48 protein-coding genes and 2 pseudogenes (2 of these 50 only partly in view) are annotated in these 57,071 nt (G+C 62.1%); 22 read left to right on the top strand and 28 right to left on the bottom strand.

Going from position 1 to position 57,071, the window contains the following annotated elements; all coding sequences use genetic code 11:
- From galU to ahpF, 4 genes are all read left to right on the top strand, one after another.
- On the top strand, positions 1-278 hold the final stretch of the coding sequence (galU, locus tag ACODSJ_RS03380; RefSeq protein WP_003182953.1) for a UTP--glucose-1-phosphate uridylyltransferase GalU. It extends 562 nt beyond the left edge of the window; only the last 278 of its 840 coding nucleotides appear in the window; its start codon lies beyond the left edge, outside the window; its stop codon occupies positions 276-278.
- Positions 279-386: 108 nt separating this feature from the next.
- The gene (gene gorA / locus ACODSJ_RS03375) at positions 387-1,742 is read left to right on the top strand and encodes a glutathione-disulfide reductase (RefSeq protein ID WP_489100373.1); all 1,356 of its coding nucleotides are present in this window, start codon (positions 387-389) and stop codon (positions 1,740-1,742) included.
- Positions 1,743-1,908: 166 nt separating this feature from the next.
- Positions 1,909-2,472 carry an alkyl hydroperoxide reductase subunit C gene (ahpC, locus tag ACODSJ_RS03370; protein WP_260954724.1) on the top strand — a complete coding sequence of 188 codons (564 nt, stop codon included), beginning with the start codon at positions 1,909-1,911 and terminating at the stop codon, positions 2,470-2,472.
- Between the two features lie 124 nt (positions 2,473-2,596).
- Entirely contained in the window at positions 2,597-4,159 is a 1,563-nt protein-coding gene (ahpF, locus tag ACODSJ_RS03365; RefSeq protein WP_489100372.1) for an alkyl hydroperoxide reductase subunit F, read from the top strand.
- A gap of 215 nt (positions 4,160-4,374) precedes the next feature.
- On the opposite strand, the gene gloA is transcribed toward ahpF, so the two are convergent.
- On the bottom strand, positions 4,375-4,896 hold the full coding sequence (gene gloA, locus ACODSJ_RS03360) for a lactoylglutathione lyase (RefSeq protein ID WP_489100371.1): 522 nt from the start codon (positions 4,894-4,896) through the stop codon (positions 4,375-4,377).
- A gap of 190 nt (positions 4,897-5,086) precedes the next feature.
- Here gloA and ACODSJ_RS03355 point away from each other — a divergent pair, with 190 nt between their 5' ends.
- Positions 5,087-5,623 carry a DUF4946 domain-containing protein gene (locus ACODSJ_RS03355; RefSeq protein WP_489100370.1) on the top strand — a complete coding sequence of 179 codons (537 nt, stop codon included), beginning with the start codon at positions 5,087-5,089 and terminating at the stop codon, positions 5,621-5,623.
- A gap of 73 nt (positions 5,624-5,696) precedes the next feature.
- Here ACODSJ_RS03355 and ACODSJ_RS03350 read toward each other — a convergent pair whose 3' ends face one another.
- Positions 5,697-6,062 carry a histone-like nucleoid-structuring protein, MvaT/MvaU family gene (locus ACODSJ_RS03350; protein ID WP_489100369.1) on the bottom strand — a complete coding sequence of 122 codons (366 nt, stop codon included), beginning with the start codon at positions 6,060-6,062 and terminating at the stop codon, positions 5,697-5,699.
- Between the two features lie 377 nt (positions 6,063-6,439).
- Positions 6,440-6,715: pseudogene (locus ACODSJ_RS03345) on the bottom strand (LysR family transcriptional regulator); the annotation flags it as partial.
- 237 nt (positions 6,716-6,952) lie between these two features.
- Here ACODSJ_RS03345 and ACODSJ_RS03340 point away from each other — a divergent pair.
- Both ACODSJ_RS03340 and hppD read left to right on the top strand, forming a co-directional pair.
- Positions 6,953-7,897, top strand: coding sequence for a DMT family transporter (locus ACODSJ_RS03340; RefSeq protein WP_489100368.1), 945 nt, complete (start codon positions 6,953-6,955; stop codon positions 7,895-7,897).
- Between the two features lie 248 nt (positions 7,898-8,145).
- A complete protein-coding gene (gene hppD / locus ACODSJ_RS03335; protein WP_489100367.1) occupies positions 8,146-9,222 on the top strand; it encodes a 4-hydroxyphenylpyruvate dioxygenase in 1,077 nt (358 codons plus the stop codon).
- 107 nt (positions 9,223-9,329) lie between these two features.
- Here the strand turns inward: hppD and rarD are convergent, their stop codons facing one another.
- On the bottom strand, positions 9,330-10,214 hold the full coding sequence (rarD, locus tag ACODSJ_RS03330) for an EamA family transporter RarD (RefSeq protein ID WP_489100366.1): 885 nt from the start codon (positions 10,212-10,214) through the stop codon (positions 9,330-9,332).
- Between the two features lie 233 nt (positions 10,215-10,447).
- Positions 10,448-11,461: an aldo/keto reductase gene (locus tag ACODSJ_RS03325; RefSeq protein ID WP_489100365.1), complete on the bottom strand. Its 1,014-nt coding sequence runs from the start codon at positions 11,459-11,461 to the stop codon at positions 10,448-10,450.
- A gap of 226 nt (positions 11,462-11,687) precedes the next feature.
- On the opposite strand from ACODSJ_RS03325, the gene ACODSJ_RS03320 reads away from it, so the two are divergent.
- From ACODSJ_RS03320 to ACODSJ_RS03305, 4 genes and pseudogenes are all read left to right on the top strand, one after another.
- Entirely contained in the window at positions 11,688-12,824 is a 1,137-nt protein-coding gene (locus ACODSJ_RS03320) for a glycerate kinase (RefSeq protein WP_489100364.1), read from the top strand.
- A 498-nt stretch (positions 12,825-13,322) separates the two neighbouring features.
- A pseudogene (locus ACODSJ_RS03315) lies at positions 13,323-14,093 on the top strand (MCP four helix bundle domain-containing protein); the annotation flags it as partial.
- Positions 14,085-14,948, top strand: a complete 864-nt coding sequence (locus tag ACODSJ_RS03310) for a methyl-accepting chemotaxis protein (protein WP_489100404.1) — start codon at positions 14,085-14,087, stop codon at positions 14,946-14,948. The pseudogene ACODSJ_RS03315 and the gene ACODSJ_RS03310, both read left to right, overlap by 9 nt.
- A 41-nt stretch (positions 14,949-14,989) precedes the next feature.
- Entirely contained in the window at positions 14,990-16,177 is a 1,188-nt protein-coding gene (locus tag ACODSJ_RS03305) for a pyridoxal phosphate-dependent aminotransferase (RefSeq protein ID WP_489100363.1), read from the top strand.
- A gap of 26 nt (positions 16,178-16,203) precedes the next feature.
- Here ACODSJ_RS03305 and ACODSJ_RS03300 read toward each other — a convergent pair whose 3' ends face one another.
- Positions 16,204-19,299 carry a multidrug efflux RND transporter permease subunit gene (locus ACODSJ_RS03300; RefSeq protein ID WP_489100362.1) on the bottom strand — a complete coding sequence of 1,032 codons (3,096 nt, stop codon included), beginning with the start codon at positions 19,297-19,299 and terminating at the stop codon, positions 16,204-16,206.
- Positions 19,300-19,313: 14 nt separating this feature from the next.
- Entirely contained in the window at positions 19,314-20,471 is a 1,158-nt protein-coding gene (locus ACODSJ_RS03295; RefSeq protein ID WP_489100361.1) for an efflux RND transporter periplasmic adaptor subunit, read from the bottom strand.
- 261 nt (positions 20,472-20,732) lie between these two features.
- Here ACODSJ_RS03295 and ACODSJ_RS03290 point away from each other — a divergent pair, with 261 nt between their 5' ends.
- Both ACODSJ_RS03290 and ACODSJ_RS03285 read left to right on the top strand, forming a co-directional pair.
- Entirely contained in the window at positions 20,733-21,434 is a 702-nt protein-coding gene (locus ACODSJ_RS03290; protein ID WP_489100360.1) for a response regulator, read from the top strand.
- Between the two features lie 4 nt (positions 21,435-21,438).
- On the top strand, positions 21,439-22,749 hold the full coding sequence (locus tag ACODSJ_RS03285) for an ATP-binding protein (protein WP_489100359.1): 1,311 nt from the start codon (positions 21,439-21,441) through the stop codon (positions 22,747-22,749).
- A 52-nt stretch (positions 22,750-22,801) separates the two neighbouring features.
- Here ACODSJ_RS03285 and ACODSJ_RS03280 read toward each other — a convergent pair whose 3' ends face one another.
- On the bottom strand, positions 22,802-23,443 hold the full coding sequence (locus ACODSJ_RS03280; RefSeq protein WP_489100358.1) for a DUF1345 domain-containing protein: 642 nt from the start codon (positions 23,441-23,443) through the stop codon (positions 22,802-22,804).
- Positions 23,444-24,082: 639 nt separating this feature from the next.
- Between ACODSJ_RS03280 and ACODSJ_RS03275 the strand changes: the two genes are divergently transcribed.
- Positions 24,083-26,161: a putative bifunctional diguanylate cyclase/phosphodiesterase gene (locus tag ACODSJ_RS03275; RefSeq protein WP_489100403.1), complete on the top strand. Its 2,079-nt coding sequence runs from the start codon at positions 24,083-24,085 to the stop codon at positions 26,159-26,161.
- A gap of 342 nt (positions 26,162-26,503) precedes the next feature.
- Here ACODSJ_RS03275 and ACODSJ_RS03270 read toward each other — a convergent pair whose 3' ends face one another.
- Together ACODSJ_RS03270 and ACODSJ_RS03265 are read right to left on the bottom strand one after the other, a co-directional pair.
- Positions 26,504-26,827, bottom strand: a complete 324-nt coding sequence (locus ACODSJ_RS03270; RefSeq protein ID WP_063320640.1) for a protealysin inhibitor emfourin — start codon at positions 26,825-26,827, stop codon at positions 26,504-26,506.
- Positions 26,827-27,888 carry a M4 family metallopeptidase gene (locus tag ACODSJ_RS03265; protein ID WP_489100357.1) on the bottom strand — a complete coding sequence of 354 codons (1,062 nt, stop codon included), beginning with the start codon at positions 27,886-27,888 and terminating at the stop codon, positions 26,827-26,829. Before ACODSJ_RS03265 ends, ACODSJ_RS03270 begins: the two co-directional genes overlap by 1 nt.
- Positions 27,889-28,033: 145 nt before the next feature.
- Here ACODSJ_RS03265 and ACODSJ_RS03260 point away from each other — a divergent pair, with 145 nt between their 5' ends.
- Positions 28,034-28,375, top strand: coding sequence for an FKBP-type peptidyl-prolyl cis-trans isomerase (locus ACODSJ_RS03260; protein WP_489100356.1), 342 nt, complete (start codon positions 28,034-28,036; stop codon positions 28,373-28,375).
- Positions 28,376-28,570: 195 nt separating this feature from the next.
- Here the strand turns inward: ACODSJ_RS03260 and ACODSJ_RS03255 are convergent, their stop codons facing one another.
- The 5 genes from ACODSJ_RS03255 to ACODSJ_RS03235 all read right to left on the bottom strand — a co-directional run bounded on the left by ACODSJ_RS03255 (position 28,571) and on the right by ACODSJ_RS03235 (position 34,805).
- Complete coding sequence (locus tag ACODSJ_RS03255) at positions 28,571-29,590, bottom strand: branched-chain amino acid aminotransferase (RefSeq protein ID WP_489100355.1); 1,020 nt, start codon at positions 29,588-29,590, stop codon at positions 28,571-28,573.
- A gap of 254 nt (positions 29,591-29,844) precedes the next feature.
- Complete coding sequence (gene lpdA / locus ACODSJ_RS03250; RefSeq protein ID WP_489100354.1) at positions 29,845-31,227, bottom strand: dihydrolipoyl dehydrogenase; 1,383 nt, start codon at positions 31,225-31,227, stop codon at positions 29,845-29,847.
- A gap of 19 nt (positions 31,228-31,246) precedes the next feature.
- A complete protein-coding gene (locus ACODSJ_RS03245; RefSeq protein WP_489100353.1) occupies positions 31,247-32,509 on the bottom strand; it encodes a dihydrolipoamide acetyltransferase family protein in 1,263 nt (420 codons plus the stop codon).
- Positions 32,510-33,568, bottom strand: a complete 1,059-nt coding sequence (locus ACODSJ_RS03240; protein ID WP_489100352.1) for an alpha-ketoacid dehydrogenase subunit beta — start codon at positions 33,566-33,568, stop codon at positions 32,510-32,512.
- 1 nt (position 33,569) lies between these two features.
- Entirely contained in the window at positions 33,570-34,805 is a 1,236-nt protein-coding gene (locus ACODSJ_RS03235; RefSeq protein WP_489100351.1) for a 3-methyl-2-oxobutanoate dehydrogenase (2-methylpropanoyl-transferring) subunit alpha, read from the bottom strand.
- Positions 34,806-34,996: 191 nt separating this feature from the next.
- Between ACODSJ_RS03235 and bkdR the strand changes: the two genes are divergently transcribed.
- On the top strand, positions 34,997-35,485 hold the full coding sequence (bkdR, locus tag ACODSJ_RS03230) for a Bkd operon transcriptional regulator BkdR (protein WP_489100350.1): 489 nt from the start codon (positions 34,997-34,999) through the stop codon (positions 35,483-35,485).
- Positions 35,486-35,517: 32 nt separating this feature from the next.
- On the opposite strand, the gene ACODSJ_RS03225 is transcribed toward bkdR, so the two are convergent.
- The 8 genes from ACODSJ_RS03225 to ACODSJ_RS03190 form a co-directional block, all read right to left on the bottom strand.
- Positions 35,518-36,381, bottom strand: a complete 864-nt coding sequence (locus tag ACODSJ_RS03225; protein WP_489100349.1) for an MBL fold metallo-hydrolase — start codon at positions 36,379-36,381, stop codon at positions 35,518-35,520.
- Between the two features lie 84 nt (positions 36,382-36,465).
- Entirely contained in the window at positions 36,466-37,335 is an 870-nt protein-coding gene (locus ACODSJ_RS03220) for an aldose 1-epimerase (protein ID WP_489100348.1), read from the bottom strand.
- A 178-nt stretch (positions 37,336-37,513) separates the two neighbouring features.
- Positions 37,514-38,794 carry a TRAP transporter large permease gene (locus ACODSJ_RS03215; RefSeq protein WP_489100347.1) on the bottom strand — a complete coding sequence of 427 codons (1,281 nt, stop codon included), beginning with the start codon at positions 38,792-38,794 and terminating at the stop codon, positions 37,514-37,516.
- Positions 38,794-39,321, bottom strand: a complete 528-nt coding sequence (locus tag ACODSJ_RS03210; RefSeq protein ID WP_489100346.1) for a TRAP transporter small permease — start codon at positions 39,319-39,321, stop codon at positions 38,794-38,796. Before ACODSJ_RS03210 ends, ACODSJ_RS03215 begins: the two co-directional genes overlap by 1 nt.
- A 77-nt stretch (positions 39,322-39,398) precedes the next feature.
- Positions 39,399-40,367, bottom strand: coding sequence for a TRAP transporter substrate-binding protein (locus ACODSJ_RS03205; protein ID WP_489100345.1), 969 nt, complete (start codon positions 40,365-40,367; stop codon positions 39,399-39,401).
- Between the two features lie 57 nt (positions 40,368-40,424).
- Positions 40,425-41,330 (bottom strand): SMP-30/gluconolactonase/LRE family protein, encoded by a 906-nt coding sequence (locus ACODSJ_RS03200; RefSeq protein ID WP_489100344.1) that lies wholly within the window; start codon positions 41,328-41,330, stop codon positions 40,425-40,427.
- Between the two features lie 44 nt (positions 41,331-41,374).
- Positions 41,375-42,193, bottom strand: a complete 819-nt coding sequence (locus tag ACODSJ_RS03195; protein WP_489100343.1) for an NAD-dependent epimerase/dehydratase family protein — start codon at positions 42,191-42,193, stop codon at positions 41,375-41,377.
- Between the two features lie 21 nt (positions 42,194-42,214).
- Positions 42,215-43,408, bottom strand: a complete 1,194-nt coding sequence (locus ACODSJ_RS03190) for an OprD family porin (RefSeq protein ID WP_489100402.1) — start codon at positions 43,406-43,408, stop codon at positions 42,215-42,217.
- A gap of 1,046 nt (positions 43,409-44,454) precedes the next feature.
- Between ACODSJ_RS03190 and ACODSJ_RS03185 the strand changes: the two genes are divergently transcribed.
- Both ACODSJ_RS03185 and ACODSJ_RS03180 read left to right on the top strand, forming a co-directional pair.
- Complete coding sequence (locus tag ACODSJ_RS03185; RefSeq protein WP_489100342.1) at positions 44,455-44,775, top strand: DUF6124 family protein; 321 nt, start codon at positions 44,455-44,457, stop codon at positions 44,773-44,775.
- 292 nt (positions 44,776-45,067) lie between these two features.
- The gene (locus ACODSJ_RS03180; RefSeq protein WP_489100341.1) at positions 45,068-45,688 is read left to right on the top strand and encodes a TetR/AcrR family transcriptional regulator; all 621 of its coding nucleotides are present in this window, start codon (positions 45,068-45,070) and stop codon (positions 45,686-45,688) included.
- A 52-nt stretch (positions 45,689-45,740) separates the two neighbouring features.
- On the opposite strand, the gene ACODSJ_RS03175 is transcribed toward ACODSJ_RS03180, so the two are convergent.
- The 4 genes from ACODSJ_RS03175 to hydA form a co-directional block, all read right to left on the bottom strand.
- On the bottom strand, positions 45,741-46,784 hold the full coding sequence (locus ACODSJ_RS03175; RefSeq protein ID WP_489100340.1) for an RHS repeat-associated core domain-containing protein: 1,044 nt from the start codon (positions 46,782-46,784) through the stop codon (positions 45,741-45,743).
- A gap of 364 nt (positions 46,785-47,148) precedes the next feature.
- A complete protein-coding gene (gene preA, locus ACODSJ_RS03170) occupies positions 47,149-48,423 on the bottom strand; it encodes an NAD-dependent dihydropyrimidine dehydrogenase subunit PreA (protein WP_489100339.1) in 1,275 nt (424 codons plus the stop codon).
- The gene (locus tag ACODSJ_RS03165) at positions 48,424-49,791 is read right to left on the bottom strand and encodes an NAD(P)-dependent oxidoreductase (RefSeq protein WP_489100338.1); all 1,368 of its coding nucleotides are present in this window, start codon (positions 49,789-49,791) and stop codon (positions 48,424-48,426) included.
- 175 nt (positions 49,792-49,966) lie between these two features.
- Complete coding sequence (gene hydA / locus ACODSJ_RS03160; RefSeq protein WP_489100337.1) at positions 49,967-51,406, bottom strand: dihydropyrimidinase; 1,440 nt, start codon at positions 51,404-51,406, stop codon at positions 49,967-49,969.
- Between the two features lie 394 nt (positions 51,407-51,800).
- Between hydA and ACODSJ_RS03155 the strand changes: the two genes are divergently transcribed.
- From ACODSJ_RS03155 to ACODSJ_RS03140, 4 genes are all read left to right on the top strand, one after another.
- Positions 51,801-53,285, top strand: a complete 1,485-nt coding sequence (locus tag ACODSJ_RS03155) for an NCS1 family nucleobase:cation symporter-1 (RefSeq protein ID WP_489100336.1) — start codon at positions 51,801-51,803, stop codon at positions 53,283-53,285.
- Between the two features lie 82 nt (positions 53,286-53,367).
- Complete coding sequence (locus tag ACODSJ_RS03150; RefSeq protein WP_489100335.1) at positions 53,368-54,651, top strand: Zn-dependent hydrolase; 1,284 nt, start codon at positions 53,368-53,370, stop codon at positions 54,649-54,651.
- An 85-nt stretch (positions 54,652-54,736) separates the two neighbouring features.
- A complete protein-coding gene (locus tag ACODSJ_RS03145; RefSeq protein WP_489100334.1) occupies positions 54,737-56,221 on the top strand; it encodes a helix-turn-helix transcriptional regulator in 1,485 nt (494 codons plus the stop codon).
- A gap of 195 nt (positions 56,222-56,416) precedes the next feature.
- Positions 56,417-56,662 carry a DUF1652 domain-containing protein gene (locus ACODSJ_RS03140; RefSeq protein WP_489100333.1) on the top strand — a complete coding sequence of 82 codons (246 nt, stop codon included), beginning with the start codon at positions 56,417-56,419 and terminating at the stop codon, positions 56,660-56,662.
- A 246-nt stretch (positions 56,663-56,908) separates the two neighbouring features.
- Here ACODSJ_RS03140 and ACODSJ_RS03135 read toward each other — a convergent pair whose 3' ends face one another.
- On the bottom strand, positions 56,909-57,071 hold the end of the coding sequence (locus tag ACODSJ_RS03135) for a sensor histidine kinase (RefSeq protein ID WP_489100332.1). 1,223 nt of this gene lie beyond the right edge of the window; only the last 163 of its 1,386 coding nucleotides appear in the window; the start codon falls outside the window, past its right edge; it ends in the stop codon at positions 56,909-56,911.

The raw sequence follows: 57,071 nt of genomic DNA, 5'->3' as shown, positions 1-57,071 counted from the left end.
TGGTTGAAAAGCCAAAGCCAGAAGATGCACCGTCGAACCTGGCGATCATCGGTCGCTACATCCTGACCCCGGACATTTTCGATCTGATCGAACAGACCGAGCCAGGCAAGGGTGGTGAAATCCAGATCACCGACGCCCTGATGAAACAGGCCCAGAACGGCTGCGTCATGGCCTACAAGTTCAAGGGCAAGCGTTTCGACTGCGGTGGCGCCGAAGGCTACATCGACGCAACCAACTTCTGCTTCGAGAACTTCTACAAGACCGGCAAGGCTTACTAAGCCATAGCCCGCGCCGCACCTTGAAAAACGCCCCGACTGGTTCGGGGCGTTTTTTTTCCTCTCGTGGAAACAGCGGGTATGCTGATGGCCTGCCAAAAGGAGACAGAGATGGCCTACGATTTTGACTTGTATGTGATTGGTGCCGGTTCCGGCGGTGTCCGGGCCGCACGGTTCGCCGCCGGTTTTGGTGCCAAGGTGGCCGTCGCGGAAAGCCGTTACCTGGGTGGGACTTGCGTGAACGTTGGCTGCGTGCCGAAAAAGCTGCTGGTCTATGGCGCGCATTACGCCGAGGATTTCGAGCAGGCCTCGGCCTATGGCTGGACGGCGGGCGAGCCCAGCTTCGACTGGGCGACGTTGATCGACAACAAGAACCGCGAAATCAGTCGCCTGAACGGCATCTACCGCAACCTGCTGGTCAACAGTGGCGTGGTGCTGCACGAAGGCCATGCCCGCCTGACCGGGCCCCATGAAGTCGAGATCAACGGCCAACGTTACACCGCCGAACACATCATGATCGCCACAGGCGGCTGGCCGGTGATCCCGGACATTCCTGGACGCGAGCACGCCATCAGTTCCAACGAGGCGTTCTTTCTCAAGGCACTGCCCAAGCGTGTCCTCGTGGTGGGCGGTGGCTACATCGCGGTGGAGTTCGCCGGGATTTTCCACGGCATGGGCGCGCAGACGTCCTTGTTGTATCGCGGTGAACTGTTCCTGCGCGGCTTCGACGGCGCGGTGCGCAAGCACTTGGCCGAAGAACTGACTCGCCGTGGCCTGGACCTGCAATTCAACGCCGACATTGAACGCATCGACAAACAGGACGATGGCAGCCTGCTGGTGACGCTCAAGGATGGCCGCACGCTGCTCACCGACTGCGTGTTCTACGCCACAGGCCGGCGCCCGATGCTCGACAATCTGGGCTTGGAAACCACCGGTGTCACATTGGATGAAAAGGGTTTTGTCCAAGTCAACGAACAGTACGAGACCGCCGAGCCGTCGATCCTGGCCATCGGCGATGTGATCGGTCGTGTGCAGCTCACCCCCGTTGCCCTGGCCGAAGGCATGGCGGTGGCGCGGCGGCTGTTCAAGCCCGAGCAGTATCGCCTGGTGGATTACCGCATGATTCCAACCGCGGTGTTCAGCCTGCCGAACATCGGCACGGTGGGCCTGACCGAAGAGCAGGCCAGGGAAGAAGGGCATGAGGTGCAGGTGTTCGAAAGCCGTTTCCGGCCGATGAAGCTGAGCTTGACCGATTGCCAGGAGCGCACCCTGATGAAACTGGTGGTGGATGCGCGGACTGACAAGGTGCTGGGTTGCCACATGGTCGGTCCGGATGCCGGTGAGATCGTCCAGGGGTTGGCCATCGCGCTCAAGGCCGGTGCCACCAAGCGTGATTTCGACGAAACCATCGGCGTGCACCCGACCGCCGCCGAAGAGTTCGTCACCCTGCGCACGCCAGTCGCCTGATGCGACTGTAGGGGCTCCGATGGGAGCCCCTACAGATTTCTTCTATCTATACGGTTTGCTGATAGCCAAAACCAATCATTCGCATGAGGTTTGCCAATGAGCCAGCCTCGGGGTGTGTGGGTAAGATCCTCTCCATCAACTTTTCAACCCTGACGGAGAAACATCGATGCCTATCATCAACAGCCAAGTCAAACCGTTCAACGCTACCGCTTTCAAAAACGGCGCATTCGTCGAAGTGTCGGACGCCGACCTGAAAGGCAAATGGTCTGTCGTATTCTTCTACCCGGCTGACTTCACCTTCGTTTGCCCAACCGAGCTGGAAGACCTGGCCGACAACTACGCCGAATTCCAGAAACTGGGCGTCGAGATCTACAGCGTCTCCACCGACACCCACTTTGCCCACGCGGCCTGGCACAACACTTCGCCAGCCATCGGCAAGATCCAGTACACCATGATCGGCGACCCGACCCACGTCATCTCCCGCAACTTCGACGTGCTGATCGAAGAAGTCGGCCTGGCTGACCGCGGTACTTTCGTGATCAACCCACAAGGCCAGATCAAGATCGTTGAAATCAACGATGGCGGCGTAGGCCGTGACGCTTCCGAGCTGCTGCGCAAGATCAAGGCTGCCCAGTACGTTGCCGCACACCCGGGCGAAGTCTGCCCAGCCAAGTGGAAAGAAGGCGAGGCCACCCTGGCTCCGTCCCTGGACCTGGTCGGCAAGATCTAAGTCCATGCAGTACTCGAGGGCGGTCATCCGCACCTAAGCAAGCCGCACCGCCCACAAAAAACGCCCGGGCGAGATTCGCTCGGGCGTTGTTTTTTCTGAAATTCAAAAAATGGAAATCGCCCGTATGTTGGACGCCAATCTTAAAGCTCAGTTGAAGTCATACCTGGAACGGGTCACCCAGCCGATCGAGATCGTTGCATCCCTCGACGACGGTGCGAAATCCCAGGAAATGCTCGCGCTACTCAAAGACGTTGCCAGTCTTTCCAACCTGATTACCTTGCTCGACAACGGCACCGATGCGCGCAAGCCTTCGTTTTCGTTGAACCGCCCGGGAGCCGATATCAGCCTGCGTTTTGCCGGCATTCCCATGGGCCACGAATTCACTTCGCTGGTGTTGGCTTTGCTGCAAGTCGGCGGCCACCCTTCGAAGGCCAGTGTCGAAGTGATCGAACAGATCCGCTCCCTTAAAGGTGAGTTCAACTTCGAAACTTATTTCTCGCTGTCGTGCCAGAACTGCCCGGACGTGGTCCAGGCGCTGAACCTGATGGCGGTGCTGAACCCGAACATTCACCACGTGGCCATCGACGGCGCGGTGTTCCAGGCTGAAGTCGATGAACGCCAGATCATGGCCGTGCCAAGCGTCTACCTCAACGGCGTGAACTTCGGCCAGGGCCGAATGGGCCTGGAAGAGATTCTCGCCAAGATCGACACCAGCGGCATCGAACGCCAGGCCGAGAAGATCAGCGCCAAGGACGCCTTTGACGTGCTGGTGGTCGGCGGTGGTCCTGCCGGTGCTTCGGCCGCGATCTACGCGGCCCGCAAAGGCATCCGCACCGCTGTGGCGGCCGAGCGTTTCGGCGGCCAGGTGCTCGACACCATGGCCATCGAGAACTTCATCTCGGTCCAGGAAACCGAAGGGCCGAAGCTGGCCGTTGCCCTGGAAGAACACGTCAAGCAGTACGACGTGGACATCATGAACCTGCAACGTGCCGATGCCTTGGTCCCCGGCAAGGACGGCGAGCTGCACGAAATCAAGTTCGCCAGCGGTGCGCGCCTCAAGGCCAAGACCGTGATCCTGGCCACCGGTGCCCGCTGGCGCGAAATGAACGTGCCGGGCGAGCAGCAATACCGCAACAAGGGCGTGGCGTACTGCCCGCACTGCGACGGTCCGCTGTTCAAGGGCAAGCGCGTGGCGGTGATCGGCGGAGGTAACTCCGGTGTCGAAGCGGCCATCGACCTGGCCGGTATCGTGGCCCATGTCACGCTGCTGGAGTTCGACGTGCAATTACGTGCCGACGCGGTGTTGCAACGCAAGCTGCACAGCCTGCCGAACGTGACCGTGATCACCAACGCCCAGACCACCGAAGTGATGGGCGACGGCCAGAAGGTCAACGGCTTGCGCTACAAGGACCGCCCGAGCGGTGAAGTGCGAGACGTGGCGCTGGAGGGGATCTTCGTGCAGATCGGCCTGCTGCCCAACACCGATTGGCTCAAGGGCACCGTCGAGCTGTCGCCACGGGGCGAGATCATCGTCGACGCCCGGGGTGAAACATCGATCCCCGGTGTGTTCGCCGCCGGTGACGTGACCACCGTGCCGTACAAGCAGATCGTGATCGCCGTGGGCGAGGGCGCGAAGGCTTCGCTGAGCGCCTTCGACCACCTGATCCGCACCTCCGCGCCGGCATAAGCAACCGACCGCTGGAAAAACAAAACCCCATGGGCGGTGGCTCATGGGGTTTTGTTCTATTCGCGATGGGCATTCACCCTCTGTGGGAGCGAGCCTGCTCGCGATAGCGATCTGTCTGGTACATCCATGTTGAATAGGTAGCCGCTATCGCGAGCAGGCTCGCTCCCACAGGGGCCGGTGTACAGGTGGGATTTGTATTGCCCACAAGGTTGGGTTTACAGCGGCGCAGGCTGGATGATTTCCACCCAGTAGCCATCCGGGTCCTTGATGAAGGCCAGGCTTTTCATGCGGCCATCGCTCAGGCGTTTCTGGAAGTCGCAGCCCAGGGCCTCGAAGCGCTCGCAGGCGGCGACGACGTCCGGCACCGAGATGCAGATGTGGCCGAAGCCGCGTGGGTCGGTGTTGCCGTTGTGGTAGGCGAACGCCGGGTCGTTTTCCGTGCCGTGGTTGTGGGTTAGTTCGAGGATGCCCGGGATCGATTTCATCCACTCGGTACGCGCCGCAGCGTCTGCCGGAATCTGGTCCTTGTCCACCAACGCCAGGAAATACAGGCTGAATTCAGCTTCCGGGAAATCGCGTTTTTCCACCAGCGAGAAACCCAGCACGCGGGTGTAGAAGTCCAGGGAGCGAGTGATGTCCTTGACCCGGAGCATGGTGTGGTTGAAGACGAATTTGGCGGTGGCGGCATCGGGTTGGGCGGTGACGCCCGGGAATGTATTGAGTGCTTGCAGGCTCATGGGCCCTCCGAAAAAAAGTGGGGCAAACGGCGTCGCAATGGCTGCGACGGTTCCTGGGCTTGCGTCAGGTGGCTTCCTTGCAGGCAGGTCATGATACGCAAGGGAGCCCGGCATCGCCAAACCCCTGGTCTATTGCCTGTTCTTATGCCTGGCCTCAGACTTTACCGCTTCTCCCTGGGTGTCAAACGCAATGATCCGACTGTTCCTTTCGCTTTGTGTCTTGCTGTCTGCCGTTATCGCGAGTGGCCCCCTTCAGGCTGCAGAGCCGCAGATCGCATGGCCCCCAGGCTGGGCCGTCGAGCCGTTGCCGGCCGATACCGCGACCGCCCAGGCCGCGCCTGGAACCATGCGGCAGCGAGCGACCAAGAGCGATCCGGCAGGCAATGCCTTGATGGTCATGGAACTGACCACGACACCGGTCGAAACTGGCCATCAGGTCAACTTGCAAGGCGTGTTGCTGGAAATGCGTAAGTCAATCCAGAAGGATTTTTTCCAGGGCGGTTACCAAAGTGCCTGCAATAAGATTCATGCGTCCATGTTGGGTGGCGTAACAGCCTTGGAAACCACTTGCACGATCACGCAGAACGGGCAGCACGTACTGTCTCAGACACTCGTTGCGGCATTAAATGACGGCAGGGCTTATGTGCTGTCCTATGCCGGACAGGCGCAGGTGTTTGTTGATAGCCAGGATGAAATACAGTCAGTGCGAAACAGCCTGAAACTATAAGGTTGGTTAGTCGAAAAGTTGCGTCCAATAAAAAAGCCCTGAGAGTACTCAGGGCTTTGCGTTCAAAGGGCTGTCAGCCACGCAACCAGGAATCGACGGTGGCCGCACCGTATTGTTCCTTCCAGGCCTTGAGACCGCGGTGATTGCCGCCCTTGGTCTCGATCAGCTCGCCGGTGTGCGGGTTCTGGTAAACCTTCACCACACGCGCACGGCGGGTTTTGGTGGGTTTGGCCGATTGCAGGCCAGCCTTGGATGCGTTCGGGTCGAGGATCGCGACGATGTCGCGCAGGCTCTTGCCGTAGGTTTTCATCAGCCCCTGGAGCTTTTCTTCGAATTCGATTTCTTTCTTGAGCCCGGCGTCGTTCTTCAGCGATTCCAGCTGCTTGAGCTGCTCTTGAAGGGCCTTTTCGGCTGCACGAAATTCAGCGAGTCTGGACAAAATCGTTACTCCAATCAGATTATTTTGGCTGATACCAACCGCAAGCAAAGCTATAAGCCAAGCGCTTTGAAGCGACTCGGTGAGAATCAATCTCCTGCTATCTAGCACAGGTAAAAAAATTGTAGTAGTTAATCCGGAAAGTGTAAATCGTAACTTTTTCGCTATGTAACAATAGCAAACGCTTTTATCCCTTGACGGGGTGGCTGCCAATAGCCGGGCAGCGGGTAGTTGCCATTAACGCCGAAGGCAATTAAGTCCCCATTACTCATAGGGCAATCAAATAATATTTGTACAGCCCATCATGTGTTCGGCGACGTCGTGTCCTACCCGCAAGTCGATAACTGACGGGCCAGTTCGATAAACGCCAGAGTGGCCGGGGACGCCTGGCGCATGCCTCGCGCATCGGCGGCCTCCTGGCGCAAGGTGTTCGCCAGACCGAGCATGGCCCGGGCCCGCAACAGCAGTCGCTGGCCAATGTCGCTGGGTTCCACCAGCGACTGATGGCGCGTGAACAGCTCCACGCCCAGTTCCTGTTCCAGGGACTTGATGGCATGGGACACCGCTGACTGGCTGATCCCCAAGCGCGTTGCCGCAGCGGTGAAACCCCGCAGTTCGGCGACTTGGGCGAAGATCTCGAGTTGGGTGAGGGTCATGAGGGAATGCTCATTTTACGATGATCGAACATGAGTCAGATAATGAAGCATCTGACCTGGATCAGAAAGCCGCATCGCCACTGGGTGCTTGTGGGAGCAAAGCTTGCTCGCGATGAACGATGACGCGGTTTGCCTGTTGAACCGCGTCGTCTGCATCGCGGGCAAGCCTTGCTCCCACAGGTTTTGCTCCCAACAGTGGGTCCCCCGTTGTTCTCATTAGCGTGCCGTGGTGAACCCATGAAAACCCTCGAACAAACCGCTACCCCCCCATCGGACCTGCCGGTCTATCTCAAGCTCGCCACGGTCACCATGATTTGGGGCGGCACCTTCGTGGCTGGCAGGTTGCTGGCCGGCGCGCTGGCACCGCTGTTTGCCGCCAGCCTGCGCTTTGCACTGGCAAGCCTTGCGTTGTTGCTGTTCCTCGGGCTGGCCGGGATCCGGCTTGCCAGACCCACCCTGAAGCAGGGGCTGCACCTGGCTGCGCTGGGTTTCTTTGGCATCTTTTTCTACAACCTGTGCTTCTTCCAGGGCTTGCAGTACATCAATGCGTCGCGCGCCTCTCTGATCGTGGCCTTGAACCCGGCAGTGATCGGGTTGGTGTCCTGGTGGTTGTTCAAGGAACGGCTGGGTCGGTTGAAAGTGGCGGGCATCCTGTTGTGCATCGGCGGAGCGGGGAGGGTGATCGTCAGTCGTGACCCGTCCTTGCTGCAAGGCACGGCCCAGGGTTGGATCGGTGATCTGCTGATTTTGGGCTGCGTGCTGGGCTGGGGTGTCTATTCGCTGTTTTCCAGGAGCCTGAATGACAGCCTCGGCCCATTGCAGACCGTGACCTGGTCGATCCTGCTGGGCACGTTGATGTTATGGCTGGCCTGCGCGGCGGCGGGGGAGGTGCGCGTCGAAACCTTGCGCGGGCTCGGCGCAGGGCAATGGCTGAGCCTGCTGTACCTCGGCGTGCTGGGCTCGGCCCTGGCCTACATCGCTTGGTATGACGGCATCCGACGGATCGGTGCGACTCGCTCCGGCGTGTTCATCGCCCTCAACCCACTGACCGCTGTCTTGCTGGGTGCGCTGTTGCTCGACGAACGGCTCACCGCCCTGATGTACGTAGGCGGCGGCATGATCCTGCTGGGCATTTTCCTGTGCAACAAACCCCTTGCACGCCCGGCGCAAAAGACGATTTGATACAGGAGACGGACAAAACGGGTTACGCTGTGTAGAATCGATTTACGCATATAAGAATAATGTCTTCTGGCAACAGAAGCTTCGCCCGCAAGAGCCTTGGGTCGACATGAAGATACTTGGGTTTCAACTGATCTACGGCGACTACCTCGCCCGCAGCGTTCGCGGCATTTCCTGCGCGCCACCGCACGTCCTCAGCATCGCCAGCCACTAACGTATTGGTTAATTGACAAGCATGATGAGGCGCCGACATGGCAGATCTATACGAAAACCCCATGGGCCTGATGGGCTTTGAATTCATTGAGTTCGCATCCCCGACGCCCAACACCCTGGAGCCGATCTTCGAGATCATGGGCTTCAGCAAAGTGGCCACGCACCGCTCCAAGGACGTGCACCTGTATCGCCAAGGCGCGATCAACCTGATCCTCAACAACGAACCCCACAGCGTCGCCTCCTACTTCGCGGCCGAGCACGGCCCGTCGGTGTGCGGCATGGCGTTTCGCGTCAAGGACTCGCAGCTGGCCTACAAGCGCGCCCTGGAACTCGGCGCGCAGCCGATCCACATCGAGACCGGCCCGATGGAGCTGAACCTGCCGGCGATCAAGGGCATCGGCGGCGCGCCGCTGTACCTGATCGACCGTTTTGGCGAAGGCAGCTCGATCTACGACATCGATTTCGTGTTCCTTGAAGGCGTCGACCGTCATCCGGTGGGCGCGGGCCTGAAGATCATCGATCACCTGACCCACAACGTGTACCGCGGTCGCATGGCCTACTGGGCCAGCTTCTACGAGAAACTGTTCAACTTCCGCGAGATCCGCTACTTCGACATCAAGGGCGAATACACCGGCCTGACCTCCAAGGCCATGACCGCGCCGGACGGCATGATCCGCATCCCGCTGAACGAAGAATCGTCCAAGGGCGCCGGGCAGATCGAAGAGTTCCTGATGCAGTTCAACGGCGAAGGCATCCAGCACGTGGCGTTCCTCACCGACGACCTGGTCAGGACCTGGGACGCGCTGAAGAAGATCGGCATGCGCTTCATGACCGCACCGCCGGACACCTACTATGAAATGCTCGAAGGCCGCTTGCCGAACCACGGTGAACCGGTCGATGAGCTGCAATCACGAGGGATCCTGCTGGACGGTTCGTCCAACCCGGACGACAGGCGCCTGTTGTTGCAGATATTCTCGGAAACCCTGATGGGCCCGGTGTTCTTCGAGTTCATCCAGCGCAAGGGCGATGATGGTTTCGGTGAAGGCAACTTCAAGGCGCTGTTCGAATCCATCGAGCGCGACCAGGTACGGCGTGGGGTGCTCGCGACCGAGTAACGCCCGATTCATGAAAAGCCCGCCCGGCAGTGATGCCAGGCGGGTTTTTTATGGCCGATGCAAAGCACAACTGTGGGAGCTTGCTCCCACAGGGCTGGGTGGTGCCTTCAAGTCCGACGCCGTTGCCGCATCAGGTGTTTGAACCCTTCGAACACCAGTACCACCACCGCCATCCAGATGGGGATGTAGGTCAGCCATTCACCAGCCTTGATGCTTTCGCCCAGCAGCAGCGCAACGCACAGCAGCAAGACCGGTTCGACATAGCTCAGCAGCCCGAACAGGCTGAACGACAGCAGCCGGCTGGCGACGATGTAGGTCACCAGCGCCGATGCGCTGATCACCCCGAGCACCGGGATCAGCAGCGACAGCCAAGGGTGCTGGTCGAATACCCCGAACCCTTGGTCACCGTTGTGCACGAACCAGAAGGCTGCGGGCAGCACCAGGGTCATGTCCAGCCAGAGCCCGCCGAGGTTGTCGGTCTTGATGCGTTTTCGCAGGATGAAATAGAACGGGTAACCCACCACCACCAGCAAGGTCGCCCAGGAAAAACCGCCCATCTGGTACAGCTCGTTCAAGACCCCGAGGGTGGCGAGGAACACCGCGATTTTCTGGAAATAGGACAGGCGTTCGCCATAGGCGATGCGCCCGGTCAAGACCATCGACAGCGGCAGCAGGAAATACCCCAGCGACACGTCCAGGCTGTAGCCGTTGAGCGGCGCCCACATGAACAGCCACAGTTGCAGCGACATCAATATCGAAGAGGCGATAGCCGCGAACCACAGGCGCGGCGTGGCGACCAGGCGCCGGATCAGCGTCGTCACCAGGGACCACTCCCGGGTGACCAGCAGGAACGCCGTCATGCACGGCATCGTCAACAGCATTCGCCAGCCGAAAATTTCCTCGCCCGACAGCGGGGACAGCAGCGAGGTGTAGTAGTACATGACGGCGAACAGCGCGGAGGCCGAGACCGATAGAGCGATGCCTTTGGACACGGTGATTCTCTGAAGGACGATCAATCAACACCTTACCTGCGGCAAGGGGATTTAATGGGGAAGCAAAACCTGTGAAAGCAAGCCCTGTGAAAGCAAACTTGTGAAAGCAAACTTGTGAAAGCAAGACCTGTGGGAGCAAGGCTTGCCCGCGATGAAGGCGATGCGGTCTTGGGTGAACCGAGGTGCCTGCATCGCGAGCAAGCTTTGCTCCCACAGATTAAGTCTCCCTGAAGTTACGAGGTATACGGCACCCGCCCCGGCACGAAGTGGCCCAGGTCATTGAACCCCGGTGTCGACGCATGCCCCGGCGTCACCAGCGAATCGATGAAGGCTTCATCGGCCGCAGTGATCGTCACCGCCTGCGCCTTGGTATAGGCGTCCCACTGTTCTTCTGTACGCGGGCCGACGATCGCCGAGGTGACGGCGCGGTTATTCAGGACCCAGGCAATCGCGAACTCGACGATACCTACGCCGCGATCCCGGGTGTACTGCTGGATCTGCTGGGCAATGCGCAGGGACTCGACCCGCCATTCGACTTCCAGGATGCGCTTGTCCTGGCGACCGGCGCGGCTGTTGGCGTCCGGTGTAACGTCCGGCGCGTATTTACCACTGAGCACACCACGGGCCAGCGGACTGTAGGGCACCACGCCGAGGCCATAGTTCTGCGCGGCGGTGATCTGCTCGGTTTCCGCCTGGCGGTTGACGATGTTGTACAGCGGCTGGCTGATCACCGGCCGGTCGACGCCCAGGCTGTCGGCGATCCGAATCACCTCGGCGATGCGCCAGGCCCGGTAGTTCGACAGGCCCCAATAGCGGATCTTGCCCTGGCGAATCAAGTCGCCGATGGCCGACACCGTGACGTGCAATGGCGTGTTGTGGTCTTCGCGGTGCAGGTAATAGATGTCCAGGTAGTCGGTGCCCAGGCGCGTAAGGCTGGCCTCGATCCCGTTGAACATGTGCTTGCGGCTCAAGCCACTGCGGTTGGGAACGCCATCCGGCGGGCCGAAGCCGACCTTGGTCGCCAGCACCCATTCCTGGCGACGGCTGGCAATCGCCTCGCCGACGATTTCCTCGGAACGGCCGTTGGTGTAGACGTCCGCCGTGTCGATGAAATTGATGCCTTGGTCCCAGGCCTTGTCGATGATCCGCAGCGAGTCCTCGGTGCTGGTCTGTTCGCCGAACATCATGGTGCCCAGGGTCAGCGTCGAGACGTGTAATCCGGAATGGCCTAGCGTGCGGTAGCTCATGGACAAGATCCTTTTATCGGGGGGGAAGGCCCAATCAAACCCCAGACAGCGGCGCGGATCAAACACATTTATCAAACACCCACGATGATATTTGCCATGAACAAATCCCCGGGCCACCAGAGCGCCCCTTGTGGGAGCGAGCCCGCTCGCGATAGCGTCGGCACAGGCGACAATCGGCTCCCGCGACCGCCCAGTGTGAAATTGAACATCGCCACCGGAAAACAATATGAAAATAGTCATCGCCCCCGACTCGTTCAAAGACAGCCTCAGCGCCCAAGGTGTGGCCGCAGCCATCGCCCGGGGGCTGGCCGAGGTCTGGCCCGATGCCCAATTGATCGAGTGCCCGATGGCTGACGGCGGCGAGGGCACGGTCGAATCGGTGCTGGCCGCCTGCAACGGCGAGTGGCGTCGCACGCAGGTGCGGGGCCCTTTGGGGGACGCTGTCGAGGCGCGCTGGGGCTGGTTGGCCGAAAGCCGCACGGCGATCATCGAGATGGCCGAGGCCAGTGGCTTGCAACTCGTGCCGCCGGGGCAACGCGATGCCTGTTCCAGCAGCACCTACGGTACCGGTGAGCTGATTCGCGCCGCCCTGGATGAAGGCGCCTGCCGGGTGATCCTGGCGATTGGCGGTAGCGCCACCAACGACGCCGGCGCCGGTGCTATGCAGGCCCTGGGCGTGGCGTTGCTCGACAAACAAGATCACTCCCTGCCACCCGGAGGCCTGGCCCTGGCGAACCTGGCGCGCATCGACCTGGGCGGCCTGGACCCGCGCCTGGCCCAGGTCCGTTTTGAAATCGCCGCCGATGTCGATAACCCGCTGTGCGGGCCCCATGGCGCTTCGGCGGTGTTCGGCCCGCAAAAAGGCGCTGGCCCCGCGCAGGTGCAGGCACTGGACCAGGCGCTGGGGCATTTCGCCGGACTTTGTGCCCAGGCGTTGCACAAGGATGTGCGGGACGAGCCGGGCAGCGGTGCCGCCGGAGGCCTGGGGTTCGCGGCCAAGGCGTTCCTGGGGGCGCAGTTTCGTACCGGTGTGGACGTCGTCGCGCAGTTGACCGGGTTGGCCGATGCCCTCGACGGCGCCGACCTGGTGATCACCGGCGAGGGCCGTTTCGACGCCCAGACCCTGCGTGGCAAGACCCCCTTTGGCGTGGCCCGCATCGCCCGCCAGCAGGGCGTCCCGGTGGTGGTCATCGCCGGGACGTTGGGGGAGGGTTACCCGGCGTTGTATGAACACGGTATCGACGCCGCCTTTGCTCTCGCCAGCGGGCCGATGACCTTGCAAGAAGCCTGCGCCGAAGCGCCGCGCCTTTTGAGCGAACGAGCCCGGGACATCGCGCGGCTTTGGCGCGCGGCTTCCCGTTAACCTCCAGCGCAGAGTCCTCCAGCATTCGAACTCTTTGAGAGCAAAGCTGTGACACACGACTGTGGGAGCAAGGCTTGCCCGCGATGAACGATGATGCGGTCCACCTGTAAAACCACAGCGCGGCCATCGCGGGCAAGCCTTGCTCCCAAGCGGCAAATGGGGCAGTACATGAAGGCCCACATAAGTGAGCGCCGCCCCTCAAGTCAACCACACCCCCTGTGGCGAGGGAGCTTGCTCCCGCTGGGCTGCGAAGCAGCCCCAAAATCTGCCACCGAGGTGTTCCAGGCTGACCGCATTCTGCTTGTTTGGGGCCGCTGCGCAACCCAGCGGGAGCAAGCTCCCTCGCCACAGGGGTCACGGCAAAGCCTTGTGAAATATTTTTTTACATTCCCCTGTAAGAACCCTAAAGCCCAGCCGATAACAGGTTAAGCGCTCACATAAGCCAACCTACGCGCTTGCCGGCATGGATGCTCGACCCCATTACTCCGAGGTCTTCCCATGTCGTTACGCAGCCTGAACATCGCGCCACGAGCTTTTCTCGGCTTCACCATCATTGCCTTGCTCGTCATTCTCCTGGGCGTCTTTTCCGCCAACCGCATGTCGGTCATTCGCCAGGCCTCGGTGAACATGGAGCAGAACGAGGTGCCCAGCATCGGCTACCTGGCCAACGTGATGGAAAACGTGTTGCGCATGCGCATCCTCTCGTTCCGCATCCTCGTCAATCGCGAGCCAGCCAGCCTGGCAGAGGCCGAGACCCGCATTGGCGCGCTGGTGGAAAAACTGCACAAGGCCAACGACAGCTACGCGGCACTGCCGAGCTCCCCGGAAGAAGCCGAGCTGTACAAAGCCTTTTCGGTGACCTTGGACAAGTACCTGCAAGACCAGAAGCAAATGCTGGAGCTGTCGCGCCAGGACAAGGTCGACCAGTTGCGCACCCACATCAATACGCGGATCAAGGAAGGCACCGACCTGATGGGCGAGCAGCTCAACAAGCTCATCGCGATCAACGTGGCCGGTGCCAGCCAGGCGTCGGCCGAGGCGAGCGGGCATTACGACAGCGCCATCACCGGCATCGTCATCGTTTCGCTGGTGGCGGCACTGGCCACGGTGGTCCTGGCCCTGCTGCTGACCCGCAGCATCGTCGCGCCGCTCAACCGGGCGCTGGACGCCGCCAGGACCATCGCCGGCGGGAACCTCAAGCAAGTCATCGCCGACGATGGCAAGGATGAGCCCGCCCGCTTGCTCCAGGCCTTGGCCGCCATGCAAGGTAGCCTGCGCCAGACCATCGAGCAGATCGCCGGTTCGGCGAGCCAATTGGGTGCCGCCGCCGAGGAACTGAGCGCCGTGACCCAAGAGTCTTCCCGCGGCTTGCAGCAACAGCACAACGAAATCGAACAGGCTGCCACGGCTGTCAACGAAATGACCGCCGCCGTCGAAGAAGTCGCCCGCAACGCCGTGTCCACTTCCGAAGCTTCCAACGAGTCGACCCAGGCCGCCCGGGAAGGCCGCACGCGGGTGGTGGAAACCGTCGATGCGATCCAGACCATGACCCACGATGTGCAAGCCACCGCCTCGATGATCGAGGGGCTGGCGGTCCAGGGGCGCGACATCGGCCAGGTGCTGGTGGTGATCCGCGCCATCGCCGAGCAGACCAACCTGCTGGCCCTCAACGCCGCCATCGAAGCCGCCCGCGCCGGCGAGGCCGGGCGTGGTTTTGCGGTGGTGGCCGATGAAGTCCGGGCCCTGGCCCATCGCACCGCGCAGTCGACCCAGGAAATCGAAAAAATGGTCGCTGGCATCCAGAACGGCACCGGCCAGGCCGTGCAGTCGATGCAGCAAAGCAACCAGCGCACTCAAAGCACCCTGGAAATGGCCCGCGCTGCCGGGGTGGCGCTGGAGCAGATTACCCAGTCAATCCACCAGATCAACGAACGCAACCTGGTGATCGCCAGCGCTTCGGAAGAGCAGGCCCAGGTGTCCCGCGAAGTGGACCGCAACCTGGTGAACATCCGTGACCTGGCCACGCAATCGGCCAGCGGCGCGAAACAGACCAGCGACGCGACCCACGAACTGTCACGCCTGGCTGTCGGCCTGAATGCGATGGTGGCGCGTTTTGTGATTTGAGATAGGGTTGAGGCTGGATACCGCGTAATCAGGAGACCTACATGCGCTTTTCAGCCTTGACCCAACGCATCGCCGGTGATGGCGCCGCTGCGTGGCAGATCCACGATCGGGCGCTGGCCCTGCGCGAGCAGGGCAGGGATGTGTTGCTGCTCTCGGTGGGCGATCCGGACTTCGATACGCCGAGCACCATCGTCGAGGCGGCGGTGAACAGCCTGCGGGCCGGGGAAACCCACTATTCGGACATCCGTGGCTTGCACACGTTGCGCGGCCGCATCGCCGATTGTCATCGCCAGCGTTACGGCCAGTGCGTGGGCGGCGAGCATGTCACGGTGTTGCCGGGCGCGCAGTGTGCGGTGTACGCGGTCGCGCAATGCCTGCTCAATCCTGGCGATGAAGTGATCGTTGCCGAGCCGATGTACGTCACCTACGAAGCGGTGTTCGGCGCCTGCGGAGCCACCGTGGTGCCCGTGCCGGTGCGCCCGGAAAACGGCTTCCGGGTCGAGCCGGCCGACGTCGCCCGCCGGGTGACGCCGCACACCCGGGCGCTGCTGATCAACAGTCCGAACAATCCTTCCGGCGCCAGCCTGTCGCTGCCGGTGTGGCAAGCGCTGGCGCAAGTGTGTATCGAGCATGACCTCTGGCTGATCAGTGACGAGGTCTACAGCGACTTGCTCTATGACGGCGAACACATCAGTCCGGCCAGCCTGCCGGGCATGGCCGAGCGCACCGCGACCATCAATAGCCTGTCCAAGTCCCACGCCATGACCGGGTGGCGGATCGGCTGGGTCATCGGCCCCGAGGCCCTAGCCGGGCATCTGGCGAATCTGTCGTTGTGCATGCTGTTCGGCCTGCCGGATTTCGTCCAGCGGGCGGCCGAGGTCGCGTTGGCCTGCGATTGGCCGGAAGTGGCGTTGATGCGCGAGGAGTATCGCCAGCGCCGTGACCTGGTCTGCGCCATGCTCGACAACTGCCCGGGCCTGGCGCCCGTGCGACCTGACGGGGGCATGTTCGTCATGGTCGATATACGCCACACCGGCCTGGATGCCCAGGGCTTCGCCGAGTGCCTGCTGGAAGGCTATGGCGTGTCGGTGCTGGCCGGCGAGGCGTTCGGGCCCAGTGCGGCGGGGCACATTCGCATCGGGTTGGTGGTCGACCAGGTGAAACTGGCGGACGCCTGCCGGCGGATCGCCCTGTGTGCGGCGGGGTTGTTGCAGGAACGGCGGGCCTGAAGGCGAGCCCGCTCCTACAGGTCCTTTCAGCGTTCGCCGGGCCTGCGCACGAGCTTCATCACTCCCACGAAAAACACCGGCACGAACACCACCGCCAACGTCGCGCTGATCATCCCGCCGATCACCCCGGTGCCAATGGCCTGCTGGCTCGCCGAACTGGCCCCGGTGGCGAGGGCCAACGGCACCACGCCGAGAATGAACGCCAGGGAGGTCATGATGATCGGGCGCAGGCGCAGGCGTGATGCTTCGAGCGTGGCCTCGATCAGGTCGCGGCCTTGGTCATGCAGGCTCTTGGCGAACTCGATGATCAGGATCGCGTTCTTCGCCGACAGGCCGATGATGGTCACCAGCCCGACCTTGAAGAACACGTCGTTGGGCATGCCGCGCAGCGACACCGCCAATACAGCGCCGAGTACCCCCAGCGGCACCACCAGCAGCACCGACGTGGGGATCGACCAGCTCTCGTAGAGCGCCGCCAGGCACAGGAACACCACCAGCAGCGACAGCCCCAGCAACAGCGGCGCCTGGCTGCCGGACAAGCGCTCCTGCAACGACAGCCCGGTCCATTCCTGGCCCAACCCAGCCGGGCCCTGGGCCACCAGCCGTTCGATTTCCGCCATTGCTTCGCCGGTGCTGTGGCCGGGCGCCGGTTCGCCGGAAATGGCGATGGCCGGATAGCCGTTGTAGCGGGTCAGTTGCGCCGGGCCCTGGATCCAGCGGGCCTGGACGAAGGCTGACAACGGGACCATTTTCCCGGCGTCGTTGCGCACGTGGATCTTCAGCAGATCGGCGACCTGGCTACGTTGGTCGCCTTGCGCCTGGACGATCACCCGCTGCATGCGGCCCTGGTTGGGAAAGTCGTTGATATAGGCCGAGCCCACGGCGGTGGCGAGGACGTTGCCGACATCGGCGAAGGACACGCCCAAGGCATTGGCCTGCTTGCGGTCGACTTCCAGTTGCACCTGCGGCGCTTCGGCCAGGGCGCTTTCGCGCACGTTCATCAGCACCGGGCTTTTTTCGGCGGCGGCGAGCAACCCGTCGCGGGCCTGCATCAGCGTGGCATGGCCGAGGCCGCCACGGTCCTGGAGGCGGAACTCGAAACCGCTGGACGTCCCCAGGCCGTCGACCGGCGGCGGCAGCACGGAAAACGCCATCGCATCCTTGATCTGGCCGAAGGCCTGGTTGGCACGCTCGGCAATCGAGCTGGCCGAGTCGTCATGGCCGCGCTCGGACCAATCCTTGAGGGTGGTGAAGGCCAGCGCGGCGTTCTGCCCGCTGCCGGAAAAACTGAAGCCCAGGATCACCGTACTGTCGCCCACGCCCGGCTCGGCGGCGTTATGCGCCTCGATCTGCTCGGCCACCTGCACCGTGCGGTTCTTGCTCGCGCCGGGTGGCAACTGGATATCGGTGATGGTGTAGCCCTGGTCTTCCACCGGCAGGAACGAGGAGGGCAGGCGGCTGAACAGCAGGCCCATGCCCACCAGCAGCACGCCGTAGATCAGCAGATAGCGCCCGGTGCGCTTGAGGGCATGGGCGACCCAGCCTTGATAGCGGTCGCCCAGCTGTTCGAAGCGCCGGTTGAACCAGCCGAAGAAACCACCCTTGGCGTGGTGCTCGCCTTGGCCCAGCGGTTTCAACAAGGTGGCGCAAAGCGCTGGGGTCAAGGTCAATGCCAGGAACGCCGAGAACAGAATGGAGGTGGCCATCGACAGGGAGAATTGCCGGTAGATGACCCCCACCGAACCTTGCATGAACGCCATCGGCAAGAACACCGCCACCAGCACCAGGGTGATGCCGATGATCGCGCCAGTGATCTGCTGCATCGCCTTGCGCGTGGCGTCCCGGGGCGACAAGCCTTCGCTGGCCATGATCCGCTCGACGTTCTCCACCACCACGATGGCATCGTCCACCAGGATGCCGATGGCCAGCACCATGCCGAACATAGTCAGTACGTTGATGGAGAACCCCAGGGCGAGCATGGTGGCGAAGGTGCCCATCAGTGCCACGGGCACCACCAGGGTCGGGATCAGCGTGTAGCGGATGTTCTGCAAGAACAGGAACATCACCGCGAACACCAGCAGCATGGCCTCGCCCAGGGTGTAGACGACCTTGGTGATGGAGACCTTGACGAACGGCGAGGTGTCATAGGGGATCTTGTACTCCACGCCCGCGGGGAAATAGCGCGCCAGTTCGTCCATCTTCTCCCGCACCCGGTTTGCCGTGCTCAGCGCGTTGGCCCCCGGTGCCAATTGCACGCTGACGGCGGTGGACGGCTTGCCGTTGAGCCGCGTGGAGAACTGGTATTCCTGGCTGCCGACTTCCACCTGCGCAACATCGCCGATGCGCACGCTGGAACCGTCGGGGTTGGCCTTGAGCACGATCTGGGCGAATTCCTGCGGCGTCGACAACTGGCCCTTGACCAGCACCGTCGCGGTGATCTCCTGGGTGGTGCGGGTCGGCAGGTCGCCGATGCTGCCGGCGGAAACCTGGGCATTCTGCGCCACGATGGCGGCGTTCACGTCGGCCGGGGTCAGGTTGAAGCTGAGCAGCTTTTGCGGGTCGATCCAGATCCGCATCGCCCGTTCGGCGCCGTACAGCTGGGCCTTGCCGACACCGTCCAGGCGCTTGATCTCGTTCATCACGTTGCGCGCCAGGTAGTCGCTGAGGGCGACGTCGTCGAGCCTGCCGTCGTTGGAGGTGAGGGTGATCAGCAACAGGAAGCCGGCGGATACCTTGTCCACCTGCAAGCCTTGTTGGGTGACCGACTGTGGCAGGCGCGACTCCACAGCCTTGAGGCGGTTTTGCACGTCGACCTGAGCCAGCTCCGGGTTGGTGCCGGGCTGGAAAGTGGCGGTGATGGTGGCGCTGCCCAGGCTGCTCTGGGAGTTGAAATAGAGCAGGTTATCGGCGCCGTTGAGTTCCTCCTCGATCAGGCTGACCACGCTTTCGTCCACGGTCTGCGCCGACGCGCCCGGGTACACCGCGTAGATCTCGATCTGTGGCGGTGCGACGTCGGGGTATTGCGCCACCGGCAGCTGCGGCAGGGCCAGCACGCCGGCCAGGAGGATGAACAAGGCAACCACCCAGGCGAACACCGGACGGTCGATGAAAAACTGCGGCATAGGAAACGTCCTGCTTACTGGCCAGGGACCTGGGCGAGTGGAAGAGGGGTGTCGTCGATCTGGACTTTTTCACCGGGACGCGCGTGTTGCAGGCCCTGCACGACGATGCGGTCGCCGGGCTTGAGGCCGTGGGTGACGATCCAGCGGTCACCCTGCACGGCGCCCAGTTCCACCGGCTGCACGCTGACTTGCTGTTGCGCGTCCACCAGCAGCACTTGGGCAATACCGGCGCTGTCACGCTGGATGGCCCGTTGCGGCACGCTGATGCCCTGGCGGTCGAAGGCTTGTTCCAGGCGCACGCGCACGAAGCTGCCCGGCAACAGGTCGAGGTCGGGGTTGGGAAATTCGCTGCGCAGGGTGATCTGGCCGGTGCCTGGGTCGACGCTGATGTCGGTGAACAACAGCTTGCCCGGCAACGGATAGAGGCTGCCGTCATCCTGGATCAGCGTGGCCTTGGCCTGGTCCTGGCCGACCTGTTGCAGCTGGCCGGAGCGCAAGGCGCGGCGCAGCTCATTGAGTTCGCGGGTCGATTGCGTGAGGTCGGCGTGGATCGGGTTCAACTGCTGGATGAGGGCCAGCGGCGTGGTTTCGTTCTGGCCCACCAGCGCGCCTTCGGTGACCAGCGCCCGGCCAATGCGTCCGGCAATCGGCGCGGTGACGGTGGCGTAGCCCAGGTTCAGCCGGGCCCGTTCCACTGTGGCCTGGTTGGCGGCGACCTCGGCGGCGGTCTGGCGTGCCGCGGCGCGGGCGTTGTCGTAGTCCTGGGCACTGATGGCCTTGTCCTCGATCAGCCGGGCATAGCGCTGCTCCTGCAAGCGGGCCTGGAAGGCGTTGGCCTCGGCCTTGCGCAGCGCAGCCTCGGCGCTGTCCAGGTCAGCCTTGAGCGGCGCCGGGTCGATGCGAAACAGCACGTCGCCTTTTTTCACATCGCTGCCTTCGCGGTAGACCCGCTGCAACACCACGCCGGGCACCCGCGCGCGGACCTCGGCAACGCGCGGCGCGACAATGCGCCCGCTCAGCTCGCTGCTGATGGACAGCGGCCGGGCCTCGATGGTCTCGACGCTTACACTGGCCAGCGGCGCGGGGTCTTCGGGGCTCGGCGAGCCGTCGCAGGCGCTCAACAGCAGCGCCCCGAGCAACAGGCCCAGGGTGGCGAAGGAGTTCTTTGGCATGGTGCTTCCCCAATAATGAACCCCGCCATGCTACGGCGGGCGACCGGAGGGATCGGTAAAGCTTTGTAGGGGGTGTGTGAAATTGTGTAAGGGTTTTGCGCCTGGATGGGTGAGGGCGTATATCCTTGGCAGCTTGATTCCTAGGGTGGCTGTAATGACGCCTTCGCGAGCAAGCCCGCTCCTACAGAGGTCCGCGAAATAGGAGCGGGCTTGCTCGCGACGAGCATTTAGCAGGCGCCACAGCATTTTCTGGATGCATTCATGCCCAACATCCTCCTGGTCGAAGACGACACCGCGCTTTCCGAGCTGATCGCCAGTTACCTGGAGCGCAACGGCTATCAGGTCAGCGTGCTCAGCCGTGGCGACCATGTCCGCGAGCGAGCGCGGGTCGATTCGCCGGACCTGGTGATCCTCGACCTGATGCTGCCGGGGCTCGACGGCTTGCAGGTCTGTCGCCTGTTACGCGCCGACTCCGCGTCGCTGCCGATCCTGATGCTGACCGCCCGGGACGACAGCCACGACCAGGTGCTGGGCCTGGAAATGGGCGCCGACGACTACGTCACCAAACCCTGCGAGCCCCGGGTTCTGCTGGCGCGGGTACGAACCTTGCTGCGCCGCAGCAGCCTCAGCGAGCCCCAGACCGCCAACGACCGCATCCTCATGGGCAACCTGTGCATCGATCTGTCCGAGCGCACCGTGACCTGGCGCGGGCAGGCGGTGGAGCTGTCCAGTGGCGAATACAATCTGCTGGTGGTACTGGCCCGGCATTGCGGCGAAGTGCTCAGTCGCGACCAGATCCTGCAGCGCCTGCGGGGCATCGAGTTCAACGGCACCGACCGCTCGGTGGACGTGGCGATCTCCAAGTTGCGGCGCAAGTTCGACGACAACGCCGGTGAGGCGCGCAAAATCAAGACGGTGTGGGGCAAGGGTTATTTGTTCAGCCGTTGCGAATGGGAATGCTGAGCCGATGTGGAAGCTGCTGATTCGTCTTTATCTGGTCACCATCGTGTCCTACAGCGCGGCCATCTACCTGATGCCGGAGTTGGTGATCCGCCTGTTTCATGAGCGGTTCCTGACCTACAACCTCGACTATTCCCGTGGCCTGCAAACCTTGATGGTCAAGCAGTTCCGCGCCGTGCCCAGCGAGCAGTGGCCCGCGTTGGCGGCGCAGATGGACAAGGAGTTCGAACCGCTGCGCATCGAACTGGCCGCTGTCGACGACGCGGGTTTCAGTGCCGATGAGCAGGCGCGTCTGTCGCGTGGCGAAAACGTGGTGCGCCTGGGTGACTGGGCCTGGCGAACCCTGGCGGTGGCGCCGTTGGATGAACGTATGGCAGTCAAGATGATCGTGCCCCCGGACCCGGCGGACGTCAGTTGGTTGTACTGGAGCATCAATGTGCTGATCGGCGCGACGCTGCTCGCCTGCCTGTTGCTCTGGCTGCGCCCTCACTGGCGCGACCTGGAACGCCTCAAGCGCACCGCCGAGCGTTTCGGCAAGGGTCACCTCAGTGAGCGGACGCAGATTGCCGCCAGCTCCAACATCGGCAGCCTGGCGCATGTGTTCGACACGATGGCCGGCGACATCGAGAACCTGCTCAACCAGCAGCGCGACCTGCTCAATGCAGTGTCCCATGAGTTGCGCACGCCCTTGACCCGGCTCGACTTCGGCCTGGCCCTGGCGCTGTCCGATGAGCTGCCGCAGGCCAGTCGCGAGCGCCTGCAAGGGTTGGTGGCGCACATTCGCGAGCTGGACGAGTTGGTGCTGGAACTGCTGTCCTACAGCCGCCTGCAAAACCCCGAGCGCCTGCCCGAACGGGTCGAAGTGGCGCTGGATGAGTTCATCGACAGCATCCTGGGCAGCGTCGACGAGGACCTGGCGGCGCCGGACGTGGTCATCGACGTGCTGTTGCACGGCGCGCTGGAACGTTTTGTGCTGGACCCGCGCCTGACTGCCCGGGCCTTGCAGAACCTGCTGCGCAACGCCATGCGCTACTGTGACAAGCGAATCCAGATCGGCGTGCTGGTCAGCGATCAGGGCTGTGAGGTTTGTGTGGACGATGACGGCATCGGGATCGCGCCCAGCGAACGCGAGCGTGTGTTCGAGCCGTTCTATCGCCTGGACCGCAGCCGTGACCGCGCCACCGGCGGCTTCGGCCTCGGCCTGGCCATCAGCCGCCGTGCCTTGCAGGCCCAGGGCGGCACCCTCACAGCCCAAGCCTCGCCACTGGGCGGGGCGCGGTTCCGGTTGTGGTTGCCGGCGCCGTCCATGTTCGCCTGAGAGAAACGATGGACCTGTGGGGGCGAGCCTGCTCGCGATAGCGCCAGCAGCCTCAACCAAACAACCCCGCCGCAATATTGATCGAAAACCCCAGGATCGCCGTGTTGAACACGAAACCGATCAACGATTGCGCCAATACGATCTTGCGCAGTTGCCGCGTGGCGACGCCCACGTCCGAGGTCTGCACCGCGACCCCGATGGTGAACGAGAAATACAGGAAATCCCAATAGTTGGGGGTTGTCAGGCCTTCGGCAAAGCGCAGGGCCGGTTCCTTGCCGTTCCAGGTGTAATACAGCCGTGCGTAATGGACGCTGAAGATCACCCCGATCAGCAGCCATGAGCCGATGACGGTCAACGCGGTGAAGCCATAGCGCAGCAGCTTGCCTGCCGTGTCCAGGTCGCGGCTGCCGGCCAACTCCAGGGCGATGGTCGCCAGACTGGTCAGCGCCGCAATGCTGACCAGCAACAGGACCAGGCCGGCGTTCTCGTCCTCTATTTCGGCAATGCGCCTGACGTCAGGGGCCTTGGCCCGCACGGTCAGCCAGAACATCAGTGCCAGGTAGGACCAGACGCCGACGTTCCAGCCGATCAGGACCTTGCCGAGGGTCGAGCCTGCGGGCCAGAGGATGCCCGCTGCGAGGCCAAGGGCCACAGCCCCGGACAGACGTGGGTGGGTTCGGGCCAGGAAGGGCATGGGCGTTATTGTCCTGAACCTGGGCAGGCCAAGGTCCCTGGTGGAATGAAGTCGTTCTGTACGTCGATGACCCGTAATACGGTGGTCGAAGCGTGGGTGGCTGGCATGCTCATGGAGGATCCTCCTTGGAATGATCCTGGGATATTAGCCTAGGGTCTGTACGAAAAGTCTTGAGGCGAAGGTCAGGCAAGGCGAAAACAGCCGAGCAAGCGCAGTGTACTGGAGTACATGAGCATTCCGATCGGACTCGCGCACGAGGCTGTTTTCAACGCAGCATGAACGAGTATCAAGCCTTTTCGTACAGAGCCTAATGCCTGCTGATTCAATATTTGTATAAGGCGATCCACTGCCGTCGCGAGCAAGCTGTGTTCCCACAGGATTGGCTGAGATCCCGTAGGGAAACAAAGCTTGCTCGCGCTGCAGACGGCGATTTCAACAGCTGTGTACACTGGTCGGCTGCATTTGCAGGCAAGCTCGCTTACAGGGAAGAAGCGTTCGGAAAATGTCTTTCGTCGCAAACTTTCCCGCGTTGATGGCTTTTTGACATTCTGTCCGTGCGTCGCTGGCACGATTAAGTACAATCGCCGGCCTCGACCGGGCATGGAAGCAGTTCGGCGTTCCAGCTACGAGAAAAACAACATGCTCCTTGGCACCTATTCTCCTGCCCTTGTATCGATCTCCTTGTTTGTTGCGGTGTTGGCTTCCTATACCGCGTTGGACCTGGCGGGACGTATCGCCACCACTGAGGGGCGTGCAGCGTACTTCTGGATGAGCGGCGGAGCGCTGGCAATGGGAGTGGGCGTGTGGTCCATGCATTTCATCGGCATGCTGGCATTCAGCTTGCCGGTGGAGTTGGGCTACGACGTGCCGATTACCGCACTGTCCCTGCTGATCGCCATCCTTTCCTGCGGTTTTGCCTTGTGGCTGGTCAGCCAGCCACGGTTACCGGTGTGGCAGCTGGCGCTGGGCGCATTGATCATGGGCGCGGGCATCAGTGCCATGCATTACACCGGCATGGCGGCGCTGCGGATGCAGCCGGGCGTCGACTATGACCCGACGTTGTTCGGTGCTTCCCTGGTGATCGCGGTGGCGGCCTCGGCGGCGGCGTTGTGGATCGCCTTTCGCTTGCGGCGTAACGCCCCTCACGTGCGCATGGCCCGCGCCGGGGCAGCGGTGCTCATGGGCATAGCCATCGTCGGCATGCATTACACCGGCATGGCGGGTGCCCGGTTCAGTGACGGCAGTTTTTGCGGGGCCCTGGATGGCTTGAGCGGCAAGGGCCTGGACAACGTGGTCCTGATTACCACGCTGGCGGTGCTTGCCATTGCCTTGCTGACCTCGATTCTCGATGCGCGCCTGGAAGCCCGGACCGCGGAGCTGGCCCAGTCCTTGACCCTGGCCAACCGCGAACTGACCCAGCGGGCCCTGCACGATCCCCTCACCGGATTGCCCAACCGCGTCCTGCTGGCCGATCGTATCGACCAGGCCATGCATAGTGTGCAAGAGCAGGGCGGGTGCTTCGCCTTGATGTTCATCGACCTGGACGGCTTCAAGCCGGTCAACGACGCCTTTGGCCACCACATGGGCGATTTGCTGCTGCGCGACGTCGCCCTGCGCCTGCGTGAGGAACTGCGCAACCAGGACACCCTGGCGCGGATCGGCGGCGACGAATTCGTGCTGCTGGTGCAGTTGACCAACCCCGACGACGCCCTGCGCCTGGCCGTGCGCCAGGTCGGGCTGATCGGCCGAACGTTCCGGGTCGCCGACCATGACCTGCAAATATCCGCCAGCGTCGGCATTGCGCTGTACCCAGGCAACGGCCAGAGCGCCGAAGAATTGTTGATGAACGCCGACGCGGCGATGTACCACGCCAAGGGCGCAGGAAAGAACGGCTACAGCTTTTTCGACGTCTCGATGAACAGCAACGCCCGCCGGCAGTTGCAGTTGCTGCAAGACCTGCGCATCGCCGTCGAACAGCGGCAATTCAGCTTGCATTACCAACCCAAGTTCGATGCTGCCAACGGCCGTCCGGTAGGCGCCGAAGCGTTGTTGCGCTGGGCTCACCCGACCCAGGGCCTGCTGATGCCCGACACCTTCATCGACCTGGCGGAAAAGACCGGGCTGATCATCCCCATCGGCGAATGGGTGCTGAACGAGGCCTGCCGCCAGATGCGCGAGTGGTACGTGCTTGGCTATACCGACTGGCGCATCGCGGTGAACCTGTCGGCCTTGCAGTTTTGCCATGCGGGCCTGGTGCAGAGCGTGGCCCAGGCCCTGTGCACCCATCAACTGCCGGCCAACAGCCTGACCCTGGAAATCACCGAAACCACCGCCATGAGCGATGCGGACGCGAGCATGACCGTGTTGCAACAGCTTTCGGACATGGGCGTGGACCTGTCCATCGACGACTTCGGCACCGGCTATTCGAGCCTGATGTACCTCAAGCGTTTGCCGGCCAACGAGCTGAAGATCGATCGCGGCTTTGTCCGCGACCTGGAGCGCGACAGCGACGATGCCGCCATCGTTTCGGCCATCGTGGCCCTCGGCCAGGCCCTGGGCTTGCGGATCGTTGCCGAAGGGGTGGAGACCGACGTGCAGCAGGACTTCCTGACCCAGTTGGGCTGCGACTCTTTGCAGGGTTACCTGCTGGGACACCCGCTGCCGGCCGAACGGTTTTTGCTGGAGATTCGCCAGGCCAAACGCACGGCGATGGCCTGAGACGGCACTGGATCGATACCGAAGCAACGCCGGACAACCCCGTGGCGAGGGAGCTTGCTCCCGCTGGCCTGCCAAGCAGGCCCCTGCATCGGTCCAGGTAAACCGCATTGCCTGCTTTGCGACAGCTGCGCCCGAGGCGTCGGACCGGCCGAGCGGGAGCAAGCTCCCTCGCCACGGGAAGCCAGATTTAAGGAATGATTCGCTGCCCCTAAAGTCCCAACTCCAGTCCCTCGAATAACTGGAGATTTTTTCTATGCGCAAACCCACCTTCATCGCCAGCCTGGTCCTGATCGCCGGCCTGGGCGTGCTTGAGCCGGTCGCGCAGGCACTTTCGTACAGAGCCTAGAGCACTTCGCCCTTGTCCCACAAATGAACCAACTCACCGGGTGCCTGGTCCTCGGGCACCTGCAGGACCATTTCGTCGTCCTGGTCGTTGGCGCGGTAGCGCACCTCGATCTGGAAAAAGCGTTGGTCGCCCCGGCCAGGGGTCGATGAGGTCAGCGGCAGGCAGCCTTCCAACACCGAACAAATGCGCGTGCGCTGGTCGAGATCGCACTGGGCGAACTCGATTTCCCGGGGGCGCGTCAGGGCGTGGATGGCCGCCACGCCACCCTGGCGTGAGAGCCGGACCACGGCTTTGTCATCGAGGTCTGGGAGCGTTTTCATCAGGACTCCTCTGTCAAGTCGACGCCGACCTGGGCCCAGCCGTCCTGCACCGCTTGCACTTCCCGCGCACCGAAACGCTGGCGCGCGTGCTCGACGGTCAAGCGGGCGAAAGCGCTGAAGGACGCGTCATTGGCTAATGTTCTGTCGCACAAGGTTTCATACCAGATCCGGCCGGCCTTTTCCCAGGCAAATCCGCCCAGGGCGGTGGCCACCAGATAAAAGGCGCGATTGGGGATGCCGGAGTTGATGTGCACGCCACCGTTGTCCTCGCGGGTGATGACGAATTGGCGCATGTGCGCCGGTTGCGGGTCCTTGCCCAGCAGCGGGTCATCGTAGGCCGTGCCCGGGTTGGACATGCTGCGCAGGCCATCACCGTGGATCTTGTCGGTGAGCAGGTCGGCGCCGATCAGCCAATCGGCCCGGTCGGCGGTCTGGTCGAGGACGTACTGCTTGACCAGTACGCCAAACACATCGGAAATATGCTCGTTCAGCGCGCCGGACTGATTGGCATAGATCAACCCCGCTTCGCTCTCGGTGACGCCATGGGCCAATTCATGGGCGACCACGTCGAGGGAGCGGGTGAAGCGCTGGAAGATTTCGCCATCGCCGTCGCCAAAGACCATTTGCGCACCGTTCCAGAAGGCGTTTTCGTAGCCTTGGCCGTAATGCACGCTGCCCACCAGGGCCAAGCCCTTGTTATCGATGGAGTCGCGCCCCAGCACCTTCCAGAAAAACTCATAGGTGGCGCCCAGTGCGTCATAGGCTTCGTCCACGGCCGGGTCGCCGGCGGCCGATTGGCCTTCCACGCGTATCGGCTGGCCGGGCAGTTCCATGGTGTTCTGCGCGTCATGCACACTGCGTTGCGGGTGCCCGGCCTTGCCCGGTTTGGGCAGCTTGGCGGCCGCCGGCACGGTGTTCGGTGGGCCGGGGTTGTGGCGCAGGCTGTTCACGTGGGTCAGCGTGCCGAGGGCGCTGGAGCGTTGCCGCTCGGAGCCGTGGGCGATGATCCGGTTGAGGACGTAGGGAGGAATGAAACCGGGGAGTGGACGAGGGTCGATCATCAGAAAATCCTTATCTGAAAGGCAGGGTCGCTGTTCATGTGAACCGTAGCGGCGGCTGCGGTTCCCTTGCACAGGCATCACAAAAGTTTGCCAGGCCGGCCAATTTCTGCGAAAACCCGCGCCTTGATCCACACGGGAACACCCCATGAACGAAGAACTGCAAATCATCGACCTGGAACACGGCGACGGCAAAAGCGTCGTCAAAGGCGCGCTGATCACCACCCAATACCGCGGCACTCTTGAGGACGGCACCGAATTCGACTCGTCCTACAGCCGCGGCAAACCCTTCCAGTGCGTGATCGGCACCGGTCGCGTTATCAAGGGTTGGGACCAAGGCCTGATGGGCATGAAGGTCGGTGGCAAGCGCAAGTTGTGGGTGCCGGCGCACCTGGCCTATGGCGAACGGTCCATGGGCGCCCACATCAAGCCCAACGCCAACCTCATCTTTGAAATCGAGTTGCTGGAAGTCCTGACCCGGGACGACTGAGCGATCACACATGGATTTGTGGTGAATGCAGCAGCGACGGGCCTCGCGGTCCCTGTGGAAGCGAGCTCCGGGCGGCGATCCGACGATAGCGGTGAGGCAGTTTGCGGGGATATTGAATGTGCTGGAGCAGCCCACGGTGGCGCAGGGACTTGCTCCCTCGCCACCGTGGGCCCTGATGCTACAGGGCGGCTCGGATCAGACCTTGACGATCCAGCCCGCCGGGGCTTCTACGTCGCCGGTCTGCACGCCGGTCAGCTCTTTGTAGAGCTTCTGGGTGATCGGGCCGACGTCGGTTTCGCTGTGGAACACGTGCAGCTTGTCCTTGTAGCTGATGCCGCCGATCGGGGTGATGACCGCAGCGGTCCCACAGGCGCCGGCTTCCTTGAAGTCCGACAGTTTGTCGATGAACACGTCGCCTTCGATCACTTCCAGGCCCAGGCGCGATTTCGCCAGTTCGATCAGCGACAGGCGGGTGATGCCTGGCAGGACCGACGGGGAGTTGGGGGTGACGAATTTGTTGTCGTGGGTGATGCCGAAGAAGTTCGCCGAGCCGACTTCTTCGATTTTCGAATGGGTCAGCGGATCGAGGTAGATGCAGTCGGCGAAGCTGGCTTTCTTGGCCTGGGAGCCAGGCATCAGGCTGGCCGCGTAGTTGCCACCGACCTTGGCCGCACCCGTGCCTTGTGGGGCGGCGCGGTCGTAGCTGGAAATCAGGAAGTTGTGCGGGGTCAGGCCGCCCTTGAAGTAGGCACCGACCGGGATGCAGAAGATCGAGAAGATGAACTCGGGTGCGGTGCGCACGCCGATGTTGTCACCCACGCCGATCACGAACGGACGCAGGTACAGCGCGCCGCCAGTGCCGTAAGGCGGGATGAAACGCTCGTTGGCGCGGACCACTTGCTTGCACGCTTCGATGAACTGCTCGGTGTCGACGTGCGGCATCAGCAGGCGGGCGCAGCTGCGTTGCATGCGGGCGGCGTTCTGGTCCGGGCGGAACAGGTTGATCGAACCGTCCTTGCAACGATAGGCCTTCAGGCCTTCGAAGCATTGCTGGCCATAGTGCAGGGCCGTGGAGCCCTCGCTGATGTGCAGCACGTTGTCGTCGGTCAGGGTGCCGGCGTCCCAGGCGCCATTGCGCCAGTGCGACAGGTAGCGCTTGTCGGTCTTGATGTAGTCAAAGCCCAGTTTGTCCCAATTGATGCTCTCGTTACCCATGACACCCTCTATTTCTTAACAAGCGTCGAAACGGTTCAGGCTTCTGACGTTTTTGGATGGGGACAACAATACTTCATTCCGGATGTGTTTCGCAGCCTGTTACATGGATCCTGCAGCTGAAAACAGCCCTGCGGTCGCTGTGAGAGAGTGTGGGAGCAAGGCTTGCCCGCGATACAGGCGATGCGGTCCTCCAGAAACCGAGTCGCCTGTATCGCGGGCAAGCCTTGCTCCCACAGGTCACTCACCCACAGCTGTTACAGATGCAACGCATGCCCCAACGCCCGCAACGCGGCTTCCTGCACGGCTTCGCCGAGCGTCGGATGGGCGTGGATGGTGCCGGCGATGTCTTCCAGGCGTGCGCCCATTTCCAAGGACTGGCCGAACGCGGTGGACAGCTCCGAGACACCGACGCCGACCGCCTGCCAGCCTACCACCAGGTGATTGTCCCGCCGCGCCACGACCCTGACGAAACCGCTTTTCGATTCCAGGGTCATCGCCCGGCCATTGGCCGCGAACGGGAAGCTCGACACGATGCAGTCGAGCCCGGCCGCCTTGGCCTCGTCGGGTGTCTTGCCGACCACCACCAGTTCCGGATCGGTGAAGCATACTGCCGCAATGGCCGATGGGTTGAACTCCCGGTGCTGGCCGGCGATCAGCTCGGCGACCATTTCGCCCTGGGCCATGGCCCGGTGAGCGAGCATCGGTTCGCCGCTCAGGTCGCCGATGGCCCAGACATTGCGCATGCTGGTCTGGCAACGGTTGTCGATCTTCACCGCCGAGCCATTCATCGCCAGGCCCAGCGCTTCGAGGTTCCAGCCCTGGGTGTTGGGTTTTCGACCGACGGCCACCAAGACCCGGTCGGTGTCCAGGTTCAGCGTCTCGCCATTGGGATCACGCACTTGCAAGGTGCTGGCCTTGGCCTCGAAACCCTCGACGCTGTGCTTGAGGTACAGCTTCACGCCCAACTGCTTGAGCGCCTCGTGCACCGGCTGGGTCAGCTCGCCGTCGTATGCGGGCAGGATCCGTTCCTGGGCCTCGACCACGCTGACCTCGGCGCCGAGCTTGCGGTAGGCGATGCCCAGCTCCAGGCCGATGTAGCCACCGCCGACCACCACCAGGTGCTTGGGCACGGAGGTGGGGGCGAGGGCTTCGGTGGACGAAATGATCGGCCCGCCGATGGGCAGTATCGGCAGCTCGACGCTCTTCGAGCCGGTGGCCAGCAACAGGTGTTCGCACTGGATGCGCGTGTCACCGACCTCGACCGTCTTGCCATCGATCACCTTGGCCCAGCCGTGAATGACCTGGACCTTGTGCTTTTTCAACAGCGCCGCGACGCCGGTGGTCAGGCGATCGACGATGCCGTCCTTCCATTCCACGCTCTTGCCGATGTCCAGGGTTGGCGCCGACACGCTGATGCCCAGGGCTGAGCCCTGGCTGTGATGCCGGGTCTGGTGGAACTGCTCGGCCACATGAATCAACGCCTTGGACGGAATACAGCCGATGTTCAGGCAGGTGCCGCCCAGTGCCTGGCCTTCCACCAGAATGGTCGGGATGCCCAGTTGGCCGGCGCGGATTGCTGCCACATAGCCGCCAGGACCGCCGCCGATGATCAGCAGCGTCGTGTTCAAAGTTTGCATTGCCTGCTCCAGTTAATGATCAGTCCACAAACAAGGTGGCGGGTTGTTCGAGCAGGCCACGCAGGGCCTGGATGAATTGCGCGGCGTCCATGCCGTCGACCACCCGGTGATCGAAGGAACTGGAGAGGTTCATCATCTTGCGGATCACGATTTGGCCTTTGATCACCACCGGCCGCTCGACGATCTTGTTCACGCCGACAATCGCCACTTCCGGCAGGTTCAGCACCGGGGTGCTGACGATGCCGCCCAACGCGCCGAGGCTGGTCAGGGTGATGGTCGAGCCGGACAGCTCATCGCGGCTGGCCTTGCCGTTGCGCGCGGCGGTTGCCAGGCGCGCGATCTCTGTGGCGCTGTCCCACAGGTTGCGGGCTTCAGCGTGACGCACCACCGGCACCATCAGGCCGACGTCGCTCTGGGTGGCGACACCCACGTGTACGGCGCCTGAACGATGGATAACCTGGGCTTCGTCGTCGTAACGGGCGTTCATCTGCGGGAAATCGCGCAGGGCCACGACCAGGGCGCGCACCAGGAACGGCAGCAAGGTTAGCTTGCCGCGCTGGGCGCCGTGTTTTTCATTCAGGTGGACCCGCAACTCTTCCAGGGCCGTGACGTCGATTTCCTCGACGTAGCTGAAATGCGCGGCGCGCTGGGTGGCTTCCTGCATGCGCTGGGCGATCTTGCGACGCATGCCGATCACCGGGATCTGCTGTTCGTCGTGGCGTTCGGCATAAGCCGAACCGCCCTTGGCCGGAGTCGAAGAACCTTGGGCCAGATAGGCGTCGAGGTCTTCGTGCAACACCCGTCCGGCGGGGCCGCTGCCCTGGACCAGGCGCAATTGAATGCCCAAGTCCAGTGCGTGCTTGCGCACGGCGGGCGAGGCCAGCGGACGTTCGTCGGCCTCACGGGCCACGGGCGCTTGTGGCGCGCAGCGTGGTGCGGCGACGGCTTTTTCCACCACCGGCTCCGGCGTCGCTACGGGCGCAGGTTTCGGGGCCTGTGCCGGGGCGACCGGTTCGGCCGATTCCTTCAGGTTGCCCGCGCCTTCGACTTCGATGCGGATCAGTTCGCTGCCCACCGCCATGACTTCACCCGGCTCGCCACCCAAGGCGATGACCCGGCCATGCACGGGCGAGGGGATGTCCACCATGGCCTTGTCGGTCATGACGTCAGCCAGCACCTGGTCCTCGACCACCAGGTCGCCGACCTTGACGTGCCATACCGACAGTTCTACTTCCGCGATGCCTTCGCCGATGTCTGGCATCTTGATAACGTGCGTGCCCATTCAGACCTCCATGACCCGTTTCAACGCCGCGCCCACACGGGACGGCCCTGGGAAATACGCCCACTCTTGCGCGTGCGGGTAGGGGGTGTCCCAACCGGTGACGCGTTCGATAGGCGCTTCCAGGTGGTGGAAGCAATGTTCCTGGACCAATGACACCAGTTCGGCGCCGAAGCCGCAGGTGCGGGTGGCTTCGTGGACCACCACGCAGCGGCCGGTCTTCTTCACGGATTTGACGATGGTCTCAAGGTCCAGCGGCCACAGGCTGCGCAGGTCAATGACTTCGGCGTCGATGCCGGTCTCTTCGGCAGCCACCTGGGAGACATAGACCGTGGTGCCGTAGGTGAGCACCGTCACGTCCTTGCCCGGACGGGTGATGGCGGCGACGTCCAGCGGCACGGTGTAGTAGCCGTCCGGGACCTGCGCCGAGGGGTGTTTGGACCACGGCGTTACCGGGCGGTCGTGGTGGCCGTCGAACGGGCCGTTATACAGGCGCTTGGGTTCGAGGAAGATCACCGGGTCATCGTTTTCGATGGAGGCGATCAGCAGGCCCTTGGCGTCGTAAGGGTTCGATGGCATCACGGTGCGCAGGCCGCAGACCTGGGTGAACATCGCCTCGATGCTCTGGCTGTGGGTCTGGCCGCCATAGATGCCGCCGCCGCAAGGCATGCGCAGGGTCATCGGCGCGGTGAACTCGCCGGCCGAGCGATAGCGCAGCCGCGCCGCTTCGGAAATGATCTGGTCGGAGGCCGGGTAGACGTAGTCGGCGAACTGGATCTCGGCCACCGGTCGCAGTCCGTAGGCGCCCATGCCCACTGCCACGCCGACGATGCCGCTTTCGGAAATCGGTGCGTCGAACACCCGCGAGGTGCCGTACTTGTTCTGCAGGCCTTCGGTGCAGCGGAACACACCGCCGAAGTAACCCACGTCCTGGCCGAACACCACGACGTTGTCGTCGCGCTCAAGCATCACGTCCATGGCCGAGCGCAGGGCCTGGATCATGGTCATGGTGGTAGTGGTCATGGCGGTGTCCAACGAAATATTGTTGTTGTGATCGTTCATGTCAGATCCCCAACTGCTGACGCTGGCGCTTCAAATGCTCCGGCATCTCTTTGTAGACGTCTTCGAACATGGTCGCGGCGCTTGGAATCTGTCCGCCGGCGAGGGTGCCGTACTGCTCGGCTTCCTTCTGCGCGGCGATTACCTCGGCTTCGAGCTCGGCGGTGACGGCGGCGTGCTCCTCGTCGGACCAGTGGCCGATTTTCACCAGGTGCTGCTTGAGACGGGCAATCGGGTCGCCCAGTGGGAAGTGGCTCCAGTCATCGGCAGGGCGGTATTTCGACGGATCGTCGGAGGTCGAGTGCGGGCCGGCGCGGTAAGTGACCCATTCGATCAGCGCCGGGCCCAGGTTGCGTCGGGCGCGCTCGGCGGCCCAGCGCGAGGCGGCATAGACGGCCATGAAGTCGTTGCCGTCGACCCGCAGCGAGGCGATGCCGCAACCGACACCGCGTCCGGCGAAAGTGGTGGCTTCACCGCCGGCGATGGCCTGGAAGGTGGAGATCGCCCACTGGTTGTTGACCACGTTGAGGATCACTGGCGCGCGGTAGACGTGGGCGAAAGTCAGGGCGGTGTGGAAGTCCGATTCGGCGGTGGCGCCGTCACCGATCCAGGCCGAGGCGATCTTGGTATCGCCCTTGATCGCCGAGGCCATGCCCCAGCCCACGCCCTGGATGAACTGCGTGGCGAGGTTGCCGGAAATGGTGAAGAAACCGGCGTCCTTGACCGAGTACATGATCGGCAATTGCCGGCCCTTGAGCGGATCGCGCTCGTTGGACAGCAGTTGGCAGATCATGCCCACCAAGGGCACCTCGCGAGCCATCAGGATGCTCTGCTGGCGATAGGTGGGGAAGCACATGTCATCGATGTTCAGGGCCAGGGCCTGGCCGCTGCCGATGGCTTCCTCGCCGAGGCTCTGCATGTAGAACGACATTTTTTTCTGGCGTTGGGCGACGACCATGCGGTTGTCGTAGATGCGTGTCTTGAGCATCGCGCGCATGCCTTTGCGCAGGATCTCCAGGGGCACGTCTTCGGCCCAGGGACCGTGGGCATTGCCCTGGTCGTCGAGCACGCGGATCAGGCTGCGGGCCAGGTCGGCGGTGTCGGACGGTTCAACGTCGATGGAAGGTTTGCGCACCGTGCCGGCATCGCTCAGATGCAGGTAGGAGAAGTCGGTCTTGCAGCCGGGACGGCCCGAGGGTTCGGGAACGTGCAGGCGTAGCGGTTCGTACGCTGTGGTCATGGCTTTCTACGCTCGATCTTGTGAATTTCTTGTAGTGGGCGCGCTAGCTGACAAATTCCCTGGGTAAGGGAAATTGTCCTACAACAATCATAGGCTCGACGCAGAAGAATATTTTTCTCTGTTGGCTTGCTGTTCAGATCATTTGAAGATAAAAAATCTGCACAACGATAAAAAACAGGATGATTTGTCTCATGCGTAAATTGGATCGCACCGACATCGGGATTCTGAACAGCCTCCAGGAGAACGCCCGCATCACCAACGCCGACCTGGCCCGTTCGGTCAATCTGTCGCCGACCCCGTGTTTCAACCGGGTCCGGGCCATGGAAGAGCTGGGGGTGATCCGCGAGCAGGTGACGTTGCTCGACGCCGACCTGTTGGGGCTGCACGTCAATGTGTTCATCCATGTCAGCCTGGAGAAACAGGTGGAGGAGGCGCTGCAGCACTTCGAGCAAGCCATCTCCGACCGGCCCGAGGTCATGGAGTGCTACCTGATGGCCGGTGATCCGGACTACCTGATCCGCGTACTGGTGCCGACCATCCAGGCGCTGGAGCGTTTCATGATGGACTTCCTGACCAAGGTCCCGGGCGTGGCGAACATCCGCTCCAGCTTCGCGCTCAAGCAGGTGCGCTACAAGACCGCGCTACCGTTGCCGGCCAATGGGTTGACCTTGGGTACCTGAAGTCATGAGGGAGCCGCTTCGCGCCTCAGCTTTTAGAACTGGTTAACCGGAATCTTCAGGTAGACCACACCATTGTCCTGCGCCGGCGGCAGGTTGCCGGCCCGTACGTTCACCTGGATCGCCGGCAGCAGCAGCGTCGGCGCGGCCAAGGATTCGTCGCGGTGGGTGCGCAGGGTGACGAACGAGGCCTCGTCGATGCCGTCGTGGATGTGAATGTTGCGCTGGCGCTGCTCGCCGACGGTGCTCATGCATTGGGGCGCTCGCCCCGGCGGCGGGTAGTCGTGGCACACATACAGCCGCACCCCGGCGGGGAAGGCCAGCAGCTTGCGGATCGAGGCATAGAGCAAGTGGGCGTTGCCGCCGGGAAAGTCGCAACGGGCAGTGCCCACGTCTGGCATGAACAGCGTATCGCCCACCAGGATCACATCGTCGTCGATCAGGTAGGCCATGTCCGCCGGGGTATGGCCGGGCACGTGCAACGCGGTGGCCTTGAGGTTGCCGATCCGGAACGACTCATCGGGTGCGAACAGATGATCGAACTGCGAGCCGTCCACCGCAAAGGACGGTTCGAGGTTGAACAGTGCCTTGATCACCGCCTGAACCTGGACGATGGCCTGGCCAATGGCGATCTGGCCGCCCAGTGCCTGGCGCAGATACGGTGCGGCGGACAGGTGGTCGGCGTGAGCGTGGGTTTCCAGCAGCCATTGCACCGTCAGGCGATGTTCACGCACAAAGGCGATAACCCTATCAGCCTGTTCGGTGCCACTGCGTCCCGAGGCCGGGTCGTAGTCCAGCACCGGGTCGACCACCGCGCATTGCCCGCCATCGTGTTCATGGACCACGTAGGTGTAGGTCTTGGAAACCGGATCGAGAAAGCTCTGTATCTGTGCGGGCATGGTCGCGAACCTGTGCGGGAAGGGCCATGGTTGCAGTCTAGAGCATAACGCCCGCAGTGTTCGGTACGGGCGGTCGGGCTGCGTCTACAGGGGCCGGCATTGCATCGAAAACCCCAGCGCCAGCGACTGCCCTTGCTCCAGCAGACGCAACCCGGGTCGTCCCGGTAGATGGTGGGCGTTCACCGGATGGCTGACCGGTTCGATGCAGAAGAAGTCCAGGTCCACGGGGCAATAGAGCAGGAAGTATCCGCTGCCGCTGGCCCGGCAGTGCAGTTCATAACCCAGGTCGGGTTGCTGGATCAGGCAGTGTCCGTCCCATCCGCCAAAGCCATTGTCCACCAGGGTGTCGGGCAGTAAGCGGGGGTGTTGGAAGTCCCAGTCCGGGGGAACGTCGGACCATTGTGTCGGCAGTTTCGAGGCGTCGCACAGCCAGGTTTCGCTGGCGCGGGTTTGCAGGCGCGTACCGGCGGTGCGCGGAAAATACGGATGCAACCCCAACCCATGCCACGCGGCCTGCTCGGCCATGTGGGTCACGTGCAGGGCGATCTGCAATTGGCCGCCGCTCAAGCCAATCCGCAAGGTGGCGCAATAGGCGAACGGGTATTGGCTGTCCAGTTGCAACAAGGCTTGCTGGGCGGTGTGTTCGATCACTTGCCACGGTTGCTGCCAGGCGCTGCCATGGATCGGAAACGGATCGTTGGGGCTGTTGGCTTCCAGGGCCAGCCAGCCGCCGGGACAGTCGAAACCGCCTTGGGCGATCCGGTTCGACCAGGGGATCAAGGGGAAGCAGCCGAGTTTGCCCGGCAGGCCGTTTTCCACCGCGTGCGGCGCGCAGGGACGCAACAAGGGCGCGCCGGTGCTGCGCAGGGTCCAGTCAACGAGGCTGGCGCCCAGGTGCGGGGCCAGGGTGAGGTGGGTGAGTTCGTCTTCGAGGTGGAGGAGAGGTGGATTCATGGTGGCCTTGTTCAGCAAGGTGAAAGAGCTGTTGTGGCGAGGGAGCTTGCTCCGGCTGGCCTGCGCAGCAGGCCCCTGCAATGCATCAGATAAACCGCACTGCTTGGTTTTGCGTCTGCTTCGCAGCCGAGCGGGAGCAAGCTCCCTCGCCACAAAGGGGGCTTGCTCGCTTCTTGGGTTACAACACCAGATGCGGCAACCACAGCGACAGCGCTGGCACGTAGGTCACGAGCATCAGCACCAGGAACAGCACGCCGTAGAACGGCAGCAGGGCCTTGACGGTGCTTTCGATACTGACCTTGCCCACCGCCGAACCGACGAACAACACCGCGCCTACGGGTGGCGTGATCAACCCGATACCCAGGTTCACCAGCATGATCATGCCGAACTGCACCGGGTCCACACCGATGCCCATGATCACCGGCATCAGGATCGGCGTGAGGATCAGGATCAGCGGCGCCATGTCCATCACCGTGCCCAATAGCAGCAGCATCACGTTGATGCACATCAGGATCACGTAGCGGTTGTCCGACAGGGTCAGGAACATCGTGGTGATTTTCGCCGGGATCTGCATCAGCGTCATGATGTAGCCGAAGCTGGCGGCGAAGCCGATCAGGATCATCACGATGGAGATGGTGCGCACCGTGCGGTGCATCAGCTTCGGCAGTTCACGCCACTTGTAGTCGCGGTAGATGAACATGGTCACGAAGAACGACCACAGCACCGCAATGGCCGCCGATTCAGTCGCGGTGAAAATACCCGAGAGAATACCGCCGAGGATGATCACCATCGCCATCAGGCCCCAGAGGGCTTCGCCGACGATCTTCAGCGCTTCGCGCAGGGGGATCACTTCGCCCTTGGGATAGCTGCGCTTCTTCGCAAAGATCAGGCACAGGACCATCAAGCAGGCGCTCATCAGCAGACCCGGCACGATGCCCGCCATGAACAGCGAGGCAATCGACACCGTCCCGCCGGCCGCCAGGGAATAGAGCACCGAGTTGTGGCTGGGCGGGGTCAGCAGGGCCTGCACCGAACCGCTGACGGTCACGGCCGTGGAGAAGTCCCGTGGATAGCCCTTGCGTTCCATTTCCGGAATCAGCACCGAACCCACCGAAGCGGTGTCCGCCACCGATGAACCGGAGATCGCGCCGAAGAACGTCGAGGCGACGATGTTGACCAGCGACAGGCCTCCACGCACGAAACCCACCAGCACACCGGCGCACGCCACCAGTCGACGGGACATGCCGCCCTCGGCCATGATCGCCCCGGCGAGCACGAAGAATGGAATCGCCAGCAACGAGAACTTGTTCACCCCGCCCGCCACCTGGATCATCAGGGCCTGGAATGGGATGTCGATCCACCACGCGCCGATCAGGGCGGCCGCCCCCAGGGCGTAGGCGACCGGCATGCCGATCAGGATCAATGCGATAAAACTGCCTAGCAGAATCAGAGCGTCCATTAAGCGGCCCCTTCACTTTCTTCAACCAGGTCGAAGCGTACGACTCGACGATTGCTCTGATCTCCGAACAAGAGTTTTTCCAGGACGAAGATCAGGGTCAGCAAACCACCCAGGGGAATCGGCAAGTACGTCACGCCAACCCGCAAGTCGGGCAGGGCGGCCATGAACTGGTTCCAGGTGGACATGCACAGCTTGAAGCCCCAGAGGGTCATGAAGATGCAGATCAGCGCCATGAGCAGTTGGGAGACGATCGAGGCGGCGCTTTTCAAGTGCGGCGGCATGCGGTCGGTCAGCATGGCCACGGCCATGTGCGCGCCGGCGCGGTAGCTGGCGGCGGCGCCGATGAACGTGAACACCATCATCAGCAAGATCGCGGTGGGCTCGGGCCAGCTCGAACCGCTGCCCAGCACGTAGCGGGCAAACACGCCCCAGGGAATCATCAGGGAAATCGCCAGGACGGAAAGACCGGCCACCCAGATGCACATCATGTAGATCCTATCGTTGATACGCAGCAGCAAATTCTTCATCGGGTTCCACCGTAACCGGGCGCGCCTGATGCATCAGGCGCGCCGGGCCTTTTTCAGGAATACAGACTGGGAGGGGCTTACTGGACGGCTTCGATCCGCTTGATCAGGTCAGCGTACGGCGCGCCGTATTTGGCGCGGATCGGCGCGGTGGCGTCGTAGAAGGGCTTCTTGTCCACGGCGACGAATTCGACACCGGCGGCCTTGAGCTTTTCTTCACTGGCGGCGGACTTCTTGTCCCACAGCACACGCTCTTCGGCCTGGGCGGCCTTGGCGGTTTTCTTCACCAGGTCCTGTTGCTGCGGCGTGAGTTTTTCCCAGGTGATTTTCGACATCACAATGGGCTCGGGCAGGATCAAGTGACCGGTCAGCGCGTAGTACTTGGCGTTCTGATAGTGGTTGTGTTCGAGCATCGTCGGCGGATTGTTTTCCGCACCGTCGATCACGCCGGTCTGCAAGGCGCTGAAGATTTCCCCGGTGTCCATGGCGATGCCGTTGCCGCCCATGGCGTTGATGGTCTCGATGAACATCGGGTTGCCCTGCACGCGGATCTTCATGCCCTTGAGGTCTTCGAGCTTGCGCACGGGCTTCTTGGTGTAGAGGTTGCGGGTGCCGCCGTCCATCCAGGCCAGGGCCACCAGGCCGAACTCGGACTGGGTGATCTTGTCGAGGATCGCATCGCCGACTTCCCCGTCGATGACTTTGCGCATGTGCTCATGGTCGCGGAAGATGAACGGCATGTTGAACACGTTCACGTCTGGCACCACGGGGCCGACGATGCCGAGGCTGACGCGGGCCATCTGGATGGCCCCTACCTGGGCTTGTTCGATGACTTCCTTTTCCGAGCCCAGGACGCCGCCGGGGAAAAACTTGAAGGTCAGGTCACCGTTGCTTTCCTTGTTCAGCGTTTTGCCCATGTTTTCTTCAGCTACCACGGTGGGGTAACCGGCGGGGTGGATATCGGCGAACTTGATTTCCAGGGCGTGGGCCGTCTGCGCCAGGAAGGCCACGGGTAAGGCTGCGATCAGAAGCGTGCGTTTGAAATTCATGGTCAATCTCCAGTCTTGTTATTTTTATGTGCTCATCCAGTGATGCGGTCATGCAGATCAGTTCGCGCTGTGTTTCAGACCTCCAAAGGCAGGTTCGGCAAGCCCCTTCACGCCGGGGTCGAGGGCGAATACGCCGCCGGCCAGGGACTGCGGGTCGGTGTCGTCGCCGAGGCGGATCGAGGTGACGAACAGGGTGTCCAGGCGACTGCCACCAAAGGCGCACATCGTCGGTTTTTTCACTGGCACGGTCAGCGAGCGGTCCAGCCGGCCATCCGGGGTGAAGCGGTGGATCAGGCCGGCATCGTTGGCGCAGATCCAATAGCAACCCTCGGCGTCCACCGCCGCACCGTCCGGGCGACCGGCCAGCGGCATCATGTCGACGAACAGCCGCCGGTTGGACGGCGTGCCGTTGTCGATGTCGTAGTCGAAGGCCCAGATCTGCTGCACCAGCGGGTGTGAATCGGACAGGTACATCGTGCGTCCGTCCGGGCTGAAACCCAGCCCATTGGGCACGATGAACCCGCTCAGTTGCGCCTCCACCGGGCTGCTCTGCCCGGCTTCATAACGGTACAGCCGGCCTTCGGCTGCGTTGGCGCCCATGTTCAGCACCATGCTCCCGGCCCAGAAACGCCCCTGGCGGTCGCAACGACCGTCGTTGAGGCGCATGTCGGTGCGGCTGTGTTCGACGCTTGCGCACAGTTCGCTGTCCAGGCTGCCGTCGTCATGAGGGTGCAGGCGGAAGAAACCGCTCTCCATGCCCGCCACCCAGCCGCCATCCCGGTGGCGAGCGATGCAGGCGAGCATCTCGGGGGTTTCCCAGCCTTTGAGCAGGCCGGTCCGGGCGTTCCAGCACTGCAATCCGCCGCTGGGAATGTCGACCCAGTACAAAGCGTTTTCCTCGGGCACCCACACCGGGCTCTCCCCGACGGCGTTGCGTGCATCGACAATCAATTCGGCTTGCATGGCGGTTCCCTTGTGCATTGGTATCCCATGAAAAGCCCGCCGGGTCAGTCGAACGGGCCAGCGGCGACAAAGGCGCCGCCCTGGTAGATCCGCGCCGGGTCATCGGCGGCCGGCATCGGCTGGGCTTCGACCTTGGCGCGGAAAATTTCCGAGCTGTCCTTGGGGCGGTAACCCAGGTGCGCGGCCTGGCTGTTGTCCCACCACACGTCGCGGTTGGCGGACACCCCGTAGACCATGGTGTGGCCGACGTTCGGCGTGTAGAGCGAGCATTCGATCAGGTGGGTAAGGTCGTCGAAGCTCAGCCAGGTGCTCATCATCCGGCGGTTCTGCGGCTCGGCGAACGAGGAGCCGATGCGGATGCTCACCGTCTCGATGCCGTAGCGGTCGAAGTAGAAGCTCGCCACGTCTTCGCCGTAGGACTTGGACAGGCCGTAATAGCCATCCGGACGGCGAGGGGAGTGGGCGTCGAGGGCTTCGTCCTGTTTGTAGAAACCGATGACGTGGTTCGAGCTGGCGAAAATCACCCGCTTGACCCCGTGCTTGCGGGCGGCTTCATAGATATGGAAGACGCCGCTGATGTTGGCGCCGAGGATCTCTTCGAACGGGCGCTCAACCGAGACGCCGCCAAAGTGCAGGATGGCATCGACGCCTTCGACCAGTTGATGCACCGCTTGCTTGTCCGACAGGTCGCACAGCACCACTTCTTCGCTTTCGTCGATGGCCGGGGCCATGTTGGCGATGTCCGACAGGCGAATCTGCCGCGCGAACGGCTTGAGTCGCTCGCGCAAGACTTTGCCCAGGCCGCCGGCGGCGCCGGTCAGCAGCAGGCGATTGAGGGGTTGGCGAATGTGTGTCGTAGTCATGGGATTCCCTGGGTCAGGTGCTTAAAGCAGCGAGATCGGATAGCTGATGAAGATACGGTTCTCGTCGAATTCGTTGGTGCTGAAGTCCCGACGGATCGTTGCGTTGCGCCATTTCACGTTGAGGCTTTTCAGCGCGCCGCTTTGTACGGTGTAGGCCAACTCGGTTTCACGGCCCCATTCCTTGCCGTCGTCGACGGTGGCTGTGTGCACGTTGTCGCCGCTGATGTAGCGGTTCATCAGGGTCAGGCCCGGCACGCCGACGGCGGCGAAGTTGAAGTCGTGGCGCAGTTGCCAGGATCTTTCCTTGGCGTTGTCGTAGCTGGAGTTGTAGCTGTCGTTGGCCAGGGTGCCGCCGCTGGTGCCGTTGACGCGCATCCAGGCATCGTCGCCGCCAACTTTTTGCAGGCCGACGTAGAAGGTGTTGCCACCGTACTTGGCCGAGAGCATGGCGAACGCGGTCTTGTTGTCCAGGTCGCCGGCCAGGGCGCTGCCGTCCTCCTTGCCAGTGAAGTACCCGAGGTTCGCGCCCAGGGTCCAGTTGCCGATGGGCTGGCTGTGGGTCAGGTTGAAATATTCTTGCTGGTAGATGTCGGAGAGTTCCGCGTACCAGACGCCGACCTGGGTGCGTTTTTCGTTGAAGGTGTATTCACCGCCGCCGAAGTTGAAACGGTCGGAGGTGAAGGCGCCGCGACCGTTCATCGACATGTCTTCCATGCTCGCGTCGTTGCGCGGGCTGTTGCCACGGAACTGGCCGCCGTAGAGGCTCAGGCCGTTGATCTCGGTGGACGTGATCTGGCCGCCGCGGAAGGTTTGCGGCAGGGAGCGACCGTCGTCGGAGCGCAGGATCGGCAGCACCGGCATCCATTCGCCGACCTTCAATTCGGTCTTCGATACCTTGGCTTTGAGGGCCACGCCCAGGCGGCCGAAATCATCCGCCGGGCGACCGTCATCGTGTACCGGCAACAGCTGCGTCCCGGCGGTGCCCTTGCCGCCGTCGAGCTTGACCGAGTACAGGCCCAGCACGTCCACGCCGAAACCGACCACGCCCTGAGTGAAGCCGGACTTGGCGTCGAGGATGAAGTTCTGGGTCCATTCCTCGGCCTTGCCCTGGGTTGCGTTGGAATTGACGAAGTTACGGTTGAAGTAGGCGTTGCGCAGGTTCAGCGTGGCCTTGGCATCCTCGACAAACCCCTCGGCGCTGGCGGTCAGGGGCATGAACGCGGCGAGACCGCTGCACCCGAGCAGGAACAGGGCGGGGCTGGCGTTGAGGAGGGTACGGCGGTTTGGACGGTTGAAGGGCGAAAAACGGACACGTGTACTCACTGTTGACGCTCCCTACTGTTTTTGTTGTTTTTATTTGTCATACGTCGTCGTACAACATTGCCTGGATTATTTGGAAGCCACTGCTCATTGTCAACTGGCCATTATTGGAAATGTCCAAGTCGTGGGTGCTACAAAATGAGGCGTTTCAATGCCTCTCAACGGTCACGGTGAAGAAGACAGGCTTTGGCGCGGGGCAGAACCGTTGACCTGAGAAGAGGGGGAAGTGCTTAAGGTTATGCGATGACTGGTCTAAGACATTGGTCGAATGCAGACGATCCTGCGGACAGTGAAGCCAATTGTGGCGAGGGGATTTATCCCCGCTGGGCTGCGAAGCAGACCCAATTGCTGTCGCCATGGTGTGTCAGGTTGATTAAGTCCAACCTTTTAGGGCTGCTTCGCAGCCCTGCGGGGATAAATCCCCTCGCCACAGATGCGCATCGTTCTTCCGATCCACGCAAATTCCCTGCGGGGGAGAGAACATTGTGGGAGCAAAGCTTGCTCGCGATGACGGCAGCACATTAAACATCACCGCCAACTGACCCCGCGCAATCGCGGGCAAGCCTTGCTCCCACAATGCCCTCTCTCAAGCGGGCTGTGTTTATGCAGGCGTAGGATCGCTCAGGATTGGGCTACGTTGCCTTGCGCCGTTGCCTACAACTGCGCCAGAATCCGCCGGCTTGTGCGCCTTGGGGCCGGGCTCTATCGTTTCCGAGTCGCTGATGAATCAGCGATCGGGTTTGGTAGCCCGGTTTTCTACATGACGCGCGGCTCACTTTTTCAGATGCCTCTCAGCATCTGTATTTAATGGTGGTCATGCGTAGGGCGCCCCCGGGCGCGCCGGTGTTCATGTGGGCCGGTCTACCAACCTTCGTATGGCCACCACCCTTCGTTTGGTAGCGACGGTGATGGCTCCTCCAATTCCGCATGAGGTTCCATCTATGTTCAAAGTAACAAAAGCCAAGCCCCAAAAACTCGACGAAGTCACCGAGCGCGTCCTCGATCATTACCTCAACCCCAAATCGGACCAGCCCGAAGCAGAAGCGGCAACCGGTCAACTCTTCACCGTCATCAAGGGCGTCGACACCGAAACCCTGCTCGCCAACCTCAGCGAAAACCTGGCCTCGGCCAACGCCATGGTCAGCGACCTGGCCTTCGACCTGGAAGGCCCCAGGCGCCATGTCCTGCTGGGCATCCAGCAATTGATCGAACTGAGCGGATTGCTGGCAAACCGCGCGCTGGACAATGTCGAGGCACACTAGCTGATCTTCATTTGAGAATGGTCTCTGAGGAACACCTCCAGAGGCCAGCGCGACCCCGCTCTTGTGGCGAGGGAGCTTGCTCCCGCTGGGCTGCGCAGCAGACCCAAAATGGACTGGCGCGGTTTTCCAGGAATACCTCGTTAGCCGTTTTACGATTGCTGCGCCCGAGGCGTCGGACCGGCCGAGCGGGAGCAAGCTCCCTCGCCACAAGAACTTCCCCCGCACGCCGCACCGGTGTTTTCAACGGTGGGTGAATGCTAGTCTTGCTCAACGCTGTTGCCAGGGAGCCCTCATGGGCAATCACAAGATCGAGATTCGTCGCAGTAACGTCGAGAAAATCCTGCTGGCCGCCGAGAAGGTCTTTGCCGAGAAAGGCTTCGGCGGTACCGCCATGGCCGACATCGCCGCCGAAGTGCAGTTGCCCCGTTCCAACCTGCATTACTACTTCAGCACCAAGAACGAGCTGTACAGCGCCGTGCTGTTCGACCTGCTGGAAGTCTGGAAGCAGGACGCCCTGTGTTTCGAAATGTTCGATGACCCACGCGTCGTGCTCAGCAGCTACATCCGCGCCAAGATGAACCACTCCCGCAGCCGGCCCTACGGCTCGAAGGTCTGGGCCAACGAAGTGATCCACGGCGCCCCGACGCTCGGCCAGGCGCTGGACGCCAGCCTCTACGACTGGGCGAAGATGAAGGAAGCAAAAATTCGCCAATGGGTGGGGGACAAACGCATCCTGCCGGTGGAACCCTCAAGCCTGCTTTACATGATCTGGGCCTCGACCCAGCACTACGCCGACTTCGACCACCAGATCAACATCCTCAACGACCATCAACCGCTGTCGGACATGCAGTTCGAACGGGCGGTGCAGACGGTGACCAGTGTGATTTTGCGAGGGATTGGGTTGGAGCCGTAGTTTGTGCGTTGGGGATGGGAGGCGCGATGGCATATGAATGGAAAAAGATGCCTTATCGCTTACGAATTACCCCAGCAATTATGAGAGCACTCTGCTTGGCGCGTCTTCGAACATAGGGGATTTTCTTCCTCGTCTTTTCTATCTCTGTAATCGATGCCCCATTAGTTTGAAGTTTTTCGAGCTTGGCCTGCAGTGAGTCGTATCTTTTTTGCAGTTTAAGATCTGCCGGTATTGGGTTTTCCGTATCTACTACGCTGTCATACCAGTGTGAATTCCCCTTGAGTCTTGCCTCATAGATGCGTTGAGATTTTTGATAATCTAACTCACCGATAGTTTCGGACCTTATTGCCCTGGTCGATGATTCAGGAGGTAATTTTGATGTCGTATGAGTCCCCGAGGTCGGCTTGGATTCGACATGTCGTTGGTACCAATCAGTTCTTGGTTTATACGATTTCTGAGGAATGGTTGGCTGGGTAGGTAAGGGGCGAGAGCGAGAAATAATGACGGATTGAGGAGCCAGCGCTTTCATTTGGTTTTTAAACATTGACTTGAATAAGGCAATAGCACCATTCCCACTCGGATCATACCGATTAACCGGATCCCCTCCACAATACGCATACGCATTAATCCCCCCATCCCCAAAAGGGCTCAACTCGTCCGGACTGTTGAACCGCATCAACACCGGATTAAAAGCCCGATTACCCTGGCCCAATAAATAGTGTCCCGTTATCGAGTCAGGCCGGTCACCATTGAACCCCAGCAAGCTGCTCAAACCACTTTCAACAGGCCGGTGACCATAGGCGGTATAGGCCATGTGCTGGGTATCGGTGCCAGCCAGCGTTTGCAAGACCGACCGCTGCTGGTCCGTTGCCAGCAAGGTCGTCTCGGTGAGGTTGGCGATGTGCAGGCGTTGCGCCAGGGGTTGGGCTTCATAGTGAAGGATCGTGCGTTCTATCTCGCCTTCTATCTCATTGACCAACTCGTCGTTCTGGTAAAACCGCAGCGTGTCCACGTGTTCCGCAGGTTTCAGACCTGTCAGGCGATCCAAGGGGTCGTATTGGTAGCGGCACAGTATCTTCATCGTTGATGTCGACATGGGCTTGGCTCTTGTTGATGGGCTCGGTTGTGTCAGGCTCGGGTATTTGTCGGATGGCGTCTACTAGCAGAACTGTTAGTTCTGGAGGCTTCGGACGGCCAATACTGGGGTGGGAGCAAAGCTTGCTCGCGATAAGGGCGGCACATTCACCATCACCAGCAGCAAGCCCACAGCAGTACGCCGACTTCGCAGTACGACGAATGCCTATTCGTCGTACTGCTTCTTTCAGTGACGTGGCTACATCTTGGTGTGTTATTCCAGCGCCGAGGTTTCCATGTGGGGCGGAAACGCGCGAGGGTGGCTGGAGGAACGCTGAAAAAATTTGACGGACGGCGCGCGCGTTCCAGCCCAAGCACTTAAAACGTCAGGCCCTGACATGGTAGGGATTACGCGGATCATGCTCCCAATCCAGGAACGGCTTGCCCGTGTCCACCGGCACCATCTCGATGCAATCCTGCACCGGGCAGGTGATCTGGCACAGGTTGCAGCCCACGCATTCTTCGTCAATCACTTCGTACTGATGGGTTCCGTCTGCCTGTTTATGGCTGGCAATGGCCTGGTGTGAGGTGTCTTCGCAGGCGATGTGGCAGCGACCGCAACCGATGCAGGCCTCTTGGTCGATTTTGGCGATGACCTGGTAGTTGATGTCCAGGTACTTCCAGTCGGTGGTGTTGCCCACCGCCCGACCGGAGAACGCTTGCAGATTGGCGTGGCCGTGATCGTCCATCCAGCGTGACAGACCGTCCTTCATGTCTTCGACGATGCGAAAACCATGCAGCATCGCCGCCGTGCAGACTTGCACCGCTCCGCTACCCAGGGCAATGAACTCGGCGGCGTCGCGCCAACTGCCGATGCCGCCGATGCCGCAGATCGGCAGGCCTTGGGTCTGCGGGTCGCGAGCGATTTCGGCGACCATGTTCAATGCGATGGGCTTGACCGCCGAGCCGCAGTAACCGCCATGGGTGCTGCGGTTTCCGACGGTGGGCAGGGCAACCATGCGGTCCAGGTCGACGCTGGTGATGGAGTTGAGGGTGTTGATCAACGACACTGCGTCCGCGCCACCCCGATGGGCCGCCCGGGCGGCGACGCGGATGTCGGTGATGTTGGGGGTGAGCTTGACGATCACCGGCAGTGAACCGTGAGTCTTGCACCAGCGGGTCACTTGTTCGACGTACTCCGGCACCTGGCCGACCGCCGCGCCCATGCCGCGTTCCGGCATGCCGTGGGGGCAGCCGAAGTTCAGCTCGATCCCGTCGGCGCCGGTGGCCTCCACCAGGGGCAGGATGCGCTGCCAAGACGCCTCGACGCACGGCACCATCAGCGACACGATCAATGCACGGTCCGGCCAGTCCTTTTTCACCTGGGTGATTTCCCGCAGGTTGATCTCCAGCGAGCGGTCGGTGATCAGCTCGATGTTATTGATGCCCAGCACTTCGCGATTGGCGCCGTAGTGGGCTGAATAGCGCGATGACACATTCACCGCCGCCGGGTCTTCCCCGAGGGTTTTCCAGACCACGCCACCCCAGCCGGCCTCGAAGGCGCGTACCACGTTGTAGGCCTTGTCGGTGGGCGGCGCGGAGGCGAGCCAGAACGGATTGGGGGCTTTGATGCCGGCGAAGACAATCGACAGATCGGCCATTTATGCGGCCTCCACGTTGAGCATCAGTTGAGCGTTGATCGCCTCGGCGGCGCGCTTGCCGTGCTGCACGGCCTGCACCGTAAGGTCCTGGTCCAGGCTGGTGCAATCGCCGCCGGCGTAGACTCCGGGGATGCTGGTGCGCAGGTGTTCGTCCACCAGGATCCGCCCATCCTGGCGCTTGAGTTCGCGGGCCAGTGGATCTGCCAACGCGTTGTCGTCGAAGGCCTGGCCGATGGCTTTGAAAATGGCGTCGGCGGGCAGGTCGAAGGTGTCAGCATCGATGACCAGCCGACCGTTTTCCAGATGGGTGCGGGAGAAACGCATGCCGCGCACCTTGCCGGCCTCGTCGAGCAACACCTGTTGCGGTTGGGCCCAAGTCAGCAGGCGCACCTGGTTGGCCTTGGCGATGTCTTGCTCGTGCAAGGTGGCGCCCATGTCTTCGAGGCCGCGGCGGTAGACCAGGCTGACGTCCCGGGCGCCGAGGCGAGCCATCTGTACGGCCATGTCGATGGCGGTGTTGCCGGCGCCGAGGACGATGCAGCGGTCGGCCAGGGGCAACTGGCTGAGGTCGTCGGCCTGGCGCAGTTCGCGGATGTAGTCGGTGGCGGCCAGCAGCCCCGGCGCTTGCTCATCACTGAGCCCCAGCTGTTTGCTGGCCGCCAGGCCGAGGCCAAGGAACACCGCGTCGAACTGCTGGTGCAGGTCGCTCAGGCTGAGGTTTTCGCCGAGCTTTTGGCCGTGACGGATTTCGATGCCGCCGATTCCCAGCAGGAAGTCCAGTTCGCGTTGGGCATAGTCGTTCACCAATTTGTACTTGGCGATGCCGTATTCGTTGAGGCCACCGGCCTTGTCGCGAGCTTCGAAAACCACCACGTCATGGCCGTGCATGGCGCTGCGATGGGCACACGACAACCCTGCCGGCCCGGCCCCGACCACCGCGATGCGTTTGCCGGTGGCGGCGGCGCGTTGAAACGGGTGTTCGGTGAAGTGGGCGTTGTCCACCGCGTAGCGTTGCAGTGAACCGATCAGCACGGGCGCGCATTCCTGGGCGTTGTTGCGCACGCACGCTTGCTGGCAAAGCACTTCCGTGGGACAGACCCGGGCGCAACTGCCGCCGAGGATATTGGCCGAGAGGATTTTCTGTGCCGCGCCTTGGACGTTGTCCTGGTGGATGTTGCGGATGAACGAGGGGATGTCGATCTCGCTGGGACAGGCGTTCACGCAGGGTGCGTCGTAGCAGTACAGGCAGCGGGACGCTTCCAGGTGGGCCTGGCGTGCGTTGAGCGGCGGCGCCAGGTCGCTGAAGCGGGCGGCGAGGGTGGCCGGGTCTTCCTGGGAATGGGGAAGATGGTTCAGGGGCTGGATCATGGAAGGGCCTCACGGTGGTTGAGGTGCTGCCTCGGGTGGGCAGGTTTTTTTGTCTGGGCTGGCCTCATCGCGAGCAGGCTCGCTCCCACAGGGGGCTGCGGTGCACATGGATTTTGCAGCCACCCAAGATCCAGTGTGGGAGCGGGCTTGCTCGCGAAGGCCGAAGGCCTCGATTTCAGCGTTTAACAGCCGTCGGCCTGTTCAACTCCGCCCGCTTGCTCAACAAATCGAACACCCTCGGATACGCCGGTCGTTCGATGTAGCGCCCAGCCCCCCGTTCGGCCCGCAAGTCGCCGTCGGCCCACACCAGCCGGCCCTGACTGATGGTGTGGCTGGGCACGCCGCGTACGGTCTTGCCTTCGAAGATGTTGAAGTCCACTTGCTGGTGGTGGGTCTTGGCGGAAATCGTGCGGCTGCCTTGCGGGTCCCAAAGCACCAGGTCGGCATCGACGCCGACGCGAATCGCGCCTTTGCGCGGGTACAGGTTGAAGATCTTCGCGGTGTTGGTGGAGGTGAGGGCGACGAAGTCGTGCATCGACAACTTGCCACTGTTGACCCCTTCGTCCCAGAGCACCGCCATGCGGTCTTCGATCCCGGCGGTGCCGTTGGGGATCTTGCTGAAGTCGTCGCGGCCGGCGGCTTTCTGTTCGGCGCAGAAACAGCAGTGGTCGGTGGCTGTGGTGTGCAGGTTGCCCGCCTGCAAGCCGTGCCAGAGCGCCTCTTGATGCCCGCGCGGGCGGAAGGGCGGGCTCATCACGTAGCCGGCGGCGGTCTGCCAGTCCGGGTGGCGATAGACGCTGTCGTCCAGCAGCAGGTGCCCGGCCAGTACTTCGCCGTAGACCGGTTGACCCTTGCTGCGGGCATAGGTGATTTCGTCCAGCGCTTCTTGGGTGGAGACGTGCACCAGGTACAGCGGCGTGCCCAAGGTTTCAGCGATGCGGATGGCCCGGCTGGCCGCTTCACCTTCCACTTGCGAAGGGCGAGACAACGGATGAGCTTCGGGGCCGGTGATGCCCTGGGCCAGCAACTTGCGTTGCAGGTGATAGACCAGCTCGCCGTTTTCGGCATGCACGGTGGGCACCGCACCCAGTTCCAGGCAACGTTCGAAGCTCGCCACCAGGGTGTCGTCGGCGGCCATGATCGCGTTCTTGTAGGCCATGAAATGCTTGAAGCTGTTCACCCCGTGGTGATTGACCAACTCGGCCATTTCTTCACGGACCTGCTCGCTCCACCAGGTGATCGCCACGTGGAAACCATAGTCGCTGGCGCTTTTTTCGGCCCAGCCTCGCCATTGATGGAAGGCTTCCATCAGCGACTGTTGGGGGTTGGGAATCACGAAGTCGATGATCGAGGTGGTGCCCCCGGCCAGGCCTGCGGCGGTGCCGCTGAAGAAGTCTTCACTGGCGACCGTGCCCATGAACGGCAGCTGCATGTGGGTGTGCGGGTCGATGCCACCTGGCATCAGGTATTGCCCGCTGCCGTCGAGCACTTCGACAGCGGCCGGAACGTCCAGGTTTTCACCAATGGCCTTGATCACGCCGTCGGCGCAAAACACATCGGCGCGATAACTTTCATCATGGGTAACGACGGTGGCGCCACGGATCAACAGAGACATTCCGAGTTCCTCGCAGGCATGACCGACTGTTGCCGGTTCTTTATGTTTTATCGATCACCGTTGTAAATGACGGCGTCGTGTAGATTTGAATTCTTGTCACAACTGTCAGGATTAGACGCTAGCTGGAGTTATTGAAATCAGCAAGATTATTTTTTATGAGTTTGTTTTTTAATTAACTCATTGAAAATTAAATAATTAATTAAAAAATAACCAAGGTTGTGAAGACGTTAAGTATTTTGACGAACTTGACAGGAACGTTATTTGAGCAAGATTTGTTTTGGCCGATCAGCGGCTGGAAAACCGTTGAAGTGCGGTCTAGACACCTCGCGTGCGTGCAAGGACTCCGACCATCGCCAGGCGATGAGCAAAAAATAATGAAAACAGTGGAGCGGACATGACCAGATCAACAGTGATTGAGCGCGATGGATTGTTCGAGTTGGAAGCCGACAGCGATGTCCTCGACAGTCCCCGTTACAACCACGATATCGCACCGACCAAAGTGCACGAACGAACCTGGAACAAATGGCACATCGCCGCGCTGTGGGTCGGCATGGCGGTCTGTGTGCCGACCTACACCCTTGGCGGTGTGCTCACCGCCTATTTCGGCTTGACCGTGGGCGAGGCGCTGCTGGCCATTCTGTTCGCCAACATCATCGTCTTGATTCCCCTGACCCTGAACGCCTTTGCCGGAACCCAGTACGGCATTCCGTTCCCGGTGTTGTTGCGTTCATCGTTCGGGGTCATCGGCTCCAACGTGCCGTGCCTGATCCGCGCCCTGGTGGCGTGTGGCTGGTTCGGGATCCAGACGATGTTCGGCGGGTTGGCGATCCACCTGTTCCTCGGTTCGGTGTTCGACGGCTGGAAGAGCCTGGGCGGGGCCGGTGAGGTGATCGGTTTCATGCTGTTCTGGGTCATGAACTTGTGGGTGGTGTTGCGCGGTGCCGAGTCGATCAAATGGCTGGAGACCTTGTCCGCGCCGCTGCTGATATTGGTGGGGGCGGGCTTGTTGGCGTGGGCGTTGCCCAATGTCTCGCTGACCGAGCTGATGGCGGTCCCGGCCAAGCGCCCCGAAGGCGCCAGCGTGACGGGCTACTTCCTCGCCGGGTTGACGGCCATGGTCGGGTTCTGGGCCACCCTGTCGTTGAACATTCCAGACTTCAGCCGTTATGCCAAGAGCCAGAAAGACCAGATCATCGGGCAGGTCATCGGCCTGCCGTTGACCATGTTTTTATTCGCTTCGCTCGGCGTGGTCATGACCGCAGCCTCGGAGAAACTGGTAGGGGTGACCATCTCTGATCCGGTGACCTTGATCGGCCACATCCAGAGCCCGTTGTGGGTGGCGCTGGCCATGGTGCTGATCATCGTTGCCACGCTCTCGACCAACACCGCCGCCAACATCGTCTCGCCCACCAACGACTTCCAGAACCTGGCGCCCAAACTGATCGGCCGCACCCAGGCGGTGATCCTCACCGGGCTGGTGGGGCTGGGGCTGATGGCCCATGAGCTGCTGAAAAAACTCGGTTGGATCGTCTCCGAGGTCAGCCTTGAGTCGGTGTATTCCAACTGGTTGCTGGGCTATTCGAGCCTGCTGGGGCCGATTGCCGGGATCATGGTGGTGGATTATTTCCTGATCAAGAAACAGCGCCTGGACCTGGCCGGGCTGTACCGCGATGACGTGTACTCGGCGTGGAACTGGAGCGGCTTCATCGCCTTTGGCGTGCCGGTGGCGCTGACGCTGCTGTCGCTGGGCAGCGATGCGTTCAGCTGGTTCTACAGCTACGGTTGGTTTACCGGCTCGGCGTTGGGCGGGGTGATTTATTACGGGTTGTGCAATATGCAAAGGCCTAGCCCGGCTGTTGCCAAATCACCACTGCAATAACGGTGAGTGCGATTCTGGGGGAGCAAGCCCGCTCCCACGCTGGACCGCGTCGAAATGAGATAACTGCCTGAAGGAGATCCCCATGAACGCAGCCGTCGATGTCCTGCAATCCACCCATCAGCACATCAACCGCGATCGCCTGTGGCAATCGCTCATGGACCTGGCCCGGCTCGGTGCCACGGTCAAGGGCGGTGTGTGTCGGCTGGCGTTGACCGACCTCGATCGCCAGGCGCGCGATTTGTTCGTGCAGTGGGCCGAAGCGGCCGGCTGCGCCGTCAGCATCGACGCGGTGGGCAATATGTTCGCCCGGCGCCCTGGGCGCAATCCGAACCTGCCGCCGGTGATGACCGGCAGCCACATCGACACCCAGCCCACCGGCGGCAAATTCGACGGCTGTTTCGGCGTGCTGTCAGGGCTGGAAGTGCTGCGCACCCTCAACGACCTTGGCATCGAGACCGAAGCACCGTTGGAGGTGGTGGTCTGGACCAACGAGGAGGGCTCGCGCTTCGCTCCGTGCATGATGGGTTCGGGGGTGTTCGCGGAAAAATTCACCCTTGAAGAAACCCTGGCCAAGACCGACGCCGAAGGCATCACCGTCGGCCAGGCACTCAACGCCATCGGCTATGCTGGCCCGCGCCCGGTCAGTGGCCATCCGGTGGGGGCGTATTTCGAGGCGCACATCGAACAGGGGCCGATCCTGGAGGACGAAGGCAAGACCATCGGCGTGGTAATGGGCGCCTTGGGCCAGAAGTGGTTCGATCTGACGCTGCGGGGCGTCGAGGCCCACGCCGGCCCGACCCCGATGCACCTGCGCAAGGATGCCCTGGTGGGCGCCTCGATCATCGTCGGTGCCGTCAACCGCGCCGCCCTCGGCCATCAGCCCCATGCCTGCGGCACGGTCGGTTGCCTGCAAGCGTATCCGGGGTCACGCAATGTCATCCCCGGTGAAGTCCGCATGACCCTGGACTTCCGTCACCTGGAACCGGCGCGACTGGACTCGATGATCGCCGAGGTCAAGCAGGTGATCGAAGACACCTGTCGGCAACACGGCCTGACCTTCGACTTGAAACCCACCGCCGACTTCCCGCCGCTGTACTTCGACAAAGGTTGCGTTGAAGCGGTACGCAGCGCCGCCAAAGGCCTGGGCCTGTCGCACATGGACATCGTCAGCGGTGCCGGCCATGACGCGATTTTCCTCGCCGAACTGGGGCCGGCCGGAATGATCTTCGTGCCCTGCGAAGGCGGTATCAGTCACAACGAAATCGAAAACGCCGCCCCGGACGACCTCGCCGCCGGCTGCGCGGTGCTGCTGCGGGCGATGCTGGCGGCTTCGCAGGCGATTGCCGAAGGGCGCAGGACGGCTTGAAAATTCGGCAGTGCCTACGGTCGGGAACGCTTGGTGATTGCGCAAGGTCGTAATCTCCATGTGCCGCTGACCACGGGGAGAGCCGATGAATCAACAAGTCCCGACCGCCGATACCAACCGTCGCCAATTGCTGCAGATCATTGCTGGCCTGTCCGACGGGGTGATGTTGATCGAGGTCGACCAGACCATTGCCTGGGCCAACGAGGCGGCGTTGGCCATGCATGGCGTCAAGGACCTCGGTGAGCTGGGCGCCAATGCCCAAGCCTACGCCCGGCGTTTCAAGCTGCGCTATCGCAACAACCACCCATTGAGCGAAGACAATTACCCGATTGCTCGGGTGGCCCGTGGCGATGAGTTCAGTGATGTGCTGGTGGAAGTTACGCCCCAGGCGGACCCGGATCGCACCTGGGTCCATCGGATCCGCAGCATGGTCCTTACCGACCGCCTGGGCGAGCCGGAATACCTGGTGCTGATCCTCAGTGATGCGACTGAATGGGCCAGCGCCGAGCAGCGCTTCGAGAAGACCTTCGGGGCCAACCCGGCACCGGCGGTGATCTGCCGCCTCAGCGACCTGCGCTACATCAAGGTCAACCAGGGCTTCCTGGAAATGACCGGCTACAGCCGTGAGCAGGTGATCGGGCGTTCGGTGTATGAGCTGGACGTACTCGAAGCCGCCGAGAAGCGCGATCTGGCCATCGAGCGCCTGGGGCAGGGCGCGACCATCCCGCAGATGCAGGCCGAGTTGAGATTGCCCGATGGCAGTTGCAAGCAAGTGATCGTCGCCGGCCAGCCGCTGGACCTGCACGATGAAGACTGCATGCTGTTTTCGTTCATGGACATGGAGCCGCGGCGCAAGGCCGAGACAGCACTGCGCCAGAGCGAGGAGCGTTTCGCCAAGTCGTTCCGCCTCACGCCCGTGCCAACGCTGGTGTGCAGCGCCGAACAGCTGGTGTTGGAAATCAACGACGCGTTCCTGCGCACCACCGGTTACGCCAGCGAAGAACTGCTGGGCAGGACCGTGGAAGAAATCGGCTTTCTCGACACCAGCGCCAGTGCCACCTTGTTTGCGCGGCTGGAAAACAGCGGCCAGGTCTCCAGTCTCGACATCAAGGTTCACAAGAAAGGCGGGGAGCAGATCGATTGCGAGGTGGCGGCCGACACCGTCAACATCCAGGGCAACCCTTGTTACCTGTTGGTCCTGATGAACATCACCGAGCGCAAGCGCTCGGAATCGGAGCTGGTGGCGGCCATCGAGGAAGTCATGAAGGACGCGTCCTGGTTCAGCCGGACCCTGATTGAAAAACTGGCCAATGTGAAAAACATCAGCCCTCAGCTCCCTAGCGTGCCCTTCACCGAGTTGACGGCTCGCGAACGTGATGTGCTGGGGTTGATTTGCGAGGGCCTGGCGGACAAGGAAATTGCCGCGCGGCTGAAACTGGCGCCCAACACCGTGCGCAATCACGTGGCGACGCTGTATTCGAAGCTGGGTGTACACAGCCGCAGCGAAGCGATCGTCTGGGCCCGGGAGCGAGGATTGTTCGCGAATGAATGGCGCGTAAAGGCACGATGATAGCCAGTGCAAATGTACCGGGTGCACTGGTGCAATTATGGGTTTTGCGCGTGCGGTCGGTTCCTTAGGCTGTAAGGGTGCGACGTTGTGCGCAATGTCGCGTCCCCCATGAAACAGTCAAGGAAAGGCCTCAATGTGCAGTAAACCCAACCCAGCTAGCAGCCCGATGGCCACGTCAGCGTCGAGGTGCAAGGCATGACTCAGTTGGCCCCCTTGCGTGCCCGCCTCGAAGAGAGCTTCACACCGCTGGCCTGTGAATGCAGCCTCAACGGCGACGGCACCCTCACGGTACGCCTTTATCACCGTGACAGCGGCGAGGTGGACCTGGTGGTGAGCGGGATGAGCGTCGACAGTGTCCGGTCAGAAGACAGCATCGCCAAGTTGATCGACGAACTGCGCTATGAACTGCACAACACACCGTTGCATCGCAATGAGTGCTGAGTGATCAGAGGCTCACATGTGCCCCCCGTCTCCGGGCGCCAAACACATCCCCTGTGGCGAGGGAGCTTGCTCCCGCTGGGGTGCGAAGCAGCCCTAACATCTACCACCGAGGTGTTCCAGGCTGACCGCATGCTGCTTGCTTGGGGCTGCTACGCAGCCCAGCGGGAGCAAGCTCCCTCGCCACAAGAGCCTTTGTGTACACAGGCTTGAACGGGAACGCTGCCGAAATTGTGGTGAAGAGTGGGCCTACAACAATGTCGCCCGGCAATCGAGCACCAACCGCGCGCCGCCCTGTTCGCTGCGGCCCACCTCCAGGGTGAAGCCGTGCAGGTTGACGATCGCCGCGACGATCGACAGGCCCAGGCCGAACCCGCCGTGCTGGCTGCTGCCTTCGGCGCGGTAGAAGCGG

The sequence above is a fragment of the Pseudomonas sp. FG6 genome (assembly GCF_057809015.1).
Note: the sequence above shows the minus strand (reverse complement) of the source record. Positions and strands in the feature narration are given on the sequence as shown.

Excerpts from the sequence above, each read along its gene's own strand:
- gorA (WP_489100373.1), top strand. The coding sequence starts at position 387 with ATGGCCTACGATTTTGACTTGTATGTGATTGGTGCCGGTTCCGGCGGT.
- ahpC (WP_260954724.1), top strand. The coding sequence starts at position 1,909 with ATGCCTATCATCAACAGCCAAGTCAAACCGTTCAACGCTACCGCTTTC.
- ahpF (WP_489100372.1), top strand. The coding sequence starts at position 2,597 with ATGTTGGACGCCAATCTTAAAGCTCAGTTGAAGTCATACCTGGAACGG.
- gloA (WP_489100371.1), bottom strand. The coding sequence starts at position 4,896 with ATGAGCCTGCAAGCACTCAATACATTCCCGGGCGTCACCGCCCAACCC.
- ACODSJ_RS03355 (WP_489100370.1), top strand. The coding sequence starts at position 5,087 with ATGATCCGACTGTTCCTTTCGCTTTGTGTCTTGCTGTCTGCCGTTATC.
- ACODSJ_RS03340 (WP_489100368.1), top strand. The coding sequence starts at position 6,953 with ATGAAAACCCTCGAACAAACCGCTACCCCCCCATCGGACCTGCCGGTC.
- hppD (WP_489100367.1), top strand. The coding sequence starts at position 8,146 with ATGGCAGATCTATACGAAAACCCCATGGGCCTGATGGGCTTTGAATTC.
- ACODSJ_RS03325 (WP_489100365.1), bottom strand. The coding sequence starts at position 11,461 with ATGAGCTACCGCACGCTAGGCCATTCCGGATTACACGTCTCGACGCTG.
- ACODSJ_RS03320 (WP_489100364.1), top strand. The coding sequence starts at position 11,688 with ATGAAAATAGTCATCGCCCCCGACTCGTTCAAAGACAGCCTCAGCGCC.
- ACODSJ_RS03310 (WP_489100404.1), top strand. The coding sequence starts at position 14,085 with ATGCAAGGTAGCCTGCGCCAGACCATCGAGCAGATCGCCGGTTCGGCG.
- ACODSJ_RS03305 (WP_489100363.1), top strand. The coding sequence starts at position 14,990 with ATGCGCTTTTCAGCCTTGACCCAACGCATCGCCGGTGATGGCGCCGCT.
- ACODSJ_RS03300 (WP_489100362.1), bottom strand. The coding sequence starts at position 19,299 with ATGCCGCAGTTTTTCATCGACCGTCCGGTGTTCGCCTGGGTGGTTGCC.
- ACODSJ_RS03295 (WP_489100361.1), bottom strand. The coding sequence starts at position 20,471 with ATGCCAAAGAACTCCTTCGCCACCCTGGGCCTGTTGCTCGGGGCGCTG.
- ACODSJ_RS03290 (WP_489100360.1), top strand. The coding sequence starts at position 20,733 with ATGCCCAACATCCTCCTGGTCGAAGACGACACCGCGCTTTCCGAGCTG.
- ACODSJ_RS03285 (WP_489100359.1), top strand. The coding sequence starts at position 21,439 with ATGTGGAAGCTGCTGATTCGTCTTTATCTGGTCACCATCGTGTCCTAC.
- ACODSJ_RS03280 (WP_489100358.1), bottom strand. The coding sequence starts at position 23,443 with ATGCCCTTCCTGGCCCGAACCCACCCACGTCTGTCCGGGGCTGTGGCC.
- ACODSJ_RS03275 (WP_489100403.1), top strand. The coding sequence starts at position 24,083 with ATGCTCCTTGGCACCTATTCTCCTGCCCTTGTATCGATCTCCTTGTTT.
- ACODSJ_RS03270 (WP_063320640.1), bottom strand. The coding sequence starts at position 26,827 with ATGAAAACGCTCCCAGACCTCGATGACAAAGCCGTGGTCCGGCTCTCA.
- ACODSJ_RS03265 (WP_489100357.1), bottom strand. The coding sequence starts at position 27,888 with ATGATCGACCCTCGTCCACTCCCCGGTTTCATTCCTCCCTACGTCCTC.
- ACODSJ_RS03260 (WP_489100356.1), top strand. The coding sequence starts at position 28,034 with ATGAACGAAGAACTGCAAATCATCGACCTGGAACACGGCGACGGCAAA.
- ACODSJ_RS03255 (WP_489100355.1), bottom strand. The coding sequence starts at position 29,590 with ATGGGTAACGAGAGCATCAATTGGGACAAACTGGGCTTTGACTACATC.
- lpdA (WP_489100354.1), bottom strand. The coding sequence starts at position 31,227 with ATGCAAACTTTGAACACGACGCTGCTGATCATCGGCGGCGGTCCTGGC.
- ACODSJ_RS03245 (WP_489100353.1), bottom strand. The coding sequence starts at position 32,509 with ATGGGCACGCACGTTATCAAGATGCCAGACATCGGCGAAGGCATCGCG.
- ACODSJ_RS03240 (WP_489100352.1), bottom strand. The coding sequence starts at position 33,568 with ATGAACGATCACAACAACAATATTTCGTTGGACACCGCCATGACCACT.
- ACODSJ_RS03235 (WP_489100351.1), bottom strand. The coding sequence starts at position 34,805 with ATGACCACAGCGTACGAACCGCTACGCCTGCACGTTCCCGAACCCTCG.
- bkdR (WP_489100350.1), top strand. The coding sequence starts at position 34,997 with ATGCGTAAATTGGATCGCACCGACATCGGGATTCTGAACAGCCTCCAG.
- ACODSJ_RS03225 (WP_489100349.1), bottom strand. The coding sequence starts at position 36,381 with ATGCCCGCACAGATACAGAGCTTTCTCGATCCGGTTTCCAAGACCTAC.
- ACODSJ_RS03220 (WP_489100348.1), bottom strand. The coding sequence starts at position 37,335 with ATGAATCCACCTCTCCTCCACCTCGAAGACGAACTCACCCACCTCACC.
- ACODSJ_RS03215 (WP_489100347.1), bottom strand. The coding sequence starts at position 38,794 with ATGGACGCTCTGATTCTGCTAGGCAGTTTTATCGCATTGATCCTGATC.
- ACODSJ_RS03210 (WP_489100346.1), bottom strand. The coding sequence starts at position 39,321 with ATGAAGAATTTGCTGCTGCGTATCAACGATAGGATCTACATGATGTGC.
- ACODSJ_RS03205 (WP_489100345.1), bottom strand. The coding sequence starts at position 40,367 with ATGAATTTCAAACGCACGCTTCTGATCGCAGCCTTACCCGTGGCCTTC.
- ACODSJ_RS03200 (WP_489100344.1), bottom strand. The coding sequence starts at position 41,330 with ATGCAAGCCGAATTGATTGTCGATGCACGCAACGCCGTCGGGGAGAGC.
- ACODSJ_RS03195 (WP_489100343.1), bottom strand. The coding sequence starts at position 42,193 with ATGACTACGACACACATTCGCCAACCCCTCAATCGCCTGCTGCTGACC.
- ACODSJ_RS03190 (WP_489100402.1), bottom strand. The coding sequence starts at position 43,408 with ATGCCCCTGACCGCCAGCGCCGAGGGGTTTGTCGAGGATGCCAAGGCC.
- ACODSJ_RS03185 (WP_489100342.1), top strand. The coding sequence starts at position 44,455 with ATGTTCAAAGTAACAAAAGCCAAGCCCCAAAAACTCGACGAAGTCACC.
- ACODSJ_RS03180 (WP_489100341.1), top strand. The coding sequence starts at position 45,068 with ATGGGCAATCACAAGATCGAGATTCGTCGCAGTAACGTCGAGAAAATC.
- ACODSJ_RS03175 (WP_489100340.1), bottom strand. The coding sequence starts at position 46,784 with ATGTCGACATCAACGATGAAGATACTGTGCCGCTACCAATACGACCCC.
- preA (WP_489100339.1), bottom strand. The coding sequence starts at position 48,423 with ATGGCCGATCTGTCGATTGTCTTCGCCGGCATCAAAGCCCCCAATCCG.
- ACODSJ_RS03165 (WP_489100338.1), bottom strand. The coding sequence starts at position 49,791 with ATGATCCAGCCCCTGAACCATCTTCCCCATTCCCAGGAAGACCCGGCC.
- hydA (WP_489100337.1), bottom strand. The coding sequence starts at position 51,406 with ATGTCTCTGTTGATCCGTGGCGCCACCGTCGTTACCCATGATGAAAGT.
- ACODSJ_RS03155 (WP_489100336.1), top strand. The coding sequence starts at position 51,801 with ATGACCAGATCAACAGTGATTGAGCGCGATGGATTGTTCGAGTTGGAA.
- ACODSJ_RS03150 (WP_489100335.1), top strand. The coding sequence starts at position 53,368 with ATGAACGCAGCCGTCGATGTCCTGCAATCCACCCATCAGCACATCAAC.
- ACODSJ_RS03145 (WP_489100334.1), top strand. The coding sequence starts at position 54,737 with ATGAATCAACAAGTCCCGACCGCCGATACCAACCGTCGCCAATTGCTG.
- ACODSJ_RS03140 (WP_489100333.1), top strand. The coding sequence starts at position 56,417 with ATGACTCAGTTGGCCCCCTTGCGTGCCCGCCTCGAAGAGAGCTTCACA.